We start from the raw sequence: 56,726 nt of genomic DNA, 5'->3' as shown, positions 1-56,726 counted from the left end.
TTGCTTACTACTAAAAGAAGAGCGTTTTTTCCATTAACTCGGGTATCCGCTTCATAATACTGTTCAATCTTAACATTAGCGATATCTTTAAGTTTAACCCCAGGCACAATAATAGCATTCTTTACCTGCTCTATATTCTTGACTTGACCAAGTACCCGGACAGCATTAGTTTTTCCGTCAACTGAAACCTGTCCTGAAGGTATAGAAGCATTTTGTGCCTGCAGGGCCATCATGATTTGCTGAGGAGCAATCTTCTTTTCTTCTATTTTTTTGCTGTCTACCTTAACTGCGAGTTCAGTAACAGATTTACCATAGTTCAAAACGGTAGAAACTCCGTCAATATCCTGGATGTCTGATATGAGGTTATTATCGATTTTTTCTTCCGTATCCTTAGTAAATCCATTTTTTGACTCGAGTGCAATTTGAACGATTGGAATCATTGAAGTATTCAGCTGTGAAACAACAGGCTTTTGAAACCCTTGAGGCAGGCTCGCCTGGTTCGTAATCTTCTCAATATCCCGGCCCGCTTCCTTCATATCTGTCCCTGAATCAAAAGTCATCGAAATCTGGGAAACACCTTCAGAAGTTGAAGAGGTTATAGTATCAAGATGCTTTACATTTTTTAGTTCTTTTTCAAGGGGGGCTGTGACTTCATCAGCCATTGTTTCAGCGTCCATTCCCTGTCCAAAGCTAGTGACATTAATCATAGGGCTGTCAAGACTTGGAAGAAGCTCCATCGGAAGCTTTGCTCCAGAGTATACCCCAAGGACTCCTACAAGAAATACCATAATGATAATGGCGGCTCTGTTTTTCAATGAAAATTTTGTTAACAAAGACATGGTCATCTTCCTCCATAAAAGAATTAGAAATATCCTCCATTACTATACATCATTATCTGGAAATTATATGTTAATTTTTGGTTAAATTATAGATATTTAGTTTCATATTTTTTATTTTTTAGGCTCAGTTAAAGCATAATGTTGATTTTCACACATTGTTGATAGGAGCGGGTGCTGAGACTCCTGCATAGAATAGCGTGTCAAGGGAGACCCCGGAGGCTCTAAGGTAAGCCCGCTAAAGCTTGAGTGTCTGCTAGCTGCAATCAGCAGCCAAATTTAACAGAGCCATTTTTTAAGACTAATTTGGTTACTAATACAATTGCTAAAATTCCCATTTAAATAGATTTAAAGAACCATTTTTTTCAAAGTAGACTATATTTATTTCATTTCGGTCTGAATTTTAGAGCGATTTTTAGATTCAGGGAGGTACTTAGACCCATTTTATATGAAGAGTGTTTTAGGTACTTCATGAAGAGGTATTGTTCTGTATAAAACATATGGAGGAATAAAAAATGATTAAAATGATAGAGAAAACATTGAATATGCAGCAGGCACTGCATTTATATCAGCTAGCTAATAAATATGAAGGATCAATCTTTCTTCAAACGGAAAATCACAGGAAAGTGAATGCAAAAAAACTGCCTTCCATGGTTTCATTCCTGCTGACGCTTCCGAAACAAAATGACATTTCTGTTGTACTGAATGGTGTAGAAGATGACGCGTTGTTAATGGAAATTGATGCTGTTTTATCTGAGCCAGCTTCTGAAAAATCAGCTTCGCTTAAAATTCAGATTCATTAAGAAGTATAAGCGAAAACTTCATTGCAGAAACTAAGCCAAAAATAAAAGGAGAATGTGAAATGATTCGTACGATACTTATGATTATAGGGGCAATTGTTGTCATTGGATGGATTATCAGCGCACTTTCCTAAAAAGCTGCCTATACTTAGAAAAACCGATTTTATACTTAACGTTCAAGACTAAATGAAGCCTGCGATTTGCAGGCTTTCTTGCTAGAGTTCATTATTGGAATATTTATTTTGTAACGGGAGGATTTCAAATGAAAGCTACTTGTCCTTGCTGCGGTTATAAAACCCTTGTAAAACCCCGCAACTGGGAGATCTGTGACCTCTGTTTTTGGGAAGATGATCCTTTGCAATTCGTCAATCCAGATTATGATGGCGGTATGAATGAAAAGTCACTCCGTGCTTATCAGAAGGAATTCAGGATGAGTGCCTATCCTCACAGGCAGCCTACTTGCTTTGATGAACGGGATCCATACTGGCGTCCAATAGAAGAACGAATGCAAGTATGACAAAAAGCAGCCGGACTCGGCTGCTTTTTGTCAGGTTTAATTGTCCTTTTTCGAATGGCTGCCGCTTCTTTCCTTTTTACCTTTTTTATCCTTCTTATGCCCGTCTTTTTTGTTTTCATGATTGTTATCTTTATGATTGTTGTTGTCTTTTTCAGGTGGAGATTTTTTTTCGTCTGCCGCTTGACTTTTTTCGGTGCTGGCAGCTGGTTTTTTCGGTACCGGCTTGAAATAACTTGGAAGATTAAAGTTTTCAACCGGTTCATTTGCCAGCGCTTTTGTCATGATAGCTTTAAAAATGGGTGCAGCTGTCTCGCTGGCTGAGGTAGTCAGATAATTTTTGGCATTTGTACGATCATAGCCAACCCATACAGCACCTGCGAGATTTGGTGTATATCCTGCAAACCACTGGTCTTTAACTCCATCTGAACCTTTTTGCGGCAACTGGGTCGTTCCTGTTTTCCCTGCCAGCTCTCTCCCCTCTAATCTGGCTTGCTTCCCTGTTCCTTCATTTACAACGCCCTGAAGCATGTAAGTTATTTTATCTGCTGTTTCTTTTGATGCTGCGCGCGTTTCCTGCTTTTTATAGCTGCCTGCCACATTTCCATTCGGATCAACTATTTTTATAATGGTATGAGATGCCTCTCTGACTCCATCATTTGGGAAAGCAGAGAATGCTTCTGCCATATTCAGCGGTGAGACTCCCCGATATAAGCCGCCAAGCGCCAAACCGAATTGGCGGTCTTCTTTTACAACAGGAATGCCGAACTTAGCCGCTGAATCAAGACCAGCCTGAATCCCTACCTGACTCAGTGTATAAACCGCAGGTACATTATAAGAATGAATCAGGGCATCATACATAGTTACCCTGCCTCTGTATTGATGATCATAGTTCTCTGGCTCATACCCTTTAAGATTAAGCGGTTCGTCCTTCAATTCGCTGAATATATCAAACCCTTGTTCCAGAGCAGGAGCATAATCAACGATCGGCTTTAAGGCAGAACCAGGCTGCCGCTTAAGCTGTGTCGCGTGATTAAATTGTCTGAAGGAGTGAACACCCCTTCCCCCGATTAGGGCCCTGATCCCGCCTGTTTTGGGATCAATCAGAACGGAACCGCTTTGTGCAGGCTCTCCTTCCGCACTTTTTGGAAACAACTTATCATTTTTATATACATCCTCAAGACCGGATTGCATGTTCTGATCCATCTCTGTATAGATTTTATATCCGCCTGAGAGAATATCCTTTTGTGATATACCGTATTTTTGGTTTGCTTCAGCGATAATCTGATCCACATAGGATGGATATTTTCCTTTGAATGGATCAATTGATTTCCTCTTCAAAATGATCTTTTCATTTTTAATTTTTTCAGTCTCAGCTTCGGACAAGTAACCTTGTCCTTTCATAAAACCTAAAACCAGATTGCGCCGCTGGATTGCCTTATCCATATGTTCCACTGGCGAATAGGCTGTTGGAGCTTTTATCAAACCTGCAAGAACCGCTGCTTCACCGGGTGTTAAGTCTTTCGCATTTTTGCCGAAATAGATCTGGGATGCACGCTGAAGACCCCATGCCCCCTCTCCAAAGTAAACCTGGTTGGCATAAAGCTCTAAAATCTCTTTTTTTGTATATTCTTTTTCAATTTTCTTCGCATAAAAGTACTCATCGAATTTTCGGGTAAACGTTTTTTGATGGGTTAAAAAAACGTTTTTGGCAAGCTGCTGTGTTAATGTACTTCCGCCTTCTACAACACCGCCAGCTGTAACATTTTTAAATGCTGCGCGAATGATACCAAAATAATCAATTCCCCCATGCTTGAAAAAATCCCGGTCCTCTGTCGACACCAGTGCGTGGATAAATTCAGGAGGAATCTCATTATAATCAATCCAATCAACTTTCGAATTGCTTAGCTTGCTCGCCAGTTTACCGTCTTTTCCGTAAATGACAGTTGGCTGAGCAATGGTTTGTTCAAGTTTTGATACATCCTTTGCATTCACCATTACTGTATTGACTAAAAAGAGAAGAAGAACAAAAAGAGCAAGAAAAATAAACACTCTGGTAAGAATGCCTTTTATCATTTCAATCACCTCGTAGTTGTTTAAAAGCAAACTCGTATGGATTCTTTTTCATTGTGCGCATGGTAACATGATTCGGCTGGAAATGAATTTTCTTTGGGGTCACACAAAAATGATTAGAAACAAGGCAGGCCGGGTATATATGATTAAACAATTTTTCAAATATTCAAAAAGGAAGTGGAAATCATGAAAGAAATCAAGCGATTGCTGGTGGCTTTTGATGGTACGGAAGATAGTGTGAACGCTCTCAATACTGCAGCAAACCTTAGTAAACAGCTGAACGCAGCCATTACAGTGGCTCACGTATTCGATGAGTCGGCCGCAGCAATTACAGCTGATTCATCAAGATATCCTGCTAATACCACATATATGACAGATGGCTTGCAGAATTATCCTGTACCCCCTTCAGCTGTGGATCAAGGGTCTATGGGTGCTGAGGAAAACCAGGATTATATAGGAGGCAGAACGACAGAGGTTTCTGTTCAGGCAAGCAATATCCTGGAAGAAAATAATTGCTCTGGGGAAGTAAAGGTTCTTGATGGTGATCCTGCAGAAGCGATAACAGTCTATGCAGAAGAAATACAGGCAGATATGATAATTATGGGAAGCCGCCATTTAAGCGGACTAAAAAAACTATTTTCAGGAAGCGTGAGTGAAAAGGTTTCAAGCTCGACAAATCTTCCAGTATTGATTGTTTAAAATAAATTTCTATATTCACTGGAAAAAGGCATCCCGCGATGCCTTTTTTATTTTTACCATAGTGCAAAAACGAACAGAATCGCCGATATTACAAGTGAAGAAAGCATAATTAGGGGGAGCCTTGTGAAATTTTTAACGAAAAAGAAAACAGAGAGAGAAAGATTGATTCCAAAATGGGATGAATTTGTCCATTTTCCTGCTATAAACGTTTCATATCCTGAATTGGCAAAACAGATTGAAATGTCAGGATTATCTGGAAAAGATCTATTAATTCTTAAAAGTCTGCAGCCAATTATTGAGGAAAATATTGAAACGATTATGACTTCCTTTTATGCAGCTATTGTCCGCGAAGAAAAGCTTTTGCAGATTATCAATCAGAACAGCTCAGTAGACAAACTAAAAGGTACGCTGCGAACTCATATAACTCAACATGTTTAAAGGCAATTTGGATGATGACGAAATTGGAAGACTCAAACGGATCGCAAGCATCCATGTAAAAATCGGCTTAAAAGAGAAGTGGTATCTGTGCGCTTTTCAACAGCTTCAAACCGAGATCACGAATGTTTTTTATCAAACTGTTCACTATAAGGACGAGCTTTTTGAATCGTATCAGGCAGTCTCCAAAATGATCGGCCTGGAGCAGCAAATCGTTCTGGAAGCGTACGATATGGAAAACAGAAAAAAACGGGAAGCATTGGAAAAGGAAAAAGAAAATCTTCGGCATGAAGTGAATGAGACAGCCATCCGTCTTGCATCAATTACAAGTCAGGCTAATGAATGGGTACAGGACATAAATAAGCAATCTCACCAAATAGCAGAGTCAGCCAACGGAAATGCTGTGCAGGCCGATAAAGCTTCCCGCGAGGCCGATCTTGGGAAAAGTACTCTTGATAAACAATCTGAATTAATGAGTGTTATTGAGAAAAGCACAAAAAACATTTCCAGTGAAATGAATATGCTGGAACAAACCTCTGAAAAAATCAATAACGTCCTATCACTCGTCACTTCCATAGCTGAGCAAACCAATCTTTTAGCCCTGAATGCAGCGATCGAATCAGCCAGAGCCGGAGAATATGGAAAAGGGTTTGCTGTTGTTGCAAACGAAGTGCGAAAGCTTGCAGAGGAAACAAAAAAATCTGTTCAGGGGATTTCCAGCCTAATCACAGATATTCACCAAAAAGTGGATAACATCGGACAATCCATCTCGACAATGTCAAACTTAACAACAGATGGAGCGAAAAACATGACCCAAATGGAAACATTCTATGAAAGCGTGCTTGAGCTCATGACGGCCAATAAGAAACAAAGCAATTTGTCCGACCTGGAACTTGCCAAGTTTGCAAATGTCATTGATGATATTACGGTAACAATGACTGAGCTTTCGGCAACTGCCGACAATTTAAAAGAGCTCTCTGACAATATATGAAGTGAAAAAGCACTGGATAAATACCAGTGCTTTTTAAATAAAGCTGTTTTCGCTTCTTCATTTCCTAGAAACGCATAGAGACTTACTTCGCGGCATCTTTTATGAGAAAGCAACAATGTTTAGAGCCTTAAAAGGAGAGTATGCATGTTTGTTTAATTTTGGTCAATTAATTGATTAAACAGTTTCTGCAGCTTTCTTGTAACAGCACCTGGAACGCCTTCTCCGATGACAGTATCTCCAACTTTGATGACTGGCAACACTTCAGAAGTGGTAGAAGTAATAAAAGCCTCATCCAGCTTTTCCAGATCTTCCATTTTAAGAGCCTTCTCCGTCAATGGTATTCCTTCATTCCTGCACAATTCCACTACCTTTATTCTCGTAATTCCGTTTAGAATCAGATTATTAACCGGGTGGGTAAAAATGTTGCCGTCAAGGACACCATAGAAATTGGTGGAGCTGCCTTCTGATATCCCGCCATCGCGGTGCATGACCGCTTCAAATTTCCCAGCCTCTTTTGCTTCCTGCTTAGCCAGCACATTTCCAAGCAGATTTAAGCTTTTAATATCACAGCGCTTCCATCTGATGTCTTCTGTCAAAGTGACTTCTACCCCTTCCTGCTGAAGTTTTTTCGGGCGATGGCACTCAAATGGATAAGCCGTTAGCATTGGAAGAACAGTTGAGTCAGGGAAATGATGCTGCCTTGGCGAGCCTCCTCGGGTTATTTGAAGATAAACGGCTCCCTCCTCCACATGATTGATCCTGAGCAGTTCTTTTAATTTCCCTTCTATTTCCTCCCGGCTGAAAGGAAGCCTCATTTTCATTTCAAAGACGCTCCGCTCCAGGCGGTCCATATGTTCTTTAAGTGTAAACAGCTTGCCATTATAAACTTTGATGACCTCGTAAACGCCGTCTCCAAACTGATAGCCTCTGTCTTCAATATCTACTTTCGCATTTTCTCTCTTTTCGATTTTATCGTTTATTAGGACAAACATCTTTTCCGCTCCTTTTCACATTCTCATCTAGAAAAATCTGTTTTATTAGTAAAACAGTATCACAGCAGAAACAATGTTTACAGGTTAATTGTCTGGTTATAGAAAAAGAAATTCCGAGAAAAATAGCCCTCTTTCAACAAGGCTCCTTTCTTAAGGCTCTTTTCTTAAACTTTGTTGCTCATGACCCTATATTACGGTTAACAAACCATCGGGAAGGTAATATTCTTTAAGAAAAGATGCCCCGAAGCTTGGCTGAATACGTGATAAGAGCTTGTACGAAAAGCAACAATCTTTGCGAAAAAAAGCCTCTCTTAAACTTTGTTGATTTCCCATCTTTTTTTCTTGAATATACTTGCAATCCAGATAAAAAAATTTTAAGAAATGAAGCCTCTACGAATAACAACACATTTTGCGTAATCAGCCTCTAACAAAGCATCTGATCTATATGAAAACTTTCGGCATTGTAAAAGAAATAGTTGAAATCTTGGAGCATGTCTATTATGATATTAACTATAAAACACAACATATAGAAAATAAAAAACAATTAAAATACTATATATAGATTATTACCAGCAGCATAAGGTGCCGCAAGGATTAAAAGGGAATCCGGTTAAATGCCGGAACTGTCCCCGCAACTGTAAGTGTGACGAACATGGATTGCCACTGTACAATTTGTACGGGAAGGACCATAAGTAGGATGATCACGAGTCAGGAGACCTGCCTGTGCTGATGTTAGTTTCTGTTCTCCGGGGGCCTTGAGAAGATGAAACGATGGTTATATAGGGGTACCCCCTATACTATCGTTTGATCCGCTCATTGCCAAGAGCGGATTTTTTATTTGGCAGAAAAAGAGGCTTTTATACTTCAAATCTCTACGCCTAGTAAAAAAGCACCTTTTATTTTGAGGAGGAATCCTAATGACGACACAAGTGACGACAATGATTATTGATGAAATCGAAAAAAACGAACAGCTGTTTAATCCTGAAGAGCTTGCTGCCTATTTAACAGAAAAAGCGGCTGCCTTCCCTGCTATTTCCATTCAGCCATTTATTGAGCGGCTTATTGAAACAATCTCAGCGAGAGAATTTTATACAAAAGAGGAATTATCCAATTTATTGATTTTAGAAGGCCTTGCTAATATTGATGAAAATGAACCGGAGTGGACTCATTTCTGTGCCCGGCTTTATCTGGATACCCTTTATAAAAAAGCAGCCAAAAAACGAAACTACGCCGCCTCTCAAAAATACGGATCCCTGCTTGAATTAATTAAAACGCTAACGATTTTAGGCATCTACAGCAGCCGTATTTTGTCTTCTTATACCGAAGCTGAAATTGAGGAGCTTTCCTTAGCCATTGATCCGGAAAAAGACTTTTTGTTTACATACATCGGGCTTCGCACGTTAAGTGACCGGTATTTGGCGCGGGATTATAGCAAAAATGTGATGGAGCTTCCGCAGGAGCGCTTTATGATCATTGCCATGACCTTAATGGCCAATGAAAACAAGGAAACGCGCATCGGTTTGGTTAAAGAAGCCTACTGGGCTTTAAGCAATCTTTACATGACAGTGGCAACTCCAACGCTTTCAAATGCCGGAAAATCGATTGGACAACTATCCAGCTGTTTTATCGATACAGTCGATGACAGCCTGCAAGGAATTTTTGACAGCAACACGGACATTGCCAACCTGTCCAAAAGCGGAGGCGGTATTGGTGTTTATTTAGGAAAAATCAGAAGCCGAGGAAGTGACATACGCGGGTTTAAAGGAGTCAGTTCAGGCGTTCTTCCCTGGATGAAGCAGCTGAATAATACGGCTGTCAGTGTTGATCAGCTCGGACAAAGAAAAGGTGCTATTGCCGTTTATCTTGATGTATGGCATAAAGATATCTTCTCCTTTCTGGATTCAAAGCTAAACAACGGGGATGAACGTCTGCGAACCCACGATCTTTTTACAGGTGTCTGCCTTCCGGACTTATTTTTGGAGCAGGTGGAAGCAAGAGGCGACTGGTATTTATTTGATCCTCATGAAGTCCGGAAAACAATGGGCTACAGCTTGGAGGATTTTTACGACGAAGAGTTTGGCAACGGCAATTTCAGGAATCGTTACGCCGAATGTGTCAAGCATCCTGCCCTTTCTAAAGAAAAAGTCCCTGCCATTGATATTATGAAGCGGATCATGATTGGCCAGCTTGAATCAGGAACTCCTTTCATGTTTTACCGCGACCAGGTAAATCGCCTGAATGCTAACCCCCATCAAGGGATGGTCTACTGCAGTAACCTTTGCACCGAAATCACTCAGAATCAAAGTGCGACAACAATGGACGAGCAGTATACAGAAGACGGCAAAATCATCACTGTGAAAACTCCTGGGGATTTTGTTGTCTGCAATCTTTCTTCTATTAATCTAGCGAGGGCAGTAACGGAAGAAGTATTGGAAAGGCTTGTGCCTATTCAAGTTCGGATGCTTGATAATGTGATTGATTTGAACGATATCCCTGTTCATCAGGCAAAAATCACAAACAGCAAATACCGATCTATTGGACTCGGAACGTTCGGCTGGCATCACTTGCTTGCACTGAAAAGCATCAAGTGGGAAAGCGAAGAAGCTGTCCTCTATGCGGACAGCCTATACGAAAAAATCGCTTTTTTAACCCTATCTGCAAGTGCAGATCTCGCAGAAGAGAAGGGAGCTTACCCGCTATTTGAAGGGTCTGATTATCATACAGGCGCTTATTTTCAAAAACGCGGCTACTCGAATGAGACAAGCGCACTTCCGTGGGATGAACTTCGTGAAAAGACAGCCGGAAAGGGAATTCGCAATGCTTACTTGATGGCAGTTGCACCAAATGCCTCCACTTCTATCATTGCAGGCAGCACAGCGAGCATCGATCCAATTTTCCAGAAAGTATACTCAGAAGAAAAAAAAGATTACAAAATTCCGGTTACGGCACCTGATCTCAGCGCCGAAACAACCTGGTTTTACAAATCAGCCTATTTTATTGACCAAAAGTGGAGCATTGAGCAGAATGCAAAAAGACAGAGGCACATCGATCAATCGGTTTCCTTCAATTTTTATGTACTGAATACAATTAAAGCGAAGGAACTGCTGGATTTGCATCTTACGGCATGGAAGGCCGGTTTGAAAACAACCTATTATGTGCGATCCACATCAAGCTTAATTGAGGATTGTGATTCCTGCGCAAGCTAAGGAGAGTGAGAAATTTTGATCAATCAAACCGTTCTTTCAAAAAGATCGATATTAGACAGCGAGGCCCCGAACCGTTCAACTGGCATCGTAAATGGCAAAAGTTCCAATATTCTCAACTGGGACGACGTCGCTTATTCGTGGGCTTTTCCAAAATACAAGCGGATGCTTGCGAACTTTTGGACACCGTTCGAGATCAATATGTCTCAGGATATTAAGCAATTTAAAGACTTAAAAACGGAAGAAAAAGATGCCTTTTTAAAGATCATTGGACTCCTTGCTCTTCTTGACAGCATTCAAACAGACTATGCCGGGAAAGTAGCGGATTACCTGACTGATTCAAGCCTGAACGCCTTGATGATTATGCTTGCCCAGCAGGAAGTCATTCACAATCATTCTTATTCTTATGTGCTCTCAAGCATCGTCTCCAAAAATCAGCAGGAGGAAGTATTTGAATATTGGAGAAGTGAACCGATATTGCGGAAACGAAATGAATTCGTAACAAATGGCTACCGAAATTTCGCTGAAGAAGCAAGCATTGAAAATCTGCTGAAATCCATTGTTTATGACGTTATTTTAGAAGGGCTTTTCTTTTATTCAGGATTTGCCTTTTTCTATAATCTCGCCCGCAATCAAAAAATGGTAGCGACAAGTACCATGATTAATTACATTAACCGCGATGAGCAAATCCATGTGGATCTGTTCGTAAAGATTTTCCAGGAAATATTAGCTGAAAATCCTGAGTACAATACCCCTGAACTTGCTATGTTTGTAAAGGAAACTTTCCTTGAAGCGGCAAGGCTTGAAATTGACTGGGGAAAAGCGATTATTGGAAGCAAGATGGAAGGCTTGAATATGAGTGATATCGAGGCTTACATTAAATTTTATGCGAATGTACGTTGCAATCAGCTTGGATTTGACCGCCCCTTCGAAGGCTTCCGAACGAATCCGCTAAAATGGATTAAAGCCTACGAAGAAGTGGATCTTGGCAAATCTGACTTTTTCGAGCAAAAATCACGTCAGTATACGAAAGTGAATCAGGTGGATAATGGGTTTGATGATTTATGATAGAGATGAGCTGATCTTTAATAGGTCAGCTCTTTACCATTTTCCGCAAAATCCTTATCTGTCCTCTGTGATTAATTTCATCCTCAAAGACATGAAACCAGATAAAGTAATGATTAGATGGATGATGATCCCATTGGCATTCTTCATATAACCAGTCATCATTTCTCTCTTTAAATTCATTCAATGTTCGATTTCGTACACTAGTCAGCTTCTCTATGTAATATTCAAGCGGATGGCCCTTTATCTCTGCTCTTCCTGCATTTCCTAGTGAATAGGCTGCACCCCATTCAGCCATTTCCTTTTGATTTGGCTTTCTCCCATCAAAAAATTCGATTTGGAAACCAAATTCCACAGCAGCTATATGCATTAAAAGCGCCCCGATGGAATTACTGTCTTTATTCGGTAAATAATCGAGTTCTTCTGCTGTTAATCCTCGAACACTATCCAATGTGGTCTTCCTCGCATAGTTCATCATTGAAATTAAATGACCCATTTGAGGGGTATATCCTTTCACTTCTTTTACTTTAAATTCCACAATGCATCCTCCCATTCAAATAAATAACAGCAAAACCTTTTGCATAACTAAACATAGACCCCAGCCCATTAACCCAAGGATGATGGCAAGAAAAAAAGGAGCAGAATACTTTAAAGCCAACGCAACAGTAAAAATGAGAATGATTGTACTCGGCAGACCATAAAGGACTCCAAATAGAAACTTGCTAAGCTGCTGATCAGGCTCTCCTTGAGCGTAAAGCCAGAAAAGACTTAACAAACTAACAAGAGGAAGAGCTGCAGCGATTCCCCCGTACCTTGGGGAATGTTTGGCAAAACCAGTGATAAGAGCAATAATAACTGCAGACACAGCGGTTTTAACGAGAAAAGACATGCTTTGCCTCCCTTGCTAAAAGAGCAAATGCTGTACTAATTTGCTTCTGTTCTTCATCGGTGAACCGCTTCAAAACAGCTTGCACCTTTTCTTCATCGAGCTCTGTATTCTTTTTGAGAACCTCTTCCCCGAGCTCTGTAAGTTTTACATACACGACTCGCTTGTCTGCATTTGACCTTTCTTTTTTCACATACCCTTTTTGTATCAGCCTTTTCATATGTTCAGACGCTGTATGATGGGTCACATCCAGTATTTTAGAAATAAATTGGATGGTTGCCTGCTCATTTTTTTTAACAGCCTGCATGCATCGGATGTTTTGATGGGTCAGTGATTCTTCATGTTTATAATGCAAATGATAATATAGATCTGTCCAAGCCTTGTTCAGTAATTCAGCATTCAATTTATCTCACCTCACTATATATCGTATTATACGATATAATTCTTAAAAACAAAAGCCAGCTATCCGGCTTTCGCATGGTGAATTTCCAATGAATTCTTGCACCCAATAGTTTAAACACATAAATATTTACATTTTCCGCTATTTTGTTTAATTCCTTTGATCCTTAAACTTCATCTGTATTCAATTAAAGGGCCATTTAATTGAATAAGACTTTCAAAAAAACAGGATATTTTTGTTATGTATTTAGATTGTGAAGAAATGTACTTAAACTAAATGGCACGTTAGATGAAGAAGGATTTTTAAACTAATAAGCACAGATAAGGGGCATAAAATACATTAATTATTCACTTATTGTATAATGTTCTTAGTTACTTATAGCTTTTGGTAAGGAGTGGAGGATTTTCATGGGAAATAATACGGATGAAAAATTGTATCGTCAAATCGTTGAATCGTCCACGGAGGCAATTATTATTCAACAAGATGGGAAATTTAAGTATATAAACCCTGCAGGAGTAGACTTTTTACGGGCCACTTCCAGTGAGGAAGTTATAGGTAAATCTGTATTCGATATCGTACCCGAGGAGTATAGAGAGCTGACAGTAAGGCACGCAAAATCGATCCTTGATGAAAATAAACCAACTGGAATTATCGAAAAACAATTAAGACGGTTTGATGGTTCACTAGTTGATGTAGAAACAAATTGTACTCCTGTTTTGTATAATGATAAAAAAGCGATTCAATCTGTCGCCAGAGATATAACAAAGCATAAAGAAATCGAAAGAACACTCGAAAAAGTGTCCAAAGAAATTAACACACTATCAGCTCCAGTCGTCCCTATATTGGAAGGGGTCGCTGTGTTGCCCCTAGTAGGTTCCATCAATTCTGAAAGAGCGAATTATATTTTAGAACATGTGCCTTTAAAGGTACAGGAACAGAATGCCCATACTTTGATTAGCGATTTTTCAGGCATCTCTGAACTTGATGCAATGGTAATCCAATGTCTGTTTGAAACTAGTGCCGTACTTGGCTTGCTTGGTGTTCGTTCTATTGTAACGGGAGTAAGACCCGAAATTGCCCAAAGTGTTGTTCAGCTCGGAGCCGATTTATCCCTAATACAGATATTTGGAACTTTACAGCAGGCAGTACGTGATTTGATGTTAAAGGATAGCATCGTAAGTGTTTGAATAGGATATCAACTATATTCCGTGTTATATTGTTATCCTTCTTCACTACAGGTTTGTTCTCTGAAGTAAGAGCCGTCATGAGACGGCTTTTTCTTATTGTGCTAGAGAAATAAAGGTAAAATCACATCGCGATTGGCCATAAGTACCCGTAGCTTTTCAAAGATTTCAGAAGTGGGCTGAATGAAGGCATAATACCCATTCATGTAGCGATCACTAAAGCGTCCTTCATATCGCTTTTGGATTGAGTGTTATCACGATTTTCTTTGTTCCGTTTCACGTGATATGGGTTGACTGTCACAACATCGAATCCCTTCTCAAATAGCCAAGTCGACACGTTGATCCAATAGTGGCCAGTGGGTTCCATACCGATGGTTACATCTGACAAGTGGTACTCTTTTTGAAGTGTTTTCATCCAGTGATGCAAATTGGAGAAACCAGTCTCGTTGTTTTCAAAGGTTAGTGGATTGCCAAGAATCTTTCCCCGAAAGTTTACGGCTCGAGCGACATGAGTCTGCTGGGCAATATCCACTCCTACAATAAGATGTTGGGGAGAAATTCGTTCAATGAGTTGATTTTGTCTGTCCTGCATTTTAAACTTCATAGTAGGGCTTCCTCCTAAGATGGTTGTTTGGGATACATTCATCTTACCGAGGAGCTCTTTTTTTATCAAAGCTTATAATTAACTCTCTACAGGAATGCTAACGGAGCAGTTTAAATAAAATAAGGACAGTACCACCTACTAGTAAGTCGTTCTCTTTTGGAGTACCCGCAGGTATAAAAACACATATAAAAACATGTATAAAAGCAGTGGATTTCAATTGAAATCACACTGCTTTTAGTAAATTATTTATATACGAAAAATTATAATAAAAATTAAACAAAAAGCAGCAAATCAAGCTGCTTTTTGAATTTCCATAATTTATTATTAGCTTTCTAAACTTTGTTGAGTTTTTCCTGCGTTAAGCTTTAGGGTAGAAGCTAGTATGATTACCATGCTCACTACTCCAATCCATACGAGGGTAGATACAGGTGAACTCCAAGTTAATCCTTTTCCGAAGAAGAACAATTCACGCAAACCTTGTATCATAAATCGCATTGGCAACCATGAGTAAATCCAATCTCGATAAAATGGAGACATCATTTCTGGAGCCATTGCAAGCAACGGTGCCCCAAAGAATAACAATAAGGCAAAAAGAGCGATACTTCTGATTCCCAACCACGAAAGTACAGCTAAAATCATTAGGAAAAAGCTAAAGGAAGCAATCGATAGAAATAAAGCTGTATCCGTAAACTGTGGAATATGAAGTCCTACCATATCACTTGCCAACCAAGTTAAACCAAAACCAACAACAAGGGAAATAATCGCACCTATTAAAATTTGTCCTATCTTTGCGATAAGGTACTCTTTCCGATTTGTAAGTGATAATTTACTAACCACGATAAAGATAATAGCAGCACTTGCCAAGCTTCCTATCCATAAAGGCTGAAATAAGGAAACAGGAGAATTTCCGCTTGCACTATTCGTACCAATTTCATTCACATTAGTAACTGTTTTTGTAATAGGAGTTGCTAAGCTTGCAGCTTGTTTTGCCGTTAAAGTTGCTCCTTGTTTTTCAAAACCATCAAGGAGTTGTTTACGAACATTGTTGTTCATATTGTCAACTATCCCATTCAATACCTGTCCTGCCATTGTTGAAGCTGCTGTATTCATTCCCTGATTGATATATATTTGAACTTCAGGCGAAGAAGGTGCTGGTGTCCTTAATGATGCCTGTTTAGCACTGAAATCTTTCGGAATGACCAATGTTGCATAATATTTTTGGTTATCCATTCCTTTTTGTGCATCTTCTGCTGTTTTTACTTTAACCCATTTCACAGCAGGGTCTTCATTTTTCGTCTTTGAATTTTTTTGCATCATTTCAACAATTGTTTGACCCATATTCATTTTTGGTTGATTAGGAATTTGCACGCCTTGGTCCTCGTTAACAATCGCTATTGGCAAATTTTTCGGTTGGGGTTGGACCGATGGGAAAAGTGTTAGTGAAAAAATAAATATCACTACCAAAGCAATAATCGGGGATAATAACACCAGTTTATTTTTGAAAATGTTCATGTGTTTAAAACCTCCTTTTAATAAATTTTAAAACGAATATTTTTTTATACAGGCTTTCTTAAGCCACCCATTATAAAACGTACAACTTCATCTACTTCTTCTTCTTCGTTCTTTACAAAGTTGTCAGTAATTAACACATACCGTGAAGTAAAATAGCCATACAGGAAAGTTAATAACATTCTAATAAGAATGGGAGTTGGTTTATCAATCAAATCCTCACGTTCTTTAAATGTTTCAATTACTTTATTGAAATGATGAATGATTATCTCAGAAACTAAAGGTGCGAGTTCTTGTTTAAACTCTTCGCGATACATTACTTCTTTTACAAGGATTTGAAATAGTTTTCTATTATCACTTATAAAATCAATTCGGTTTTTAATAAGTGCTCTAAGGAACTGTTCAAACGTCGCTGGATTTTGTGACAATAATCCATTAAAGATTTCATCAGCCATACGAGGGATAAAGTCCTTTATGAAAGGTAATATAACAGAAAGCAGTAAGTTTTCCTTCGTTCCATAATGACGAAAAATAGTTGCTTCAGCTACCCCAGCTTGTTCTGCTATTTCGCTAGTTGAGGTGTTGGCAAATCCTTTTTCTGCAAAGATTTTAATGGCTGCATCCACTACCTTTTGTTGTTTGGCTGTATGTTTCTTCGATAATTTAGCTTGAGATATCATTTCATCAATCAGATTGCTTGTGGACATAAAAAATCACTCCTAAAACAGATGGATTAAAAAGTGAGTAATTACTTACAATTTTAATAATACCCACTTTTTCCTGAAAGTCAATAAAAAGTGAATGATTACTTTTTTATTTCTTCTGACATACCCTTTTTCCTTTATTTATTTACTATAAGCATAATAAAACAACGACAATACAAATGCCGTTGTTTTATTGCATGTAAATAATATCGCTTAAGTCAAAGACTTTCTCAGTTAAACCTAACCTTTGAGCAGGTGTTAGCTTGGCACCATCTCGATTTGTATATGATAAACAAAAATTGAAGTATACCCTTAAAATAGTGAGAGCATATTGAGCGTACTCTGGGATAAAATTGGCGTAAATATAACTTTTACCGTCGCCTAAGCCGTTACGAGTGGTCTTTCCAATATCGATAGCCTTCTTCTAATCATCAGTATAAAGGCATCGGTTGAATTATGATTAACATCTAAAAGTATTCTAATCATTACCCCCAAAACGAAAAAAAAACGCTATTCTTTCTTTAAATAAATAGGAATAATAGCGTTTTCTAATGTTGAAAAGGGATTTTATACCATGGTAAGGCTACCTCTTTATTTGGAGGAACCCTTCGACAAATCTTCGTATGCGCTCTTAAATTTTTCTATCCGCTCTTGAATCTTCATATGAGCTTTTAAATCCCCATATCCGCCTTTAAACCAGTCTTTCCAATCGCTTTTCATGCTGCTTAAGGTCCAGATTTTTCAAAAAGCAGCCTTTTCAATCAAAAATGGTACCATACCGTAAAAAAAAAGGCAGAAAGCGCCTTGCTTTCTGCCTTTTAAGTTGGAGCAACTTTTCTGCCTTTTGATTTATTACGGAAGTATCCTGTTGAAATGATAATCACAACAATGGCCAGTTCGAAGGCAGTTTCATTGAAGGTTTTTTGCTGCCCTGTAAGAAGTCTAATTCCTGTTGAACCGGACTTCTTATTTTCCATTTATTTATACAGCAGATATTTCTCCCGTACTTGTTTAAACTTGTTTGTTTCGCTCTCATACTTCTTCTCAATTTCTTTTACAGATGCTCCCTGCAAAATCATCGTTTTTACCCAGCTGTTTCCGATCAATAAGCCGAAGTTATCCTGCTTCAAAAATTCAAATTTGTCAGGATAAAGTTCGTGGATCGACTGGATGATTTGGAGCCCCGTTTCTACTGAGTTGTATTTGTTTTTGTCTGTCACATAGATTTGAATACCGTGGCAGAGCTCGCCTGTATATTTCGATGTTGTTGGAATAAAGGAGGCTGCTCGAAAGGATAATCCTTTTAATCCTTTATTATTCAGTTTTTCTGCAAGTTCCGTGCTATTTATATAGGGTGCTCCGAGCAGTTCAAACGGCCTTGTAGTGCCTCTTCCTTCTGAGACATTTGTTCCTTCAATTAATCCTGTGCCTGGATAAACGAGGGCTGTATCTGCGGTCGGCATATTTGGCGAAGGCATTACAAAAGACAGGGACGTTTTTTCAAAATAATCGCTTCTCTTCCAGCCTTTCATTTTAACGACTTTCAGATCAGCATGAATGTTAAATTCTTCGTTAAATAATAAAGCAAGCTCTCCCATTGTCATGCCGTGGCGAAGCGGAATCGGGAACCTTCCAACAAAGGAAGAGTAAGCAGGATCGAGGACTGGCCCTTCCACTTTCATGCCGCCGATCGGATTCGGCCTGTCGAGTACAATGATTGGAATATGGTTTTCTGCTGCCGCTTCCATCGCGTAAGACAAAGTTGAGATATAAGTGTAAAACCTTGTCCCAGCATCCTGAATATCAAACACAAGGACATCCACATTTTTCAGCATTTCAGGGGTTGGCTTTTTCGTTTTTCCGTACAAGCTGTAGACTGGAAGACCGGTAACTTCATCTATATACGAATCGACTTGTTCCCCTGCCTGTGCATCTCCTCTGACTCCATGCTCCGGTCCGTAAAGAGCTGTAAGCTTTACATCCGGGTCATTGTTCAGAAGATCAACAGAGCTTTGCAGCTTAGAGTCTACACCAGTCGGATTTGTAATCAGGCCGACTCTCTTCCCTTTAATCAGGTTCTTCTGGTTTTTTAAAAGAACTTCAATTCCTGGTATGGTCTTGGATCCCTTGTCACGCTTTTCTTTGGAAGCTGATGCAGTCGATGTGCCCATGACTAGCAGTACCGCAATCAAGAAATACAATCCTTTTTTCATTGAAGCTCCTCCCCATTTGATCTTATTTTAATAACTTTGCCATTTTTAAGATTCAGCCCATAACCATAGGAGTAGAGGATTTTACCAGGATGTGTGACAGAAGGAACATCAACCGGCAGCCTGCCATCCGGATTTATCTGTCCAAAGATTGCTTTAATTCCAGCTGGAATATTGGGCTGGCGGTAGCGTCCGTTTGTGTAGCCTTTAAAACCATAAACGGCAAGCATCGCTTTCGCTTCTTCAAAGTTCGCTGCATCGTAAGGATTTCTTAGGCTGACAAGAACAAACTTTTTCTTTTCTTTAAGCGCATAATTCATGGCTGCTCTTGGGAATATCGTTGCCCATTTGGAAGAGTCTGTACTCGTATCATCAATTTTTCCGTCATTTACTGCCGGATCATTTTTTACAACATAAGAGCCTGTGATAATGTATTTGGCGCTATCTATTTGTTTTTTCACTTCATCGTTCATCACTTTTCCAGAAAAACTGAATCCTTCTATTTGCAGGTGCTTAATTTTTCCGTGTTCTTCTAATGCTTCAATACTTCTTTTCATAGCTTCGATTTGGTCATCAAATGGTGCAAGCAGCAGCACTTTTTCTCCTTTTTTCGGTTTAAAAGGAAGCGTTTTATCTTCGTTTTTTAAAACCGTTACGGCTTTTTCCGCCATTTTTGCTTCTTGTTTTAAATGCTTTTTGTTTCCTACAACACGGTTAGCCTGTTTGATTTTCTGGTCAAGTGAAAGAGTGGTCTGAGTTTGATCTGGCACATAGACCCCTTTTTTGATTTTAAGCTTAAGAATTCTTTTTACAGAGCTGTCTACTTGAGAGAGTGGAATTTCTCCTTTATGAATGGCTGTCAGAACAGCATTAAACACACTTTGAAGGTTTTTCTCCGTTTCAAGTGATGTAACTGGTGCTGGCATAAGAGCGATATCCGCACCCGCTTTAATCGCCATTACTGCTGCTTCCTCCTGGCCGAAATTATCCGCGATTGCTTTCATGTTTAATGCATCTGTTACGACAACACCTTTAAAGCCCATATCTTCTCTCAAGAGACCTGTGAGGATCTTTTTAGAAAGGGAGGCCGGCACCATAATTTGCTGGCCGTCCTTCTTGCTTTTATATGTCGTATCATCAATAGCCGGGAACTGAATATGAGCGGTCATGATCATGTCCATACCGGCATCAATAGCCTTTTGGAAAGGATACAGCTCCACTTTTTTTAAGTCTTCCAAACTCTTCGGTACGACTGGAAGACCGTAGTGGCTGTCCACATCTGTATCGCCATGACCTGGGAAATGCTTTGCTGTTGCGATCATATTCTGATTTTGAAGACCCTTCATTGTCTGAATGCCAAGCCTTGCGACGAGATCCGGGTGGGAGCCGAAGGAGCGGACTCCAATGACCGGATTGCCTGGACTGACGTTTACATCCATATCAGGGCCGAAATTAACATTGATTCCAAGTGCTTTTAGTTCACTTCCGACAATGTCTCCAGTCTGATAAGCATATTTGTCACTTCTTGCTGCACCAAGCGCCATATTTCCGGGAAGGTTGGTCCCAGACTCAAGTCTTGTGACAATCCCGCCCTCCTGGTCAATTGTAATGAACAGCGGAATTTTTTGGCTAGCCTTTTGCATGCCGTCTGTCAGCCGAACCGTTTGTTCTGTACCTGTTACATTTTCAGCAAACAGAATAACACCGCCCAGATGATATTTGCGGATAATGCTCCCTACTTCATCGTTCATCTGGGTAAGGCCTGCTGCCTTTGTTTCCCCTTTTTTCTGCCAGTTCCTGAAATCAGGCATCAGCATCTGTCCTACTTTTTCCTCCAGTGTCATACTCTTGACAATCTTGTTCACTTTTTGATCTGCTGTATCAGCTTCTGCTTTTTTAAACCCAAATCCCGCTATGACCGATACCCCTAGGACAACCGCCAGCAAGCCTGAAAAAAATCGTTTCATCTTCTTTGCTCCTCCCCTGGATCCCCTGTTATTTTTTGTCTAGCATCGCTTCATAAACAGCTGTAACAACATTTCCATACTTTCCGGTATTAAAGGTGTCTCCTAAAAAAGTATTTGGATCTTTTTTAGGATCAATCACAGGAGAATGCTTCTTATTTGTCAAAAGGACAATTCCAAGATTGTACTTAGGATCAATGATTGTGACAGTGCCGGTCCATCCTGTATGTCCGTATGCACTTGAGCTTGCATAAGGTCCAAACATCCATTGCATGTCGGCACTTCCGTTTCTTCTCCAGCCGAGTCCATAAGTGGGGTTGAGCTCCGATGGTTTAATAAACTCGCTGATTGTATCTTCACTAAATAATTTTTGCCCGCCGTATCCTCCTCCATTCAGCATGACCTGAAGCAGTACAGCAAGATCATTGGTCGAAGAGAATAATCCGGCATGCCCTGAAACGCCATCCATGGAATAATAGGCTTTTTCGTCATGTACCTCTCCCTGAAGTGTATAATGGCGAACATTTGGAAAGTCAATCACACCGTCCCTCGTATTCCCCATTAATTCCGTAGCAGCAAATTCAGAGGCCTCCTTTCCTTTTCTAAGCGGATTGAACAGCGTATCCTTCAGTCCAAGCGGTTTATAAAACATGTTTTCCACATACGTATCCAGTCTTTCACCCGTGATTTTTTCAACGATATAGCCAAGCAGCATATAATCGACATCACTGTAAATATTTTTTGTGCCTGGTGTGTACGTTAACGGTGTTTTTGAAATCATCTGAAGGGTTTTATTTCTGTCCTGCGAGAATAGATCTTTCGATACTGCTGGATTATGGTACTGCGGGTCCGCAGGAAAGCCTGCTGTGTGATGTAAAATATCTGTAATTCTAAGGGTATTCTTTCCCTTAATCGTATCATTTGGCTGGTCTTTAAATTCTAGAATGTACTCTTGCACCCTCGTTTCTAAATTCAGTTTTCCTATACTGACAAGATGCTGAATCGCATAATTCGCCGCATACATTTTCGTATTGGAAGCCAGGTCAAACATTGTGTCAGTTGTCATTTTTTGCGGATGTTTTAAAGGCGTTAGTCCATCATATTTCTTTTTATATCCGTAAGCGGAATTCTTAACAATCTTACCATCCTTGATGACAATTAAAGCTGCACCTGGAAAGCCATCCTGCACCTCTTTTTCAATCATCCTGTCTATTTCTTTTAATTTTTCTGAAGAAAAACCGGCTTCTTCAGGACTATGTGCTTTTTGCAAAGAAGGATAAGGAATGGATATTTCCAGTCTTCCCGGATCATTACTTTTTGAAAAACGGATCGTGTTCAAACCATTTGTTGTATAACGGGAAATGCTGATTTTTTCCCAGCCTGCTTTTTTACTGTGAAACGAAATTTTACTTTCATTAATTGTCACTTCGCCTTTCATTCCTTTTTGGGTCTTTACATAAAGCACGCCTTGATTTTTAAAAGCATGAAAATTCATAGACTGGTCCTTTGACAGCACAGCATAGAGCTGATCCTTTCCGTTCATTGAAATCCCAGAATGAATAGAAGAACGAGAGCCTGATTCAGCAAGCACAGGAACTGAGCTTGAAAAGATCCCCAATGACAGCAAGGTACCTGCAGCACAATAAACAGCACGTTTCATACGCCATCTCCTCCGAATTCTTTGCTTTGAAATTATATTGTTTCTTTATTCTCTTAATCTCTTAAAACATTTCAAATAAACAGCTTGTCCAGGCTCTACGGTATGTAAGAGCGGCAAATCTTCTTCAAAAACACTTCCAACAGCATTAACCCTTCCATCAGCCGGAAGATCAGTTAACGAAATTTGCAGTTCTCCTCTGTATCTTCCGTATAAATCATTATCCACTGTAACTGTACCAATTGGGCTTTCCTTTGTATTTTCTGGAGGAATAGCCTGAGTGCTTCGTGTATCAACGAATCTGAGTACATCTTTCGAAAAGTCAGGACGCAGCTTCATTGCTCCGCTTTTTATTGAATCTGAATAAATCCGCAGTATGATCATGCGTTTTTGATCAAGAGATACCAATGAATCAAGCAATTTATCGGAAGCTCCTGGGTCACCAATGCAGATGTGATCCATTCCGTCCATAAGAAGCTCAGCCGCTGCCTGATAAGGTGAAACATATCGGTGATCCTCTAATGTAGGAAGCCCGTCAAAAAGCGGTCCTCTCTTCTCTTCGTTTCCAGGAATAAAGGCTGCACGCTCAATGCCATATTTTTCAAACATCCTATTTTGCTTTTTGAAAAATTCCCTTGATAGCCCAGTTTCCTTTCTAGGATAATAATTGTGCCAGCCGATCAGCCTTTCCGGTTTTATGTCCATGGCCAATAGTTTCTGAAGCTCTGTTTCTGTAAGTGTGCTTGCGTTAACGGACAGAAAAAAGGTATTGGCTAATCCTCTGACATCATGGCCCTCTAAATCATCATCCAGTCTTATTCCATAGACGCCAATTGCCGTAAGCTCCTGTAAATGGCCGATCCCTAAATGCTTCAGTGTATGGAGAGAAACATCGGCAAATACCTTTATACCTAAATTTTTCGAAATATTCAGTAATTTTCAGCCTTTTTAGCCATATCAACTGATTCTTCAGGAATATGCAGGGAGGTGAAGGCTTGCTTCACCCCTTTATTCCCCGCATCCTTTATCCTTTTTTCCGCATTCTGATCAGACAGATAAAATGAAAAACCAATCATGAAAATTCACTCGCCATTTCATCTTTAAAGCCAAACCAGTAAGTAAAGGCAAAACCAGCTGCATAGGAGATGATTAGCCCAACTAGATATAAAAGAATCTGCTGCAGCGGAACAAGAAACAAGAGAGGCAGACCTGAGACACCGATCGCGCTTGTGCCGACATGAAAGGCAGCCTGAAATGCTCCTCCCACTCCCGCTCCAAGACACGCTGTCAAGAATGGACGGCCAAGCGGAAGGGTTACCCCATAAATTAATGGCTCTCCAATTCCGAGAAGTCCAGAAGGAAGAGCACCGCCAATCGCTCTTTTTAAGCGCTTTCTTTTTGTTTTAGCAAAAATGGCAAAAGCCGCACCGACTTGCCCTGCACCTCCCATTGCGAGAATCGGTAAAAGCGGATCATTTCCAAGAGTTTTTAAGAGTTCAAGATGAATAGGAGTCAATCCTTGGTGAAGTCCTGTTACAACAAGCGGCAGGAACGTAGCACCAAGAACAAATCCTGCAAAGACTCCGCCAACATTTAATACAGCAAGCAAGCCTTGTGTAATGCCGTCCGAAATCAGGCCGCCAACCGGCATGAAAACAAAATAAGTCAGAATACCAGTAACTAAGAGTGCTAATGTAGGTGTAATAATAATATCAAGCGAAGCCGGTACAGCTTTTCGAATTCGCTTTTCGGCAAATGCGATGAAAATAGCTGCCAGAAGAACACCAATGAGTCCTCCCCTTCCCGGCAGCAGCTTTTCGCCAAACAGCGAAATGTCCGCAATGGCCGGATTGATAAACAATATGGCAGCAACGCCTCCGAGAGCAGGTGAACCGCCAAATTCCTTGGCTGCATTCATACCGACCAGAATTCCTAGAAACGTAAAGAGTCCTGATCCGATCGCTGTAAGAATAAGGGCTGTTTGCGACGCTGCAGGAAGGGCTCCACCCTGGACAAGCGCTTTTGTAATCCCTGTAATAAGCCCTGAAGCAACCAATGCAGGAATAAGCGGGATAAAGATACTCGCTATTTTCCTTAAAAGAAGCTTAAAGGGTGTTGCATTTTTTTGAGATATTTCTGCTTTTTTAGCTGAAGCAGCCCCCTTTAAATCAAGCTCTTCCACATCGACCAGTTTTCCAAATTCCTCTGTTACTTTATTAACAACGCCTGGTCCCAGGATAACTTGAAGTGTTCCTTCTTCTACTACTCCCAAAACGCCTTCTAATTTTTTAATAGAATCCTTGTTTACCAATGATGCATCATTTAAAGAAACACGAAGACGTGTCATACAGTTTGTATAGGACGACACGTTTCCTGCTCCCCCAAGGCCTTCTAATATCTGTGCTGCAAGCAATTGGTGCTTATTCCCCTCACCCATGTCCCAAGCCTCCCCTTTTATGCTGTTATTTCTTTTTCGTCATTTTTCGAATCGCTTCTCTTGTGCTGTCAATGTACTGAACCGTTTCTTCATAATTTCCTGCTGACATTCCAAGAAAAAGAATATCAATCATATGAAGCTGAGCGAGCCGCGAGGATGTTGCCGCACTTCGAAAGGGCGCTTCATTTGAGTAGGAGGTATAAAGACAGACATCGCACAGCGCTGACAAGGCAGATTGCCCGAAATGTGTCAGGCCGATTGTTTTCACTCCGCGCTCCTTTGCAAGTGTAACGACATTCAGAATTTCTTTTGTTTCACCGGAAAATGAAACTCCGAATACGACATCATTTCGATCCGCATTCGCGATCAGCGTTGCGATCATATGCATATCCGTAAAAGCTGTCGCTGTCTTATTGACCCTTAAAAATTTCTGCTGAGCGTCAGCAGCGACTATTCCTGAGGCTCCAACCCCGCAAAAATGAATGGATTTCGCCTTATTCAAAAGACTGATGGCTTCACCAAGTGCTTCATAATCAATAATTTCACTCGTATCCCGGATAATCTGAAGGCTGTTGCTCGTTGTTTTTTCAACGATTGAGTAAATGGTTTCATTCGGTTCTATGTCCCGGTAGCCCTGCTGCTCCGTTTTTGCCAAATCACCTGCAACCCTGAGCTTTAAATCCTGATAGCCTTTAAAGCCAAGGGATTTGCACAGCCGGATCACAGCCGCATCACTGGTTTCGGCCAATGTACTGAGCTGCTTAACAGTACTGTTTACAAACTCCTGAGGATGGCTCAAAATGAATGAGGCAATTTTCCGCTCGGATTGCGGCAGTTTCTCTATTGAGTTTTCCAAAATTTTTATTCCGCCTGCTGCCATTTAGATTGCTCCTTACTTCTTGCCAAACTCAATTGCCTGCCTGACAAAACCATTTGCCTGCTCCAATAAACTGAGTGCTTCTTTATAAGAGGTTCCTGTATTAAGCATAACGATTGCAGGCTTTACTTGATGGTTTGCTTCTTCTAACGCTTCTTTCGCTTTCTCGCGTGTGTTTCCTGTAACTGTCTGGATAATGCTGATCGCCCGCTCTTTTAATTTAAAATTGCTTACATTTACATCAACCATCAGGTTTTCGTAAACCTTCCCGAGTTTAATCATGGAAGCGGTTGAGATCATGTTAAGGATCATTTTGTGAGCGGTTGCAGCCTTCATTCTAGTTGAGCCCGTTAAGCTTTCAGGACCCGTGATGACTTCGATAGCAAGATCCGCTGCTTTACTGATTTCAGCACCTTCATTGCAAGAAAGGGCAACTGTTTTGGCACCAGCTGAACGGGCAAAGTTAAGTGCTCCGATGACATAAGGAGTACGACCGCTTGCTGCGATGCCAATGACTGTGTCATCTGCTGTCAGCTGAATTCTTTTTAGATCCTCTTCTCCTAGCTCCATTTTGTCTTCAGCACCTTCAACAGCTTTAATGAATGCATTCTCTCCGCCAGCCATTAAAGCAAGAACACTTTCGGGTGATGAACCAAAAGTCGGCGGACATTCAACTGCATCCAGAACTCCAAGTCTGCCGCTCGTTCCAGCGCCAAGGTATATTAGTCTTCCGCCCTTTTTCAGAGAATTCACCGTGAATTCAACGGCCAATTCCACTTCAGGCAAAACCTTACGTACCGCTATGGCCACCTTCTGATCCTCTTCATTCATTTTCTCCAGGATATCCTTTGTTGTATCTGTATCAATCTGCATGGTGGTTTCGTTGCGGGATTCTGTAGTCAGGGATCCTAGCTGTTTTTCCATAGATAGCGATCCTCCTATTTTTTTCTCTTCTGCATCTCCATTATATGTTGTTTTGATAAAAAATTTCAAATTATATTAATAATAATTAAAATTTTATTTCACATCAAAATAGAGAGGATTCTATTCTTCATCGTCCCTTCCCATTTCCCAGCCTTCAAAATACTTTGAAAAACCATCTAATAAAAATAGTCCTGCGATCCCGCTTGAGGTCAGCAAAAAAGTCCCTACAATGCCCATTTCTAAAGCCTCCTTCATCTTTTTCGTTGTCTATAGTATAGTCCAATTGGTAAAATTATCATAATGATCTCAGGGGGGAGCTGTTTTTTTGAAATCTTTGCTTGCTGGACTTGGCCTCGCTTTAATTGCCATCTTGGTTTCCTATTTAACAGGACTTGGGAACCTCCAAAGCTATTTAATGACCGCAGCTATCATCCCCATCATACTTGCCATTATTATCTCTGGCGCTGCCGTTAGCGGTGACAGGTTTAGGGCTAACGCCTATTCTGAAACAAAAACAGACAGGGATCAGCGGTACAGATGGTCATCCCCCCTTTTGCTTGCAGGCTTGCCGAGCCTTGCTGCAGCGGTTGTCATGTATCGCATCCATTAATCAAAGCTGTTTTCGCCAAGATTCGATTGCCCGTATGGATTAAAGAACACGCATAGTTCATCATCTTTTACCGGAAATAAGAACAAAAGCCTGTTAACGAAGAAGTCATGAATAAAAATATCCATCCTATAGCAGCGAAGAAAAAAGAGAAACCAAAGACAGTACAGGGTGTAGAAACCTGCACTTCCAAAAAAAGAAACGATCAAACAGGTATCTGCCGGAGACAGCCGTCAAATTTATTTAACATTTGATGATGGCCCAAGTCCGACGACAGGAAAATTGCTGGATATTTTAAAAAAACACCGGACAAAAGCAACTTTCTTTATGCTTGAGCCGAATAGGAAGAAACATAAAGACATGGTTAAACGGCTGTATGCAGAGGGAAACGGGATGGGCCTTCACGGAGTCACCCATAATCCGAAAGCCTTTTATCGCTCACCATCGTCTGTTGTTGGAGAAATGAAAACAGGCCAAAGCACCTAAAGAGCCTGACCGGATATTCAACAAACCTTGTGCGTACCCATATGGGTGCGCGCCTTATCTTACCCTTTCCGAGAAAAATTCCCTTGCGGCTTCGGCAAACTTTCTCCTTGTTAGGAATTAAACTCGGTATGTAAATCTACCTCGGATGGATTACCTGAATGGACTTTATTGAGGTTAGAATACTAACGATCATCCCTGCAATCCCTATTGTTATAAGTGAATAGAGCAGTCTCGGATCCTTAAGGAGCAAAAGTCCTGCACAAATAATCATACCGTCCATGGCAGCCATCAGAATACCGGTATTCATAGCTGTCCATTTCGATATCATTAATGCAAGCAGATCAATTCCGCCCGGACTAGTATGCTGGCGCAGCATCATTCCTGCACCGGCTCCAATAAAAATGCCTCCTGAGATGGTGCTTATCATATAAGGGAGATGCAGCATGCCATTTAACGGAAAGCACAATTCAATAAAAAGAGAAGATATAGCCATCCCAATCATGCCATTTACAAAGTAGGTGCGATGGTATTTTAATGCTATTAAGTAGATTGGCGTGTTGATGCAGACGATTGTGAGCCCCAGTTTAAAACCAAAAAGGTATTTTAAGAGAAGGCTTATCCCGAAAACGCCGCCATTCATTAAATGCAGGGGAAGAATAAAGGCATTAATGCCGATACCTATGAAACTGCCTCCTGCAATCACATATCCTATTTTTTTCTTCATGATCTTCTCCTTGTCCGCCTTTATCTTTATAAACCTTATGTGGCACCCTGAGGTTTGATACATGAAAAAAGAAAAGACTCCTGGAGGAGGAGTCTCATGAATTTCTTAGAGCTTCAGCAGCTTCCCCCGCTTTGATGGGAAGAACTAAATCAAAAAATGGATCCATTATAGTCGGATCTTTATTAATTAAAACCTTCGTCAGCCCCGGTTTCCTGCTGAAATCTCTTGGCACCTGGCTGACAGGAAATACCTCAAGAGAAGTCCCGATCACAAGAAGCAAATCGGATTCATTTACGCTATTATACAATTCATTAATATGCTTAACCATGTCTCCAAACAGGACAACATCCGGCTTTAAGATGGTCTGGCATGAGATGCATTGAGGCAGTTCATTCACATTTATATAATCAAGCCCATGCCGTCTGCTGCATTCTGGGCATGTCGCATATCGAATCGTCCCATGAAGCTCATAAACCTTTGAGCTTCCAGCCTTATCATGCAGGCCGTCCACATTCTGGGTAAATACCCGCACATCCTTCTTTTCATCTTCTAGCTCTTTCAGGAAATAGTGGCCGCTATTCGGTTCATATTGGTCACTGAGCTTTGTCTGGAAAATATCCTTAAAATACTTCCAAAACTGTTCAGGCTCTGCTTCAAAATAAGATTTAGAGATAACATCCATTCGCGATACGTCCTCTGTCCATAATCCCCTCGTAGAACGAAAGTCCGGAATTCCAGATTCCGTACTGATCCCAGCACCCGTTAAAACCGATATAACCTTTGCTTCGCCGATGAGCTTTTTCAGCATTGCGATTTCCTTTTCCATCGACAGACCATCCCCTTCAATTTTCTGACTGTATATTATTTTTCAGCATACCGTCCATTTTTGAATCTTGCAAACTAGAGAAAAGACGCTGTCTCTTAAACAGCGTCTCTATCCATCTATCATACGTGTTCATGTTCTCTCTTATTCAGAGGATCCAGCACAGTCTCTTCCGCTTTTTCCAAAATGACCGTTTGGGTCGGGTAAGCAAAAGAGATTCCCTCTTCTTCAAAAATTTTCATGATTTTAAAATTGATATCCTGCTTAATTTTCAAATGAGCAGAAAAATCAGTTGTCTTTGTAAAACAATTGATGTGAACATCCAAACCGTGTGCAGCAAACTTTTCAAAAGCAACGGATACGACATCATCGTGAATACCATTATGCTCGCGCAGCATCTTTTCCAGCCTCTTTACGCCAGTATGCAGCTGCTCTTCTGTTGTTTTGAAGGTAACACTCAAGGTAAACGTAATTTGACGCTTCCCCATTTTTGTCCAGTTGGTAATCGGCTCATTGGCAATCGTTGAATTTGGAACGGTTACAAGGGCTTGAGGAAAGGTCCTGATTTTCGTGCTACGGAAAGAAATCTCCTCAACAACCCCTTCTGCATTGGGTGTATTGATCCAATCACCAATCGTGAACGGTTTTTCGGTAATTAAAATGATTCCTCCGAAAAAGTTCCCGATTGTGTCTTTGGCAGCCAGCGCAAAAGCTAATCCACCTAGACCCAATCCTGCAACAAATCCGTTTACATCGTAATGAAACTCTTGAGCTACAATACTGAAAGTCAATGCAAAAATCAAAAACCGCAGGACTTTTGATAAAAAAGGCGCCAGAATATCGTCCATGTCGAGCTCGAAGCGCCGATTGATTTTATCAAAAAACATAGAGGAAACACCAGTCAGATTATATAGTCCCCAAGCGAGCAAAATCACGATAGAGGAACGGTAAAATTGATTCACCAGCTGCATTTCCTGATCAAAAAAGGGGGAATAGTTAATAGCCGTATACAAGCCTATCAGAACAAAAAACCATCTTAGGGGCTTCTCAATAGACAAAAGGATATGGGTAAAAAAGTCAGTAGGTGTACGATGGCTGACTTTTATAATCAGCTGAAACACGTACTTGGTGAAGATTTTTCTCAAAACTAAAAACAGCAGCAGGATTGCAATACTTATTCCCGCTTGTATCATATAAGCTGCAGACATCATAAACAAAAAACACTTCTTTCTATCCTTTTTAAACCAATGTTCAGGCTACTATTATACTAAATCCTTCGTTTCCGTCATGAACTAAATGTCCCTATTTTTTCTGAAGTCTTAAACTTTTGATTTAGGCAGCGCTGATTAACTTTTCACAATCCCTATAACAAATCCATCATACCCCTTGCTGCCTACAGTTTGAATAGCTGTTGCATCAATACGAGGTTCATTTGATAATAAATCAACAAATTGACGTACACCCTGTACACTTTCATCTTCACAAGAAGCATCCGCCACTTTTCCACCCCGCACCACATTGTCCAAAATGATGACTGCACCTGGCTTAGCCAGCTGAAGCGCCCACTTTAAGTAATGGGGATTATTCGGTTTATCTGCATCAATAAGGATAAAATCAAAGTCAGAAAAACCTTTTCCTTTTAGCGTTGGCAATGTTTCAAGTGCAGGTCCTGTGATGACGGACATTTTGTCAGCCAATCCGGCCCTTTTAATGTTTTCTCTTGCTACTTCGGCGTGCTTTTCCTCATATTCTAATGTAACGATAGCCTTCCATCAGCTGGTAAAGCCCGCCCAAGCCAGATCGTACTGTAACCGCCAAGGGTTCCAATCTCCAAAATATTTTTTGCACCCTTCATCTTAGCAAGCAAATGAAGCAGCTTACCTTGATTCGGAGAAACATCAATGGCTGGCAGCGAAGCCTCGGCATTTGCACTCATGACTGCATCCAATACTGAATCTTCTGCATGCAGGTTCGAAGTAAAATACAGATCAACATCATTCCAAATTTTTGATATGGTCATCGTCCTATCCCCTTGCTTGTTTTTTTATCACGAAAATATCGTATCATTTTTTACATAATATTCCTTTAAATTTTTTCGTGATGACAACCTAAAAAAGCTGCCGGTATGGATTCGGCAGCTTACCAATAAGTATTCTTCATTTCTTCTAAAGCTTAAGTATCGGGATTCAATGGGGGAACATTATTGGTCCTTTTTCGTGTTTGACTCAATAAGGGTGGCTTTGTACATTTCCTGATCCGTTTCAGTTTTTATACGCTCTTCCACTCGAATTCTTCCTTTTCCCATTTCTCTCCCCTCCTTTTGGATATCATAAAGTTTTCTGAAAATTAAGTAAATAAAACCTAAGACCTAATTTTTTGACGAAAGTTGTGGACAAGCTGGCTATCAACCATAAGTCATACTGTCGAAACCGCTAGAAATAAGGTTTTTTAACAAGAAAAATAAAAGGGAGCAACCATCGTCCGGATAAAATGGAGCAAAATAGTCGAAAAAAATTTTTAAATGGTAACAGCCCATAATATAACTATAAAGCAGTAAAAACCGCGAATTAGACAATGGATCACTTTTAATTGATTGTTTGATCAAGCTGATTATCGATTTGACGTCACTGGTTCAGTCTCGATCTGAATTAAAGATTTTCGAATCTTTTAATTCCTTCCTTACAATTTCTAAAAAATGAAAAACCTCAAATCTAAAAGGATAAATTTCTTCTTATAGGCAGCCAAAAATAGCCGATTATTCAGTTCCAGAATATTCAGTAATATTATATTTGTAAAAAGCTGTTTTATTTTTTTAGGGTTCGGGAATACTTATACATCGGTATTTGCACATGTATTACAAAAAGTTTATACTCATATATAAATATTTCAGTACAATGTAAACGCTTGTAATCCATGGTCAACTATATTACGGTTTTATTATTCTTAATTTTTTGTCTAAGGGGAGTGCACGAATTGGAAAAAATGCATCGAAATATGGGATACATCGCCCTGACAATGACAGGACTGGGTTCTATTATTGGTTCAGGGTGGCTTTTTGGTGCTTGGAAAGCAGCAAAGATTGCGGGACCGGCAGCCATTTTTGCCTGGCTTATCGGGATGGTTGTCATTTTAACGATCGCTTTAACGTATACAGAGCTTGGCTCAATGTTCCCTGAGGCAGGGGGAATGGTAAAATACACACAATATTCCCATGGCTCTTTTGTCGGTTTCCTTGCTGCATGGGCAAACTGGATTGCCATCGTTTCGGTTATTCCTGTTGAAGCGATTGCATCGATTCAGTATATGAGTTCATGGCCTTGGGAATGGGCCAAATGGACACATACACTTGTAAAGGGAGAGTCTTTGACACTGCCTGGTTTACTATCAGCAGCAGTGCTCGTCATTATTTATTTTCTGCTTAATTTCTGGGCGGTAAGCATTTTTTCAAAGGCCAACACGCTGATCACTATTTTCAAAGTCATCATTCCAGGGTCAACGATTATCGCACTTATTGTCGTTGGATGGCATGGAGATAATTTCACTGGAGGCCACGGAGGGTTTGCTCCTTATGGCTGGTCAGGGGTATTGACGGCAGTTGCTACGTCCGGAATTATATTTGCCTTCAACGGGTTCCAAAGCCCGATTAATATGGCCGGGGAGGCCAAAAATCCATCGAAAGCCATACCGATCGCTGTTATTGGATCTGTACTGGTGGCGACTGTCATTTACGTCTTCCTTCAAATTGCTTTTATCGGAGCAGTTGATCCAAAAGATGTAGAAAAAGGTTGGGAATCTTTAAGCTTCAGCTCCCCATTTGCTGATCTTGCTCTTGCACTCAATATTAACTGGCTGATGATTCTTTTGTATTTGGACGCATTTGTATCGCCGTCTGGAACTGGTACAACGTATACAGCAACGACAGCCCGCATGATTTACGGAATGGAAAATAACGGCTATATGCCAAAAGCATTCGGAAAGCTGCACCCTATTTTTAAAGTGCCTCGCGGGGCGATGTTTTTCAACCTGATTATCTGCTTTATTTTCCTATTTGTCTTTAGAGGCTGGGGCTCTCTTGCTGAAATTATCTCTGTTGCAACCTTAATTTCCTATATTACTGGTCCTGTTACAGTTATGACATTGAGAAAAACCGCCAGCCACTTGTACAGGCCTGCTAAGATTAAAGGGATGCATATTATAGCGCCGCTTGGCTTTATCTTCGCTTCGCTAACGCTGTACTGGGCACGCTGGCCGCTGACAGGACAAGTTCTGCTCATTATTTTGATTGGTCTTCCTGTTTACTTTTATTATCAGGCAAGAGATAAATTTGCTGGCTTTAAGCGGAATTTCAAAGCAGGTATCTGGATGGTTTGCTATCTTCTCGTCATGATGATGATCTCATGGATGGGCAGTGAACAATTCGGCGGACTTAACTTCATTCATTATGGATGGGATATGATCCTTATCACACTTGTGGCCATTGCCTTTTATGCCTGGGCATTACAAGCGGGGCACAGCACCTCTTATTTAAAAGATGCTGAGGAAATCAATCATAAGCTTCGCGAACATGAAGAGGACTAAAGAAAAACAGCTGAAAAGACTTTTTGACTAAGGCTCTTTTATTAAAGCTCTTTTCTTAAACTTTGTTGCTAATGAACCTAAATTTAATCCAACAAACCATCTATAGGCTAGAACTTTAAAAAAGATTCCCCGTAGCTAGAATATATGCGTGATAACAGCTTGTACGAAAAGGAACAATCTCTGCGAAAATATCGTTGATTAAAAAAAGGGTGGTCCATTAAATAATCTGTACCCTTTGTCATGGACACGAATAAAAAAGGTTAAGCAGCCTTAAGAAGACGATCTCTGTATTGAACGAGGCCACTGAAAAAGTCTTTAAAGGATGCCTTTGTTAAATTGACCGGGTTAATTTCCACTCCAGGATTCTTCGCTTTCCGCGGGGCGTGCGGTGAGCCTCCTGTCTTTCCTATAGGGTAAAGATTATAAACGGATCATCCTTTTTACTTATCATATTCTTCTTTAATGATCGTTTAAGTATCCTTCAATCTTAAAAGGCGATTCCATGAATGCCTATGGCTGACCGGATTTTGTATGGTTTGGATTAATCCTTCTGCAAAAAGCAAAACCCTTCAGGATACAGTTTCCTGAAGGGTTTTATTTAGGTTACTTTCCTGCAGCTAAATCCGTAATTCTTCCTTCAACAACAGGTTTCACGTTTGGATTCGCCTGAAGGTAATCTTTAAACATTTCCCAATCAACAAAGCCTGGCTCACTCACTCTTCCTTCATCATAAGCTTTTTTGAACATGGTGTAATTGTCTCCGCCTGCTGCTGTAAACGTATTAGTCGCAACGAAATATTCCTTTTTCGGGTCAAGTGCTGTAAACGTTTTTCCGTCTTCCTTCACTTCTATCTTTTGTACTCTTTGTCCAGCTGGCTTTGAGCTATCATATGAAAATTTCATTCCGGACACCTGAAGAAAGCCCCCTGCAAGCTCCGGAGCCGCTTCTGCACTATGCTCCAATGCTGCTTTGATTTCATCCCCAGTCAGTTTCATGATGGCTAAGGAGTTGCCAAATGGCATAACAGTCAGGATCTCACCCATAGTAATATCCCCGCTGTCAATGGATGCACGGATCCCCCCGCCATTTTGAAGGGCAATAACCGTATTGGGGTTGATTGTTTTTGCTTTCGCAAGCATGCCATCCGAGATAAGGTTGCCAAGATTTGTTTCTTTCACACGCACGTTTGCTCTTTCACCATCAAGAGGTGCCCCAGCCTGTCCTACTACCTGCTTTTGTTTCGCATCAATAGCTGGTTTGTATTTTGAGGCAAGCAAATCAGCAGCCTGCTCATCATCTTTATACACATACTCATTATTCACTTTTTGATCTAAATCCAATAGCTTGCCATCCTGTTTAATCACTTTACCGTTTGGATCAAATTCTACATTTAGGACGCCAAGGTATTTGCTGTATTCGTTCGCCTGCACAATGACCGTCGGCTCATCTCCTGTTTGGTCAATGACTGGCGCACTTAAAAGTGTATGAGAATGTCCGCCTACAATGACATCAATTCCCTCTACCTCTTTCGCAAGCGTAACGTCATTGTCACCGCCGCCGTCCTGGAAGCCGATATGAGTCAGGGCAACGATCTTATTCACTCCTTGTTCCTTTAGCTGCTGGACTGCTTTTTTCGCTTCTGCAATGTAATTTTCAAAGCTGATATCTTTTCCGGGGCTCGAGATCGTTTCCGTTTCAGCTGTTGTTAAACCAAAGATCCCCACTTTTTCACCATTGATTTCCTTTACGACTGCACTGTAAATATTGCCATCCTTCGGAGCGGAAGATACGCTGTCTGTGAAGCGATCCTTCATATTAGCATCCTTTGAGAAATTAACGTTGGCACTGACGAACGGGAACTTTGCATTTCTTACAAAGCTTGAAAGAGGCTGGGTGCCCAGGTCAAATTCATGATTCCCAAATGTCATCGCATCATATCCAGCCAGATTCATAAAGTCGAGGTCTGCTTGACCTTTAAATTCATTAAAGTAAAGCGTTCCTGAGAACACATCCCCCGCGTCAAGAAGCAGTGAATTTTCCACCTTTGTTCTCATTTCTTTAATCGCTGTCATTCGTCTTGCGATATTGTCCAGATGGGCATGTGTATCATTTGTATGAAGGACTTCAAGGTCAAAATTCTGCTTTGGTTTGAGGCTTTCCTCAATGGCTGCCTGTTCTTTCATAAGCTGTGTTTCTATATTTGCTGAAATTCGTGCCAGATCTTTTTTTAAGTCCGTGTTTTCAGGATACATTTTCAGAAGGGTTTCTTTTACCCCCATACCTTCCGCTTTAAGACGGACGATTTTTTTCACCAGCTTTTTCGCTTCCTCCGGCTTTTGAGCGGTGATTTCCTGCAGTGCTTTTTTATGTATATCATAGCGGGTTAATTCATAAGCGGTGATTTCTTCAGCTAGCTTAGCTGGCACAGTGTACTTTTTTCCGAACGCTTTGCGGATGGATGAACCGGCTACTTTGCTTGCAATCTTCTCAAACGTTCTTCTTTCTTGGCGAAGTGTATCATACATTTTTCTCATCTTGTCATCTGCACGGCTATCAAAAAGACCTCGATACGTGCTAGTTGTTGTGTGAAGGCGCTCTCCATAATGAACCGCATCAATAAACCGGGCTGCACGAAGCTGCATCATATCTGTTCGATGGAGACGGTCAGTGAGCTGGCGTTTCAGCGTTGCATTGAATACTTTAGAAACCGCCTTTTTGGCTGCAGCAATCTTTTCCTTTGTCTCATTGTATTTATTTAGAAAAGCAGAGGAAACCGATAGATTTGTATTGATGTAATAAGAACTGAGCAACTCTGAAGACAGTTCTGCTTCTGCTGTGAGCTGATCTGCACTGTTTTTCTGAGCTGCCTGAGCAGGATTAGCGGACACAAATGCTGCTGAAGCGAGGGTAAGAGCGAAACCAGTTTTTATCATTTTCCTTTTGGTCATTCGTATTTTTCTCCTCCTAAAAAAATAAATTTCTATCAAGCTAGTAACATATCTACCAAAAGTCTATCTGAAACTTCCAGTCAGAACTACAAAAAATATGTAAATTTTTTTACCTTTTTGTAAATAAGCGAGACATTATGTATTTTCTAAGAAAAATTATTACATTGGAAAAACGCTTGGTCTTATCGTGACCAAGCGTTTTTTTTCAGCCTCATTAATTTACTCCCGTTTACTTCATCAGTAAAACCAAGCTTTTCATAATAAGAGACATTGTTTTCCTTGCAATAGAGTTCAACTCTTTCAGCATTTTTTATATTCGGATGCTGCATGACTGTGGCCATTAGCTGCTGTCCTACCCTTTTTTCCTGCAGGTTTCTTTAATGATTACATTATAGATAAATGCACGGAATACATTGTCTGTCAGAGCCCTTGCAAAACCAGCAAGCTCACCTGTTTCTTCATGAATCAATGCAACAATCAGGCTATTTTTAACCTTGGTTTCTATTTCATCTAGAGTTCGATCCTTAGTCCACCACTCCAATTGGAAAAGCGAAAGCAATTCCTCTAAATGCTGCTCATTTAATTCATAAATCGGCTTAAATTTATCCTTCAATTCTTTCAAAATCCTTTCTTAAAAGAATAACTCACTTTATCAAAGCCCATTTTTTCTTCATAAAACCGGTGAGCTTCAATCCGCTGAAATGCTGAACTTAAGGCTATGCCATCAAAACCCTTTTTCCTCGCTCTTTCTTCGATACAATTCAACAGTTTTTCCCCATAGCCTTTTGAACGATGCTTGGAATCTGTGACCAAATCACAAACCCAAAGATACCTGCCGTAATAGAGAGTAATCATCGGCATATAGCCAATCACACAGACGATTTCGTGATCAGCTTCGAGTACCGAAATTTGATACTCTTCTTTTTCCTCTGCCAATTTTACTAATGCTAAAAATTCCTCTTCATCCAAATGCAGTCTGAGCTGCTTCATTACTTGGAACGCTTCAAGCCATTCTCTTTCCCCTTTTAAATCCCTTATCTTCTCCATAAATCCATTCCCCTTTAGAAAACTTTTTTTCTAGAATAAGGGAAATTTGGCACCGTTAAAAGTGCCAGTTTTGTTAAAATAATAGGTATCAGATTAGAAAAGCACAAGCGCTATAAAAGGAGATAAGGAATGCTTGAACTCACTATTCATTTTGATAATAAAAGTCCGCTGTATTTTCAGCTGTATAAAAAAATAAAACGCGATATACTATCTGGAAATATTCCTGCAGGGGTAAAGCTGCCTTCGAAGCGAAAAATGGCTTCCGCTCTGTCTGTCAGCATGAATACAATTGAAGCTGGCTATCAGCAGCTCGAAGCTGAGGGCTATATTCAATCTGTTCCAAGAAAAGGCTGGTTTGCGCTTCAGGCTGAAAACGATTTGGCTGTTCAGGGCGCACCTCTGTCAGAACAGCAATCTCCAGTCACTTTTAAGAAAAGTTCTTTAATTTTTGATCAAACGATCGATGCAGCACACTTTCCTCTTCAGGAATGGAAGAAAAACTATTGGCAGGCCTTAAATAGGCAGGAGCTATTCCATATTGGACCACCGAAAGGCGAGCCTGAATTAACCCGTGAAATTGCGAACCATCTTTATCATTCACGAGGAGTCCGCTGTAAGCCAGAACAGATTATCATCAGCTCTGGTACCCAAGTTTTAATAGAGCGGCTAATAGAGCTATTCGGGGAAAGAACCTATGCAATCGAAGACCCTGGCTATTATCGGGTTCGGCAGATTTTTAGCAAAAAAAAGGTATCATTTGTTTCCGTCGATGAATCAGGCCTGAAAGTGAATGATCTCGAAAAAACAGAGGCTTCTGCTGTTTATATTACCCCCTCCCACCAATTCCCAATGGGAATGATTATGCCTGTTTCAAGACGGATGGAATTGCTCCGTTGGGCGAATGAAAGGGAAAGCCGTTATATCATTGAAGATGACTATGACGGGGAATACCGTTATATGGGAAGACCTATTCCATCACTTCAAGGAATGGATCAGAATGGAAAGGTAATCTATTTGGGAACCTTTTCAAAATCCTTGCTACCTTCTATGAGAATCAGTTATCTGATCCTTCCAGAAAAGCTTGTTCATAGATTTGAAGAACAATTGCTTTCCTTCAAACAAACAGTTTCACGAATTGACCAGGCAGCACTTGCAAGCTTTATCAAAAGTGGTGCATGGGAGAGACACCTAAACAGAATGAGAACGGTTTACAGAAAAAAACGTACTGTTTTGCTTTCAGCACTTGAAAAATATATGCCTGATGCAAGAGTAATTGGTGAGAAATCTGGCTTGCATATTTTAATTGAAATCAGTAATGGATTGACAGAGGAAGAATTAATCAATCGGGCTGAAAAAAAAGGTGTGAAGGTGTTTCCTGTTTCGATTTATTATGAGTCAAAGAAGGCAGCTGCTCCGATGGTGCTGCTTGGGTTTGGAAGGCTGACTGAAGAAGAAATTCGTATGGGTATCAGCCTCTTGTCTAAGGCTTGGTTTGCAAATAAGTAAAAGGTATCATTCCATCAAGGATGATACCTTTTTCCAACGATCATTTACTTGTTCCACTACAGACACCTTCAAAAGAAAGCCATTTATAAAGAATACATCGTCCATCTGCCTATGTTTTCAAATCCAAGCCTTTTGTAAATACTTTCTGCTTTAGGATTATCGTAAAATAGACAAAGTTCTTTTCCTTCTGAGAGGACATCTGTACAAAGCTTTTGCATGCATTTAGTAGCATAGCCTTTTTGTTTGTAGTCTTCAAGCGTGCATACACCGACAACCATAGCAGAAAGCGTATTTTCAGCAGCTGTTGAAGCTGAAGAGACAAGTCTTCTATCTTCTTCTATGAAATAGGTTCTTGCTGTCCCTTTTTCCATATTCCTTCTTTTGCTTTCAGGAGATTCATTGGAGCTAAATTCAGGAATGGCTCCAGTCAGCTCCAGAATCCGTTCCACATCATCAAGCTTTGCAGCCGCTACACCTCCCTTAAGGAAAGTTCCGGATCAGCAATTAAACTGCTGCACTTTGCATAATAAAGTTTCTTCTTCTTTTCTTCATTAAAAACAAGATGCGGCTCAAGCTGTGCGGTTACCTCTTCAAGGCCAGAAAGCATCTTCCAGTCAGGATCATTCTTCATAATTTCAGAGAATGCTTCCGCATTAAATCTCCCTGAAGCAAACGGAAGATAGTTTGCTTCATATTTGAGCAGAACGGCTTTAAGCTCCCCATTGCTATCAAACTCTCCCCAGATTTTTTGAAAAGGCTGCTCATAGCCATAAGCTTCAATATCCCCAATAATAAACAAGTTCTCCGCTGCCTTTTGGCTGACAAAATTCATACACTGCTCGTGGTCTTTTTCTGTTAACTGCCTTATCACTGAAAATCCCCCCAGCTATCAGTTCCTTTTCCAATTTTATCTATTTTACCATTTTGGAAAAAGTCTGCAAGGAAAATTTTCAGTGTGAGGAAGTTACTTTCAAGCCAATGATTCCGATGATCACAAGTAACAGGAAGGAAAGCCTTAGCAGCGTTCTCGGCTCATTAAATAAAAGTATCCCCATAATCACTGCGCCTGCAGCGCCGATTCCCGTCCAGATTGTATATGCTGTGCCAATCGGCAATGTTTTGGCTGCCAAAGATAGCAGGTACACGCTGATCACCATTCCAACGATTGTAATGATGGAGGGTATAAGCTTTGTGAAACCATTGGTATATTTCAGCCCGATCGCCCATACCACCTCAAATATTCCTGCGATCACAAGAAGTATCCATGCCATATTTTTCTCCTTCTTTTCCTTTTTTAGCTTAAGAAAAATAAAAAAGCCTCAGAAAGATATCTTATTTTCGACATCCTCCCAGGCTTTTATCCTTCCGTGAACGCAGTAAACTGCGCGTTTTCTCTCGGTCACAGACCAGCTAAAGCTGCGGAACCCTAGAATACTTTAATGACTATTCAATTCACTTATCATTCTACTGATTTGCCAGGAGCAGTCAAACGATAGGCATTTTTGAAATGGTTCTATTCGTATCGGATATATTTATTAAACATCTCGCCATCTGATCATTGCAATTGTTTACTTAACAGGCTTTTAACCGGCTTTCAAATTCAGCTCTGAAATACCCCCCTTACAGCAGACAGCATTCATGTCGAAAGTGTATTTAAGAGATCCAAAAACTAATTATCCTCACCAGGTTTATAGGAATAGGGATCCTTGCCCCCGTTGTGTACATTGTTGTTATCAACGCTAACATCGCCTGCTTCTGTAATCGTGGCGAGGATAATTTTATCCAGCTCTTCTCCTTTTCGCTTCAGCTTCTTCATCAGCCACTGGCGGTCAAGTTTAAGATACTTTAAGTTGTGATCGAGAATTTGTCCGTCCATAACGACCGGGATCGGAATGTATTCTCTTTTTATTTTCAGCTTAAGATCCTTTGGCTGTACAGGGCGATAATCGGATTTCGGGATAACGCTGATTTGTCCTGAATCCTCCAAACAAGCAATCGCTATATTTTTCGTATCTGTATACCCTTTTACCCTGAGCTGTGCAAGCAATTCATCAACGGGGATTCTCACTTTTCTCAGTCCTTTCCGGTCGATATCCCCGTTTCTGATTAAAACAGTCGGGCTTTCATAAAGGACCCATCTTAATTTGTTATTCAGGGAGATGTACATGAACAACTTGTACAGTACGACAAAAATAAGAGTTGCAAATAATGCCAGCCAAACATTTTTTAATTGGACAGGCTGACTGATCACGTTACTAACGACAATAATGAACAAAAGGTCGAAGCTGTGCATTTGGGAAACGGCCTTTTTGCCGGTTAAGCGTAAAAAGGTATAGCCAAAAACAAAGATTAATAACGAATTCCACAATATTTCCACTTTATTATCTCCCATTCACGTATGTTACAGATAGTATTGCCTGAAAGAGAATTCATTATGAAAGCATTAATCAAACGTATCGCATGTTCTCCCGTATTTTAAAACATCGTATATCGCTCTTCCATCGCTGGAATGATTTTTGGCATATTTGACAGGCAGAAGAGCAAAAAAAACGAAGTATACCGAAAAATAGGAAAATTGATAGAAAAACGCGTTCGGCTCCCAAATATGATCACTGATCATTGAGTTTATCAGCAGCACAGAAAGCAAATTAAATAAGGGGCCGCCTAAATAAACCAGCGCATGAGTAAATTTATTAATAAATTTCAGCCCTTCGTACTCACAAAAAGAATCTAAAAAATAGAGATGCTTTATTTTTACAACTCCCACCTTCAGCAAGGTTCTCCCTCTTCCAACCGTAAAACTTCCTTTCCCTCCAAACAATAAGGCAAATAGCGTATGCCCCATTTGATGAACAATCGCGACAAGCGGCAGCACAAGAAAAAATGCCCAAAAGAACGTTGGGATATCCTTCCATCCAAACATGTATAGCCCTCCCTAACAAGCATTATATGTGCCTTATTTCCTGTGTGGCGAAAGTTAAAACCAAATGAATGATTTTCATAAAAGTTCAGACAATATACTCACGTTTAAGGTGGAATTTTAACCACTTGTTTTGGTTGTACTGTTACTCCTTTTTCCTGCATATAAATGAATTGATATTATAAAGAGGAGGCACCATTCTATGTACTATACTTACTATCGTGTTGCTCCATCCGAGCAGATTTTGAAGGATTTGGAAAAAGCTTTAAACGGACAATATTCGGCCATCACCTGCTATGAAAAACTGGCTGAAATGGCAAAGGATGAATACGAGAAAAAGACGATTTTAGAAATAAGGGAAGATGAAAAAAACCATTATGCAGGAATCTCCCAAATCTATACAAACCTGACCGGCAAGCAGCCTAATCCCCAACTGACCGAAGAATGCGCAACTGATTATGTTGCAGGGCTGAATGCAGCAATTAAGGATGAGCAGGAAACCGTTGATTTCTATAACAGAATCGCTGATACTGCCCAGGATCCTTATATCCGGAGGCAATTCAGAAGATTTGCTGCGGATGAACAGAACCATGCAGTGTGGTTCCTATATTTCTTAACAAAAAATAAATAACTCCCCCTATTAGGACCATCTTGCTGGATGGTCTTTTTTATGAGAAAAAAAGCTGAGCTATTCTCTCATTCCTGTCTAATTCTCCAAATATGTGCTTTTTCTTTATTTCTCCTAAATCTTTTCTGCATATTAATAGAGTAGCTTAACTTGAGTAACCTCTTCAGAGAATAAAAATAATTATTGACAGTGAGAATAATTATCAATATCATTGTATTGAGAATGGATTTCATTTAAATAAATTAAGGGGCGGTCAAATTATGTGGTCAAGTTTAATCCTTTCTCTTCGTGAAGGACTCGAAGCAGCGTTAATTATCGGTATCATTTTAATACATACAACAAAAATCAACCGGAATGACCTGAAATCTTCGGTTTATTTAGGAGCACTCATAGGTCTAATCGTTAGTGTTGTCGGTGGATTTATCGGATTTTCCGGCGCTAAAGAAATGGAAAGCGGCTCAAAGGAACTGTTTGAAGGCATTATGATGCTGCTAGCGTCCGGATTAATTGCCTACTTTATTCTTTGGCTGCACAGAAATGGCGATGTTTCAGCATCTGTTACTACTAAAGTATCTTCTAATTCTTCAAGAATTGGACTCTTCGTCCTTGCCTTCCTCTCTGTATTCCGTGAAGGACTTGAACTGATGATCTTTAACCTGACTCAAATTTCACATAATGCAGGAAGCTTAGTGTTAGGAAACCTGCTTGGCATTCTTATTGCGGTACTTGTGGCTGTTGCGATCTTCAAAACAGCAGTAAAACTAAATTTATCGATATTGTTTAAAGTTCTAGGTGTCGTTCTGATTTTCCTTGGAGCAGAAATGTTCGGTGAGAGCCTTGTAAAACTATATGAGGACGGCGGCGAAGTACTGGAGAAAATCGGTTTTGTCCTATTTATCCTCCCTGCTCTTTACATCTTTTTGAAGGATGATGTTAAGAGATTAAGAGCTGGAAAGAAAACAGAAGAAACCATGTAAAAGGTACAGGGGAGACCCTGTACCTTTGTTTTTTGGATTCTATAAAAATTTCCATCTCACAGTTTGCGTTCAAAATCATTTGTGTCAGAAGATGGGATTTGTGTGGAAGGAAGGTGAAATGATTAATATAAAAAAACACCCTTTGGATAAAGGGCGTTCGCTTATCATTCATAATAAGGATTCAAATGAATCAGTACTTCTTCAATATTGTCATGTTCTTCCATGAGTTTTACTTTAATTTCCCTTGATAAATCGTGTCCTTCTTTTATGGTTTTTTCATGGTCAATCGATATTCTAATATCCACTAGAACATAGTGGCCATGTTCTCTTGCACGGAGCTGGTCAATTCGTTTAACCTCTGTGAATCCAGATATGATTCTTTTATAGTCACCAAGGGTTTCGACATCAATGTTCCGTTCAAGCAGAATATCAAATGCTTCAGATAGCATTTCCTTCGAAATTTTAAAAATTAAGTAAGCGACAAAAATACTGGCTGCCTTATCACCGTAAAGAAGAAGATGAATATGAAGTTTATCACCCAGAACAGATAATAAAACCCCAATGGCTGCTGCAATTGATGCAACAATATCGGCTTTATGGTCTAAAGCGACAGCTTCAATGGCTTTGCTGTTATGCTGTTTGGCTACCTTTATAGAGGATCTATACAAATACTCTTTAGCAGCATAGGAGATGATCGCAACCCCCATAGCAATCAGGCTTGGCGATTCAATTGGATGGAAAAGTCCAGAGATGCCTTCATAAACGATATAGATTGAAATGATAAATAATAAAAGGCCAATAACACCTGAAACCACAACTTCAGCTTTTCCATGACCGTATGGGTGTTCCGCATCAGCAGGTTTATTCGCAAGTTTAATGACTAAAAGAACAATAACAGAAGCGACGACATCTGCCGAACTATGTATACCATCAGCAAAGACTGCATCCGAATGTCCAATCCAGCCGGCAAATAATTTTCCAAGCGTTAAAATAACATTGCTCCAGACGCTAATCCAGGCAATTTTTTTCGCAATGGTTTCCCTCATTTTTATCCTACTCCATCTCACTATAAAATACTTTGTCATCTTACCAAACGGTATCCGGGTGGGTCTAGAGCAAGATTGTTGCGCCTGCCAATGGTTTTAACGACTAACAAACACTTTTAAATGCTTCAAAATTTATTGGTTATGGCAAACTTTAACGAGGTTTTCTACATATTGTATGATTTCAGATTGAAGAGGTTTTTATACAAGACAGTGTAAGCAGGTTATCCGTGATTTTTGAGGATAATCCGATATAATAAATAAAGGAAAGATCGAAAGGAGCATTTAAAATAATGGAAGAAGAGAAAGATTTGATGAACAACAGTGAAATGGATGAAGAAACGCTCTTTATCGTTTCGCAAACCTTTAAAGCGTTGTCCGAACCAACACGCCTCCGTATCCTGCATTTGTTATTTGACGGAGAACATTCTGTTAATGATATTGCAGAAAGTCTGTCCCTATTGCAGACAACCGTTTCCCACCAGCTGCGGTTTTTAAAAAACCTAAGACTCGTTAAATCACGCAGAGAAGGAACAACCATCTACTATTCACATGACGATGAGCATGTTATAGACCTGCTTAAGATGTCAATTGATCATGCTCGCCATACTTGAAGGGTTTTTTATGAGCTGCAGCATTTGATTGTCATAGAGCTGTAAATTGGAGCTGTGCTTGTAAGAGGGATTGTACGAAATAGCTGTGCACATCGGGGAAAAGCAGTGCATAAAAGGAAATAGCTGTTCACATCCAAGAAATCCTGTGCATAAGCTCTTAGAACGTGTGCATAAACTATGGAATCCCGTGCATAAACTCTCGAATCCCGTGCATAACATGGTAATTCGCGTTAATTATTCGTTAAACAACCACTCATATATCAAAATTTCCGCTCTTCAGTAGTTCCAATGCGTTTATAAAGTCTCCTATTCCGCTCTTAACCTAAAGAACCCCATTCATCATCTCCATTGAAAACCTAATATTCTTTCAATAACTCATTTATAGCCTCTATTTTGATGCCAAAATGTATAAAATACAAAAAGGACCCTATTCAGGTCCTTCCCATCAGTTACAGTGTTCATCTTTACAGCACTGCTCTCCGTCCACGTCAATTTGAATGGTTGTATGCTCCAGATGAAATTCGTCGTGAAGCACTTTTTTCATTTTCTTTTGCAGAAGCTGATTGTCTAGTTCGGATTCAACGACAATATGGCAGCTTAATGCTGGAAAATCCGATGTTACCGACCACACATGAAGATCATGAACTTTCAAAACTTCCGGCAGCTTCAAGAGTGTTTCTTTCACCTTTTCAATATCGATATTCGGCGGTACGCCTTCCATTAAAATGTGAATGGAGTCCATTGTAACCCTATATCCGCTTACTAAAACAAGTAAGGCAACGATGATGCTTGCGAGCGGGTCAGCCAATGACCAGCCGAAAAACATGATTAGCAATGCAGCGATAATGGCTCCGACAGATCCGAGCATATCGCCAATGACATGAAGAAAAGCACTTCTGACATTCAAGTTCTCATCTTTGTCACCTTTCATTAAAATATACGCCGCTGCAATATTAATAACCAGACCGATAATCGAAATCATCAGCATACCTGAACTGATTACCTGAGGTGGTGCAAGCAGCCTGTGAAAAGCTTCCCAGAAAATGATAAGAGAAATCACGATGAGTGCTAGCCCATTAAGAAAAGCGGCTAATATTTCAAACCTTTTATATCCAAACGTTTTGCTTGAAGAGGTTCCTTTTTGTCCGAAAATCATAGCGAGCACACTTAATCCAAGAGCTGCTGCATCACTTAGCATGTGACCAGCATCGGATAAAAGCGCAAGGCTGTTCGTCACAAAGCCTCCAACTACTTCTACAATCATAAATAAGAAAATGATTATAAATGAACTGAACAAGGCCTTCTTATTGGCATTATGACCATGGTTATGGCTGTGCCCATGATGGTGATGATCATGTGAATGTCCCATGGTTTCATCTCCTTATATGAATATATGTTCATATATATAGTATTGCAGGAATCCATCAAAAGTGCAACAACTTTCGGTTCTTATTGGTGCCCTTTTTTGAGTTGTTTTAAACGAAGAAACGCTTAGGCCAAGGCCTAAGCGCTGGTATTAAATCGATCCTCAAATCAGCTGCAATTCCTTCAACCTTTCCATATTTGGATAAATCCTCGACTATTTGTCCAACTCTCTCCTCTGAACGGCCATTAACAAGGACTTCAGCTCCTTCTTTCAAGAACTGCTCGGCTGTTCCTTTTCCAATTCCTGCAGTTGAACCCGTAATCAGCACTCTTTTTCCTGTAAGCTGTAAATCCATTTCAGCCACTTCCTTTCCTATATGGAGAACTTGTTTCTGTATACAAAAAAAAGACACTCTAAAAAAGAGTGCCTTCCACTACAGTCAAGCTTAATGGATATCCTTCTTTTTAAATCGTCCCCCGCGCACTTCATTGATCCCCGCAACTGCCAGGAAGGCAGATGGATCATGGTCTTCAATAATCGATTTCAGTTTTGCTTCTTCAAGACGGGTGATGACACAAAAGATGACCCTTTTATCATCTCCTGTATAGGCTCCTTCACCGTTCAAATAAGTTACACCCCTGCCGAGCCTTGCAAGGATCGCATCACCTATTTCCTGATAATTTTCGCTGATAATCCATACGGATTTTGATTCATCAAGCCCTTGAATAACCACATCAATGGTTTTATAGGCAATGAAATAGGCGATCAGGGAATACATGGCGCGATCCCATCCAAATACAAATCCTGCTGCTCCTAAGATAAAAAGGTTCAGGAACATAATCGTTTCCCCTACAGAAAACGGAATTTTCTGATTCACCAATATGGCCAAAATCTCGGTTCCATCAAGGGAACCGCCTGTACGTATCACAATGCCGACACCGACACCGATCGTAATTCCACCAAAAACCGTTGCTAACAGAACATCATTCGTTAAGCTTGGTACGGGATGCAAAAATACTGTAGCGACAGATAAAACGACAATTCCATATAGGGTGGAAAATGCAAAAGTTTTTCCAATCTGCTTATAGCCCATAAAGAAAAAAGGCAAATTTAAGATGAACAGAAATACACCAAGTGACCATCCAGTTATATGAGAGAGCATGATGGATATACCGGTAATTCCCCCATCAATAACTTTGTTTGGTATTAAGAAGATCTCAAGCCCGACAGCCATTAAAATAGCTCCAAATGTCAGGAAAAATAACCTTCTTAATAACTTCAGCTTTGATTCTGATCGATGCTGGACTTTACGCCCCATAATTTCTGTCATTTCTTCCAAACTCATTCTCCTCTCTGTTTTTTATCATGTGAAGGTGAACGTTTTTTACTCATAGGATTTGAAATAATGGCATCCTAAAAAATAAGGGGATTTTTGGTTTGCTAAAAAAAAGGCTTCGCGGTCTTTGTCATCTGGAGTTAAGATAAAAGAATTGCTTGCGGCTTAAAAAAAGGGGGAGTAAGCCTAATCAATAATAATTATACATGAAAATAAGTCATTATGCCCGAATCATGCTTTTATGCACTGTTCAAAGTAAAGCATTTACAGCTAAAAGCAAGCTTGAAGAAAAAAAGAACCGCCCTTTCTGGACAGCTCCCCCTTCTCCTTATGCAGCCATATCATAACAAGCCTCGGCACAATGCTTGCATGCCTCCGCACACCTTCTGCAATGATCGTGATCATGCTTCTCACATTCATCCTGACACGCTCTGCAAATCTCAGCGCAAAGCTTTAAGATCTCACGGGCAAATGGACTTTCTGTCTGCATCGCTTTCACAGCCATCATACAGAAATCAGCACATTCCCTGTTTAATCGGATGCATTCTTTCATAGAAGATCCCTCTTCCACACATTGAACGTAGCACTGGTTGCATGCTTCAGCACACTGCAGGCTTGCTTCAATACCCCTTCTGTAGCTCATCAATTTATCTCCCTCCCACAAGGTTTCTATAGGATAGCTTCCCTAGTCATTTTCCATTCAAACTTTAACTATTCGAAATAAAACTGGTAAAGTAAAAGATAGGCATAATGCTCTGGAAAGGAGAAAAGGGATGAAGGAATATCTATATCTTGCGGTAGCTATTGCTTCTGAGTTATTTGGCACATCCATGCTGAAAGCTTCTGACGGTTTTACAAAACTGCTGCCAAGTCTTGGTGTCCTCATCGGATTTGGCGTTTCTTTTACAGCTTAATCATTATCTTTAAAAGGACTGCCCTTAAGTATTGCCTACGCCATTTGGTCAGGAGTCGGGACGGCTGTCACAGCTGTTATTGGTGTTTTAATTTGGAAGGAAAAATTGAATGTATACAACGTTGCTGGTGTCACGCTGATTATAATTGGTGTGGTTCTCTTAAACTTAAAATCAGCTTCTCATTAAGTTAGGCGCTGGAGCTGGACAGCTTTCGTTAGGAATATATGCATCTTTTTTTCATTTCTCCGGTGCATTAACCTTTTCTTTCCTTAAATGAATGGTAAAAAGCAGTGCCCCATCTCATCTGATGAGGCACTGCTTTTTTAACTGTTTGTCTGTTAACCCCGGTCTTATCCATCAGACATTCTTCTCTGATTTTTCTTAAACTTGTGTCTGAACAATTATTTTAAATAGCTGATTTTTGTTTGAATGTCAGCCCGCTCTTTCGCTGCAGGAATTTCTTCAGGATAGCCTATAGCTAAAATTCCTGTAATATCAGCATCTGCAGGCACTTGCAGCTTCTCTTTTACAGCTTGAGAGGCTCCCATTGAAGACCAAAAGGCGCCTATTCCTTCAGCCCACGCTAAGAGCAGAAAATTCTGGATAAAACACGCTGTTGCCGCAAGGTTCTCAGAGTGTTCCACTTCTGTTTTTCCATGGCTCGAAGTAATAGCAAACACAATAGGGGCTCCGCCAAAATCTGTTTTATGTTTTAATTCAACTCTTGTTTCCTTTCCTATAAAAAGGATGTTCCAAGGCTCAGTCATTCTATGATTTGGAGCCATTTTTGCTTTTTCAAGCAAGCTTACAACTAAACTCTCGTCTATGGAATCCTGCTTAAATTTTTTAATTGTTCGTCTATCAGCGATTGCTTTTTGAATATCCATTTATTTGCTCCTTTTGAAGGATAATTGTGGTACCTTAATGATAATATCTAAGAAGGCAGGGGAAAACATGTCTTTTGCAGCCAAACTGAACCTTATGTTTTCCAGAAAAATTGCTGCCGCTGCCATTTCAGTAAGTTTATTTTCTATACTGCTCGCTATAGTTTGGCCCAATCCTTTTGGTGAAAATATCGATTTGTCCAGCAGAATCGTACAAAATTTTTCTGCCCTAACAGTTGGCTATTTGATATATAGTTTCCCGGTTATCATTATTTACGGTACGATAACTTCTCTCATTAGCGATTTGATTTCTCACATTTTTCAAAAACATATTGGAAAAAATGGAGAAGTGATCGTATCATTGGTACTCCATCTATTTTTCGGCCTTATTTTATGGTGGTTAAGCCTTTTTGCGGCCTTTTTGTTCTTTCTTACAGATCGTTTCCTCTTAGTAAAGGATAAACGGGGATGGGGTTTTGCACTACAATGCCTCTGCCTCCCTATTCTCTTGTGGATTATCCTTAATCTCCTTCTTCAAATGATTTCGTAATCCTTATGGGATCTTCTTTTCTATCGATCCCTCACCCTCAATAAACGGAGACTGTTTAATGTTACGATTAATGTAGCTCCCATATCCGCAAAAATAGCGATCCATAGTGTCAGCCATCCTGGAATGACAAGCAGCAAGGCCGCCAATTTGATTCCAATCGAAAACGTAATGTTTTGCTTAATAATCGCCAGTGCTTTTTTGCTGAGCTTGATTGTAAACGGCAGCTTGCTTAGGTTGTCGCCCATTAATGCGACATCGGCTGTTTCAAGTGCTGTATCTGTCCCTGCACCGCCCATAGCAATGCCTACTGAAGATGCAGCGAGTGCAGGAGCATCATTTACTCCATCCCCTACCATTGCCACCTTTTTGTATTCTGCCTTCAAAGCTTTCACTAACTTGAGTTTTTCCTCAGGCAGCAATTGAGAGCGCACTTCTGTCACACCAGTTTCTTTCCCGATCGCCCTTGCAGTTGCTTCATTATCTCCTGTCAGCATAATTGTCTTTCCAATACCCAATCCTTGCAGCTTCTCTAAAACGATTTTACTGTTTTCCCTCACTTCATCTGCTACTGCAAAAAGAGCAAACAGCTTCTCAGCCGTTCCTGCAGCCATAACGGTTTTCCCCTCTGACTGAAGCTCACTGATCTGAAGCTGTAAAACAGAAGGGAGTTTCATAGAAAGGTTTTCCGTAAATAAAGCAGGACTACCTATATAAAGAGTTTCGCCATTTGTCGTCCCTTGAATGCCTCTCCCGGTAATGGAAGTGAAATTCTCTACTATGACATCCTTATAGGAAATTTGCTCAAGCTCTGCTTTTTTCAAAATGGCAGAAGCTAGCGGATGCTGGGAACGGTACTCCAAAGCAGCAAGCCAAGAAAATAATTCTGTATCAGTTAGGGATTCTTCAAGATTAATGAAATCAGTTACAACAGGTGTCCCTTTCGTTAAGGTTCCTGTTTTATCAAAGGCAATCGCCCTTAACGCTCCCATTTCCTCTAAATAGATGCCCCCCTTAATAAGAACCCCGTTTCTCGCAGCATTCCCGATTGCCGTCACAATCGAAATTGGCGTAGAAATGACGAGAGCACACGGGCACCCTACAACAAGAACAGAGAGCCCCTGATATAACCAGGTGTGAAAGGATCCCGTTCCGAATAATGGTGGAAGAATGGCCACAAGAAATGCAATGACCATGATAATTGGTGTGTAGTATTTCGCAAACTTTTCAATAAAGGCTTGAGAAGGCGCGCGTTCGGCCTGTGCTTCCTCAACTAAATGAATAATTTTCGCAATCGTTGTGTCCTCTGCCCGTTTCGTTACATTTACTTCTAATAATCCTTCTGCATTGAGGGTGCCGGCAAATACTGCGTCATTTACCTTTTTTTCCACAGGTACGGATTCACCCGTAATAGCAGCCTGATTAACAGCCGAAATGCCTTTTATTACGATCCCATCCATAGCGATTTTTTGCCCGGGCTTCACAATCAAGACGTCATTTATTTCAATATCGTCTGCTTCAGCCGTAAACTCTTTGCCATTTCTTCGGATCAGCGCTTCTTTTGGTGCAATATCCATCAGTGAGCGAATAGACTGCCTTGCTTTCTTCATTGAAAAAGATTCAAGAGCTTCACTAATCGCAAATAAAATGACAACGACGGCTCCTTCACTCCACTGACCTATAAAGACAGCTCCTATAATGGCAATCGTCATCAATGTCTTCATATCAAAATCCAGCTTGATCAGGTTTTTCAGTCCAGCTTTAAAAAGAGAATATCCCCCAATCAGAATGGATGCTGCAAAAGCGATAATGGTCTGAGGGCTGTTTTCTTCATAAAGATAGTAAAATAAAAACCCTGTCACTAGGAAAAAAGCCGAAATCAGCAGGCTGCCATACCATTTTAAAAAGGGGTCTTTTTCATAAAGCACCGCCTGTTTTTCAGGGAAAATTTTAATATTTTCAAAGGACCCTGCCTGTTCAATTTCCTGAACTGAGGCTTCACCATAGACAGTTATTTTCAAGGCGCCAAAATTCACTTTCGCATCTATCACATGCTCCAATTTTTCCACATTTTTTTCGAATTTATTCGCACATCCTGCACAGGTAAAACCTGAAACCCGATAAACGTGTTTTTCTCCTAATTCTTCTCTAACGGCTTCAGACACGTTCATTCACCTCACTATTCTGTTGAAAAGCAAGCAAAATCAAGTGCTTGACGTTCTCATCAGCAAGTGAGTAATAAACCATTTTTCCTTCTTTCCGAAAATTGGCTAACCCAAGCTGGCGAAGCAATCTTAAATGATGGGAAGCTGTGGCAGTCGATGAATCCGCAATACTTGCCGCATCACAAACACATAGTTCCTTCTCAACAGAAAGAGCATAAGCTATTTTCATCCGGGTCGGATCAGATAGAGCTTTAAAGATTGAAGTCATTTGATCTATTTGCTGAAAAGGAAGGTTTTCTTTCACCCTGCTGACTTTATCTTCATGAACACAGGAAATTTCACACATATCATGGCTCACTTATAAATCCTCCACTCATTCAAACGTATATTTGACTATTATATGCAAATGCGTTAGAAACGGTCAAACGGTTGTTTGAATAATAAAATGATCCATTTATAGAAAAACAATCCAATTTTCACATTGTTCATTATAACTAATAAAGATACAATCATACTAATCATACATAAGGAGAACAATAGATTGAAAAAATTTTATTGGCAGCTGATGTTAACGGGATTTGGATTTTCCGTGTTAGGCTATTTTTTATTATTGGCAGGGATTGAGAGTACGTTTCCTGCTTTTCTTATTGCTTTGATTGCAGGCGGTCTTCTTTTCGGAATACTGAAAGCAAGGAGCTTAAGGGCCAGTGATTTTCCTCTGTTCACCCTTCCACTCGCCTATACCGCTTTATTATGGGCAGTATGCATGATGGTTTCATTCGGATATGTTGGTCATATGAGCTGGGTCGTTTACTCCTTTCTTCATTTTCCGTTTATACCAGCCTTTTTTATTTCTAATATTGAAGGGGAAAGCCGTATTTTTTTATGGGCTCCTTTGTCGTTTGAACTGGCTTTTTTTGTGCCGGTGATGGTCAAAATCCTTTTTCAAAAAAAGGGGTTTTTAATCCCGCGCAAAAATTCAATTATTGTCCTCTCAATCATTCTGTTAGCTTTTGCCTCAGGAGGGGCAGTCCAGTGGCAGCGCAGCAAAAGTGTTCTGCCGTCTTATGGGTTCGCCTACGGGGGAGGCTATTCGAGCACTGATTTGAGGCTATATGAAGTCTCCAATCCTGATAACAAGCTCCCAAAACTAAAAAATCGTTCTGATTTTACAATTAATAATCCTAAACAGATGCCTGTTCTAGACGGAGCCGAAGCCGCTTTCCCGGTGTATTCCGCTTTTGCCAATGCAGTCTATGAAAATATTAAAGACGTTTCTAAACAAAAGGACATTGTTTCCTTTTCGAATACCATTTATGCTTATGAACGCTTGCTTTCTGAGGATGTGGATATTTATTTCGGTGCAGAGCCTTCCGTGAAACAAAGGGAAATGGCAAAAAAAGCAGGCAAGGAGCTTGTCATGACTCCAATTGGCAAAGAAGCGTTTGTCTTTTTTGTTAATCAGCATAATCCAATTGACAGTCTAAGCGTCTCTGATATAAAAGGGATTTATTCTGGAGGGATTAAAAACTGGGCACAGCTTGGCGGCAAGTCTGATCGCATCGTCGCCTTTCAGCGTCCTGAAGATTCCGGAAGCCAAACTCTTCTTGAAAAAATAATGGCGGATCAGCCGATTATCAAGCCAATGAAAGAAGAAGTTCCTGCCGGAATGGGAGGCATTATTGAACAGGTTGCCGACTACCGGAACTTTGAAAATGCCATCGGCTTCTCGTTCCGCTTTTTTGCAACAGGAATGCGAGATAGTTCCAACATCAAACTGCTTGCGATCAATGGGGTTAAACCGGATCCTGAGAATATTTCAAGTCGCAGCTACCCGTTCACCGCTTCACTATATGCCATTACATTGAAGTCCAACAAAAACAAAACCATTACTCCTTTCCTTAACTGGATGAAAGGGCCTCAAGGTCAGAAGCTTGTTGAGGATGTGGGGTATATAAAAAAAGGTTAGACTAAGTATGATAATTACATAGATTCTCCGCATTCTGAACAGAATTTTGCCGTTTTCTCCGTTTGGTGCCCGCAGCTGGAACAAAATTGAGTGGAATCAGATAATTCTTCTCTTAGGCCTTCACCCATTAGTCTATCTGTTCCCTTATAATATCCCCGTTTTGTTTCAGCATACTGCGCTGAATGGCTGGCATTGAAAGAATACTTCCAGCAAAAATGATCGGAATGGAAACGAATCCTGCCCAGAAATACTTTGGTGCAAATTCAGCAGTGAAAAAATCATAAACCCAAAATCCAAAACCGGCCACACCAATAAAAATGAGAAAAGGACCTAAATATTTCATTTCATCGCCTCCATTGAATGATCTACATTTAATTTGAAAGCTTCATATCAAACGTTTCTTTTTGGGCGTCCCATTCAATGATGACATGAAAGGGTTCATCCTTTTGATGCTTTGCTCCATTACTGCTTTCATTTATTGATATAGCTCCGGTAAAGGTTCCATCTCCGCTTTGTTCACTTGTGTTATCTGTTACCGACCATTTCACTTTTTTAATATTTTCAGGTTTTTCCCCTTTATAAATAAGAGTTCCCCTTCCGTTCTCAACATCATCATTGGAATTGACAGTATAGTATCCTTTCCAATGAGCACTGCTGCCGCTATATTGAGGTGTTCCTTCACATCCTGCCATACATAGTAAGGAAACCAGCATAACAATTATTATGAAATGAGTTTTCATACACAGCCTCCTTTTTACTAATTTTACCATCAAGACAGATCCTGCTGATTATTTTTCGAACGAATAAAAAGAGCATTGGAATGCTTTATTCCAATGCTCTTCATTATATGCTCCTTACAGACAGCGTAAGATAGTACTTTATTGAACTTTATTCCCCTGTTTCTTCAAAACGCCTGATGCGTTTTTCAATCTCATCTCTCACATGCTCGAAAGCAGCCCTTTTTTCTTCATCTGTTCCCGTTGCTTTAGCAGGATCATCAAATCCCCAGTGATCGCGCTTCACTCGCGGAGGTGTCACTGGGCATTTGTCAGCTGCATCACCGCAAAGCGTCACAACAAAATCAGCTTTATTCAAAATTTCCGGATCAATGATGTCAGAGGTCTGATTTGAAATATCTACTCCTGCTTCCTTCATAACCTCAACTGCATTCGGATTTAAACCGTGTGCTTCAATCCCTGCACTGCGGACTTCCCATTCATCGCTTAAATATTTCTTTCCAAATCCTTCTGCCATCTGGCTGCGGCATGAATTTCCTGTACAAAGAAAGTATAGTGATTTTTTAGACATATTGATAACTCCTTTTTTCTAAAATAAGATTTTTTCTTTTAAAAATTTCGAAAATAATAGAATGGCCTTCTTGATTCAATTAAAATATCTTTAGCCATAAATAAAGTCCCACAAGTGTAATAAACAGCGTCGGGATCGTCAAAATGATTCCTGTTTTAAAATAAGTTCCCCAGGAAATTTTCACACCTTTTGCTGCTAACACATGCAGCCATAGCAATGTGGCCAGTGAACCAATTGGGGTAATTTTAGGACCAAGATCAGAGCCGATGACATTCGAATAGATTAAAGCATTTTTTACTGCACCTGTGGTTTCTGTATCAGCGATGGCTAACGCATCAATCATGACAGTTGGCAGGTTATTCATGATGGAC

60 protein-coding genes, 4 pseudogenes and 2 riboswitches (2 of these 66 running past the window's edge) are annotated in these 56,726 nt (G+C 40.2%); of the genes and pseudogenes, 18 read left to right on the top strand and 46 right to left on the bottom strand.

Translation table 11 applies throughout. The annotated features are described in order from the left end of the window. Positions 1–839 carry the 5' end (the start) of an efflux RND transporter permease subunit gene (locus tag ACOT8F_RS03670; RefSeq protein WP_421650190.1) on the bottom strand. 2,188 nt of this gene lie to the left of the window's left edge, so the window shows 839 of its 3,027 coding nt (coding positions 1–839); its start codon is at positions 837–839; its stop codon lies beyond the left edge, outside the window. A 512-nt stretch (positions 840–1,351) separates the two neighbouring features. On the opposite strand from ACOT8F_RS03670, the gene ACOT8F_RS03665 reads away from it, so the two are divergent. Together ACOT8F_RS03665 and ACOT8F_RS03660 are read left to right on the top strand one after the other, a co-directional pair. Further along, complete coding sequence (locus tag ACOT8F_RS03665; protein WP_421650189.1) at positions 1,352–1,639, top strand: HPr family phosphocarrier protein; 288 nt, start codon at positions 1,352–1,354, stop codon at positions 1,637–1,639. 259 nt (positions 1,640–1,898) lie between these two features. Then, positions 1,899–2,153: a CPCC family cysteine-rich protein gene (locus tag ACOT8F_RS03660; RefSeq protein WP_421650188.1), complete on the top strand. Its 255-nt coding sequence runs from the start codon at positions 1,899–1,901 to the stop codon at positions 2,151–2,153. A 36-nt stretch (positions 2,154–2,189) separates the two neighbouring features. Here the strand turns inward: ACOT8F_RS03660 and ACOT8F_RS03655 are convergent, their stop codons facing one another. Further along, positions 2,190–4,226: a transglycosylase domain-containing protein gene (locus tag ACOT8F_RS03655; protein ID WP_421650187.1), complete on the bottom strand. Its 2,037-nt coding sequence runs from the start codon at positions 4,224–4,226 to the stop codon at positions 2,190–2,192. A gap of 183 nt (positions 4,227–4,409) precedes the next feature. On the opposite strand from ACOT8F_RS03655, the gene ACOT8F_RS03650 reads away from it, so the two are divergent. From ACOT8F_RS03650 to ACOT8F_RS03640, 3 genes are all read left to right on the top strand, one after another. Further along, the gene (locus ACOT8F_RS03650; RefSeq protein ID WP_421650186.1) at positions 4,410–4,922 is read left to right on the top strand and encodes a universal stress protein; all 513 of its coding nucleotides are present in this window, start codon (positions 4,410–4,412) and stop codon (positions 4,920–4,922) included. 123 nt (positions 4,923–5,045) lie between these two features. Next, positions 5,046–5,360 (top strand): protoglobin domain-containing protein, encoded by a 315-nt coding sequence (locus tag ACOT8F_RS03645; RefSeq protein ID WP_421650185.1) that lies wholly within the window; start codon positions 5,046–5,048, stop codon positions 5,358–5,360. 7 nt (positions 5,361–5,367) lie between these two features. Next, positions 5,368–6,348 carry a methyl-accepting chemotaxis protein gene (locus tag ACOT8F_RS03640; protein WP_421650184.1) on the top strand — a complete coding sequence of 327 codons (981 nt, stop codon included), beginning with the start codon at positions 5,368–5,370 and terminating at the stop codon, positions 6,346–6,348. Positions 6,349–6,500: 152 nt separating this feature from the next. On the opposite strand, the gene dat is transcribed toward ACOT8F_RS03640, so the two are convergent. Beyond that, entirely contained in the window at positions 6,501–7,340 is an 840-nt protein-coding gene (gene dat, locus ACOT8F_RS03635; RefSeq protein ID WP_421650183.1) for a D-amino-acid transaminase, read from the bottom strand. Positions 7,341–7,902: 562 nt separating this feature from the next. Next, positions 7,903–8,079: riboswitch (cobalamin riboswitch) on the top strand. A 178-nt stretch (positions 8,080–8,257) separates the two neighbouring features. On the opposite strand from dat, the gene ACOT8F_RS03630 reads away from it, so the two are divergent. Next, a complete protein-coding gene (locus ACOT8F_RS03630) occupies positions 8,258–10,546 on the top strand; it encodes a ribonucleoside-diphosphate reductase subunit alpha (RefSeq protein ID WP_421650182.1) in 2,289 nt (762 codons plus the stop codon). Positions 10,547–10,564: 18 nt separating this feature from the next. Then, on the top strand, positions 10,565–11,611 hold the full coding sequence (locus ACOT8F_RS03625; RefSeq protein WP_421650480.1) for a ribonucleotide-diphosphate reductase subunit beta: 1,047 nt from the start codon (positions 10,565–10,567) through the stop codon (positions 11,609–11,611). 25 nt (positions 11,612–11,636) lie between these two features. Here ACOT8F_RS03625 and ACOT8F_RS03620 read toward each other — a convergent pair whose 3' ends face one another. Genes ACOT8F_RS03620 through ACOT8F_RS03610 form a run of 3 tightly spaced genes read right to left on the bottom strand, consistent with a single transcriptional unit; the run spans position 11,637 to position 12,897 of the window. Further along, positions 11,637–12,146, bottom strand: coding sequence for a DinB family protein (locus ACOT8F_RS03620; RefSeq protein WP_421650181.1), 510 nt, complete (start codon positions 12,144–12,146; stop codon positions 11,637–11,639). A gap of 15 nt (positions 12,147–12,161) precedes the next feature. Beyond that, positions 12,162–12,497, bottom strand: coding sequence for a DUF3147 family protein (locus ACOT8F_RS03615; protein WP_421650180.1), 336 nt, complete (start codon positions 12,495–12,497; stop codon positions 12,162–12,164). After that, the gene (locus ACOT8F_RS03610) at positions 12,481–12,897 is read right to left on the bottom strand and encodes a MarR family winged helix-turn-helix transcriptional regulator (RefSeq protein ID WP_421650179.1); all 417 of its coding nucleotides are present in this window, start codon (positions 12,895–12,897) and stop codon (positions 12,481–12,483) included. Before ACOT8F_RS03610 ends, ACOT8F_RS03615 begins: the two co-directional genes overlap by 17 nt. 404 nt (positions 12,898–13,301) lie before the next feature. Between ACOT8F_RS03610 and ACOT8F_RS03605 the strand changes: the two genes are divergently transcribed. Further along, entirely contained in the window at positions 13,302–14,081 is a 780-nt protein-coding gene (locus ACOT8F_RS03605; RefSeq protein WP_421650178.1) for a PAS domain S-box protein, read from the top strand. A gap of 116 nt (positions 14,082–14,197) precedes the next feature. Here the strand turns inward: ACOT8F_RS03605 and ACOT8F_RS03600 are convergent. The 13 genes and pseudogenes from ACOT8F_RS03600 to murQ all read right to left on the bottom strand — a co-directional run. Beyond that, positions 14,198–14,682, bottom strand: a pseudogene (locus ACOT8F_RS03600) (IS110 family transposase); the annotation flags it as partial. 324 nt (positions 14,683–15,006) lie between these two features. Next, positions 15,007–16,188 carry a YhgE/Pip domain-containing protein gene (locus tag ACOT8F_RS03595; protein WP_421650479.1) on the bottom strand — a complete coding sequence of 394 codons (1,182 nt, stop codon included), beginning with the start codon at positions 16,186–16,188 and terminating at the stop codon, positions 15,007–15,009. Between the two features lie 50 nt (positions 16,189–16,238). Beyond that, positions 16,239–16,898 (bottom strand): TetR/AcrR family transcriptional regulator, encoded by a 660-nt coding sequence (locus ACOT8F_RS03590; protein ID WP_421650177.1) that lies wholly within the window; start codon positions 16,896–16,898, stop codon positions 16,239–16,241. Positions 16,899–17,085: 187 nt separating this feature from the next. Next, positions 17,086–17,375, bottom strand: a pseudogene (locus ACOT8F_RS03585) (insertion element protein); the annotation flags it as partial. Between the two features lie 338 nt (positions 17,376–17,713). Beyond that, positions 17,714–17,872, bottom strand: a complete 159-nt coding sequence (locus ACOT8F_RS03580; protein WP_421650176.1) for a hypothetical protein — start codon at positions 17,870–17,872, stop codon at positions 17,714–17,716. Continuing rightward, positions 17,873–19,108: an exo-beta-N-acetylmuramidase NamZ family protein gene (locus tag ACOT8F_RS03575; protein ID WP_421650175.1), complete on the bottom strand. Its 1,236-nt coding sequence runs from the start codon at positions 19,106–19,108 to the stop codon at positions 17,873–17,875. Then, positions 19,105–21,072, bottom strand: coding sequence for a glycoside hydrolase family 3 protein (locus ACOT8F_RS03570; RefSeq protein ID WP_421650174.1), 1,968 nt, complete (start codon positions 21,070–21,072; stop codon positions 19,105–19,107). The genes ACOT8F_RS03575 and ACOT8F_RS03570 overlap by 4 nt, the downstream gene beginning before the upstream one ends. Before the next feature lie 28 nt (positions 21,073–21,100). After that, complete coding sequence (gene pbp4b / locus ACOT8F_RS03565) at positions 21,101–22,729, bottom strand: penicillin binding protein PBP4B (protein ID WP_421650173.1); 1,629 nt, start codon at positions 22,727–22,729, stop codon at positions 21,101–21,103. A 45-nt stretch (positions 22,730–22,774) separates the two neighbouring features. Further along, positions 22,775–23,635: a MupG family TIM beta-alpha barrel fold protein gene (locus ACOT8F_RS03560; protein ID WP_421650478.1), complete on the bottom strand. Its 861-nt coding sequence runs from the start codon at positions 23,633–23,635 to the stop codon at positions 22,775–22,777. Positions 23,636–23,655: 20 nt separating this feature from the next. Then, complete coding sequence (locus tag ACOT8F_RS03555; RefSeq protein WP_421650172.1) at positions 23,656–23,802, bottom strand: MupG family TIM beta-alpha barrel fold protein; 147 nt, start codon at positions 23,800–23,802, stop codon at positions 23,656–23,658. Beyond that, complete coding sequence (locus ACOT8F_RS03550; protein WP_421650171.1) at positions 23,799–25,163, bottom strand: PTS transporter subunit EIIC; 1,365 nt, start codon at positions 25,161–25,163, stop codon at positions 23,799–23,801. The genes ACOT8F_RS03555 and ACOT8F_RS03550 overlap by 4 nt, the downstream gene beginning before the upstream one ends. 25 nt (positions 25,164–25,188) lie before the next feature. Beyond that, positions 25,189–26,043 carry a MurR/RpiR family transcriptional regulator gene (locus tag ACOT8F_RS03545; RefSeq protein WP_421650170.1) on the bottom strand — a complete coding sequence of 285 codons (855 nt, stop codon included), beginning with the start codon at positions 26,041–26,043 and terminating at the stop codon, positions 25,189–25,191. Positions 26,044–26,055: 12 nt separating this feature from the next. After that, positions 26,056–26,964 (bottom strand): N-acetylmuramic acid 6-phosphate etherase, encoded by a 909-nt coding sequence (gene murQ, locus ACOT8F_RS03540; RefSeq protein WP_421650169.1) that lies wholly within the window; start codon positions 26,962–26,964, stop codon positions 26,056–26,058. Positions 26,965–27,289: 325 nt separating this feature from the next. Here murQ and ACOT8F_RS03535 point away from each other — a divergent pair, with 325 nt between their 5' ends. Further along, the gene (locus ACOT8F_RS03535) at positions 27,290–27,574 is read left to right on the top strand and encodes a DUF5316 family protein (RefSeq protein ID WP_421650168.1); all 285 of its coding nucleotides are present in this window, start codon (positions 27,290–27,292) and stop codon (positions 27,572–27,574) included. A 201-nt stretch (positions 27,575–27,775) separates the two neighbouring features. After that, positions 27,776–28,057 carry a polysaccharide deacetylase family protein gene (locus ACOT8F_RS03530; protein ID WP_421650477.1) on the top strand — a complete coding sequence of 94 codons (282 nt, stop codon included), beginning with the start codon at positions 27,776–27,778 and terminating at the stop codon, positions 28,055–28,057. A gap of 136 nt (positions 28,058–28,193) precedes the next feature. Here ACOT8F_RS03530 and ACOT8F_RS03525 read toward each other — a convergent pair whose 3' ends face one another. From ACOT8F_RS03525 to ACOT8F_RS03505, 5 genes and pseudogenes are all read right to left on the bottom strand, one after another. Beyond that, entirely contained in the window at positions 28,194–28,781 is a 588-nt protein-coding gene (locus tag ACOT8F_RS03525; RefSeq protein WP_421650167.1) for a YitT family protein, read from the bottom strand. Between the two features lie 94 nt (positions 28,782–28,875). Next, on the bottom strand, positions 28,876–29,595 hold the full coding sequence (locus tag ACOT8F_RS03520; RefSeq protein WP_421650476.1) for an NAD-dependent protein deacylase: 720 nt from the start codon (positions 29,593–29,595) through the stop codon (positions 28,876–28,878). Between the two features lie 131 nt (positions 29,596–29,726). After that, positions 29,727–30,815 carry a mechanosensitive ion channel family protein gene (locus tag ACOT8F_RS03515; RefSeq protein ID WP_421650166.1) on the bottom strand — a complete coding sequence of 363 codons (1,089 nt, stop codon included), beginning with the start codon at positions 30,813–30,815 and terminating at the stop codon, positions 29,727–29,729. 135 nt (positions 30,816–30,950) lie between these two features. After that, positions 30,951–31,624: pseudogene (locus ACOT8F_RS03510) on the bottom strand (O-methyltransferase). Between the two features lie 180 nt (positions 31,625–31,804). Further along, the gene (locus ACOT8F_RS03505; protein ID WP_421650165.1) at positions 31,805–31,909 is read right to left on the bottom strand and encodes a YhdX family protein; all 105 of its coding nucleotides are present in this window, start codon (positions 31,907–31,909) and stop codon (positions 31,805–31,807) included. A gap of 677 nt (positions 31,910–32,586) precedes the next feature. Between ACOT8F_RS03505 and aimA the strand changes: the two genes are divergently transcribed. Further along, positions 32,587–34,182 (top strand): glutamate/serine transporter AimA, encoded by a 1,596-nt coding sequence (gene aimA, locus ACOT8F_RS03500; protein WP_421650475.1) that lies wholly within the window; start codon positions 32,587–32,589, stop codon positions 34,180–34,182. Between the two features lie 603 nt (positions 34,183–34,785). Here the strand turns inward: aimA and ACOT8F_RS03495 are convergent. The 4 genes from ACOT8F_RS03495 to ACOT8F_RS03480 form a co-directional block, all read right to left on the bottom strand. Continuing rightward, the gene (locus ACOT8F_RS03495) at positions 34,786–37,131 is read right to left on the bottom strand and encodes a 5'-nucleotidase C-terminal domain-containing protein (RefSeq protein WP_421650164.1); all 2,346 of its coding nucleotides are present in this window, start codon (positions 37,129–37,131) and stop codon (positions 34,786–34,788) included. 182 nt (positions 37,132–37,313) lie between these two features. Continuing rightward, positions 37,314–37,472 (bottom strand): hypothetical protein, encoded by a 159-nt coding sequence (locus tag ACOT8F_RS03490; protein ID WP_421650163.1) that lies wholly within the window; start codon positions 37,470–37,472, stop codon positions 37,314–37,316. Positions 37,473–37,483: 11 nt separating this feature from the next. Then, complete coding sequence (locus tag ACOT8F_RS03485; protein WP_421650162.1) at positions 37,484–37,744, bottom strand: GNAT family N-acetyltransferase; 261 nt, start codon at positions 37,742–37,744, stop codon at positions 37,484–37,486. A 5-nt stretch (positions 37,745–37,749) separates the two neighbouring features. Then, positions 37,750–38,178, bottom strand: coding sequence for a GNAT family N-acetyltransferase (locus ACOT8F_RS03480; protein ID WP_421650161.1), 429 nt, complete (start codon positions 38,176–38,178; stop codon positions 37,750–37,752). Positions 38,179–38,307: 129 nt separating this feature from the next. Between ACOT8F_RS03480 and pdxR the strand changes: the two genes are divergently transcribed. Next, positions 38,308–39,684 carry a MocR-like pyridoxine biosynthesis transcription factor PdxR gene (gene pdxR, locus ACOT8F_RS03475; RefSeq protein WP_421650160.1) on the top strand — a complete coding sequence of 459 codons (1,377 nt, stop codon included), beginning with the start codon at positions 38,308–38,310 and terminating at the stop codon, positions 39,682–39,684. Positions 39,685–39,767: 83 nt separating this feature from the next. Here pdxR and ACOT8F_RS03470 read toward each other — a convergent pair whose 3' ends face one another. The 5 genes from ACOT8F_RS03470 to ACOT8F_RS03450 form a co-directional block, all read right to left on the bottom strand. After that, positions 39,768–40,133, bottom strand: coding sequence for a GNAT family N-acetyltransferase (locus ACOT8F_RS03470; RefSeq protein ID WP_421650159.1), 366 nt, complete (start codon positions 40,131–40,133; stop codon positions 39,768–39,770). Between the two features lie 20 nt (positions 40,134–40,153). Next, entirely contained in the window at positions 40,154–40,555 is a 402-nt protein-coding gene (locus ACOT8F_RS03465; RefSeq protein ID WP_421650157.1) for a hypothetical protein, read from the bottom strand. 79 nt (positions 40,556–40,634) lie between these two features. Beyond that, positions 40,635–40,955, bottom strand: a complete 321-nt coding sequence (sugE, locus tag ACOT8F_RS03460) for a quaternary ammonium compound efflux SMR transporter SugE (RefSeq protein ID WP_421650156.1) — start codon at positions 40,953–40,955, stop codon at positions 40,635–40,637. A 73-nt stretch (positions 40,956–41,028) separates the two neighbouring features. Next, positions 41,029–41,125: riboswitch (guanidine-I (ykkC/yxkD leader) on the bottom strand. Between the two features lie 228 nt (positions 41,126–41,353). Next, the gene (locus ACOT8F_RS03455) at positions 41,354–42,061 is read right to left on the bottom strand and encodes a DUF421 domain-containing protein (protein ID WP_421650155.1); all 708 of its coding nucleotides are present in this window, start codon (positions 42,059–42,061) and stop codon (positions 41,354–41,356) included. A 66-nt stretch (positions 42,062–42,127) separates the two neighbouring features. Further along, on the bottom strand, positions 42,128–42,607 hold the full coding sequence (locus ACOT8F_RS03450; RefSeq protein WP_421650154.1) for an RIP metalloprotease: 480 nt from the start codon (positions 42,605–42,607) through the stop codon (positions 42,128–42,130). A gap of 199 nt (positions 42,608–42,806) precedes the next feature. Between ACOT8F_RS03450 and ACOT8F_RS03445 the strand changes: the two genes are divergently transcribed. Next, complete coding sequence (locus tag ACOT8F_RS03445; RefSeq protein WP_421650153.1) at positions 42,807–43,235, top strand: ferritin-like domain-containing protein; 429 nt, start codon at positions 42,807–42,809, stop codon at positions 43,233–43,235. A gap of 257 nt (positions 43,236–43,492) precedes the next feature. Then, the gene (locus ACOT8F_RS03440) at positions 43,493–44,209 is read left to right on the top strand and encodes an FTR1 family iron permease (RefSeq protein WP_421650152.1); all 717 of its coding nucleotides are present in this window, start codon (positions 43,493–43,495) and stop codon (positions 44,207–44,209) included. Positions 44,210–44,373: 164 nt separating this feature from the next. On the opposite strand, the gene ACOT8F_RS03435 is transcribed toward ACOT8F_RS03440, so the two are convergent. Then, positions 44,374–45,255, bottom strand: a complete 882-nt coding sequence (locus ACOT8F_RS03435; protein WP_421650151.1) for a cation diffusion facilitator family transporter — start codon at positions 45,253–45,255, stop codon at positions 44,374–44,376. Positions 45,256–45,545: 290 nt separating this feature from the next. Here ACOT8F_RS03435 and ACOT8F_RS03430 point away from each other — a divergent pair, with 290 nt between their 5' ends. Beyond that, positions 45,546–45,866 carry an ArsR/SmtB family transcription factor gene (locus ACOT8F_RS03430; protein ID WP_421650150.1) on the top strand — a complete coding sequence of 107 codons (321 nt, stop codon included), beginning with the start codon at positions 45,546–45,548 and terminating at the stop codon, positions 45,864–45,866. Between the two features lie 445 nt (positions 45,867–46,311). On the opposite strand, the gene ACOT8F_RS03425 is transcribed toward ACOT8F_RS03430, so the two are convergent. The 4 genes from ACOT8F_RS03425 to ACOT8F_RS03410 form a co-directional block, all read right to left on the bottom strand. Beyond that, positions 46,312–47,235: a cation diffusion facilitator family transporter gene (locus ACOT8F_RS03425; protein ID WP_421650149.1), complete on the bottom strand. Its 924-nt coding sequence runs from the start codon at positions 47,233–47,235 to the stop codon at positions 46,312–46,314. Between the two features lie 106 nt (positions 47,236–47,341). After that, the gene (locus tag ACOT8F_RS03420) at positions 47,342–47,587 is read right to left on the bottom strand and encodes an SDR family NAD(P)-dependent oxidoreductase (RefSeq protein ID WP_421650148.1); all 246 of its coding nucleotides are present in this window, start codon (positions 47,585–47,587) and stop codon (positions 47,342–47,344) included. A 90-nt stretch (positions 47,588–47,677) separates the two neighbouring features. Further along, on the bottom strand, positions 47,678–48,562 hold the full coding sequence (locus ACOT8F_RS03415; RefSeq protein WP_421650474.1) for a YitT family protein: 885 nt from the start codon (positions 48,560–48,562) through the stop codon (positions 47,678–47,680). Positions 48,563–48,896: 334 nt separating this feature from the next. After that, the gene (locus ACOT8F_RS03410) at positions 48,897–49,211 is read right to left on the bottom strand and encodes a four-helix bundle copper-binding protein (protein ID WP_421650147.1); all 315 of its coding nucleotides are present in this window, start codon (positions 49,209–49,211) and stop codon (positions 48,897–48,899) included. Positions 49,212–49,341: 130 nt separating this feature from the next. Here ACOT8F_RS03410 and ACOT8F_RS03405 point away from each other — a divergent pair. Then, positions 49,342–49,668: pseudogene (locus ACOT8F_RS03405) on the top strand (DMT family transporter). A 215-nt stretch (positions 49,669–49,883) separates the two neighbouring features. Here the strand turns inward: ACOT8F_RS03405 and ACOT8F_RS03400 are convergent. Continuing rightward, complete coding sequence (locus ACOT8F_RS03400) at positions 49,884–50,369, bottom strand: nitroreductase family protein (RefSeq protein ID WP_421650146.1); 486 nt, start codon at positions 50,367–50,369, stop codon at positions 49,884–49,886. A gap of 67 nt (positions 50,370–50,436) precedes the next feature. Between ACOT8F_RS03400 and ACOT8F_RS03395 the strand changes: the two genes are divergently transcribed. Then, on the top strand, positions 50,437–50,916 hold the full coding sequence (locus ACOT8F_RS03395) for a hypothetical protein (RefSeq protein WP_421650145.1): 480 nt from the start codon (positions 50,437–50,439) through the stop codon (positions 50,914–50,916). Between the two features lie 20 nt (positions 50,917–50,936). Here the strand turns inward: ACOT8F_RS03395 and ACOT8F_RS03390 are convergent, their stop codons facing one another. Together ACOT8F_RS03390 and ACOT8F_RS03385 are read right to left on the bottom strand one after the other, a co-directional pair. Beyond that, entirely contained in the window at positions 50,937–53,084 is a 2,148-nt protein-coding gene (locus tag ACOT8F_RS03390) for a heavy metal translocating P-type ATPase (RefSeq protein ID WP_421650144.1), read from the bottom strand. Next, positions 53,071–53,436 carry an ArsR/SmtB family transcription factor gene (locus ACOT8F_RS03385; protein ID WP_421650143.1) on the bottom strand — a complete coding sequence of 122 codons (366 nt, stop codon included), beginning with the start codon at positions 53,434–53,436 and terminating at the stop codon, positions 53,071–53,073. The genes ACOT8F_RS03390 and ACOT8F_RS03385 overlap by 14 nt, the downstream gene beginning before the upstream one ends. 183 nt (positions 53,437–53,619) lie before the next feature. Here ACOT8F_RS03385 and ACOT8F_RS03380 point away from each other — a divergent pair, with 183 nt between their 5' ends. Continuing rightward, entirely contained in the window at positions 53,620–55,047 is a 1,428-nt protein-coding gene (locus ACOT8F_RS03380) for a PstS family phosphate ABC transporter substrate-binding protein (RefSeq protein WP_421650142.1), read from the top strand. Positions 55,048–55,061: 14 nt separating this feature from the next. Here the strand turns inward: ACOT8F_RS03380 and ACOT8F_RS03375 are convergent, their stop codons facing one another. The 5 genes from ACOT8F_RS03375 to ACOT8F_RS03355 all read right to left on the bottom strand — a co-directional run. Next, complete coding sequence (locus ACOT8F_RS03375) at positions 55,062–55,175, bottom strand: zinc-ribbon domain-containing protein (RefSeq protein ID WP_421650141.1); 114 nt, start codon at positions 55,173–55,175, stop codon at positions 55,062–55,064. Next, positions 55,175–55,390 (bottom strand): hypothetical protein, encoded by a 216-nt coding sequence (locus tag ACOT8F_RS03370; RefSeq protein ID WP_421650140.1) that lies wholly within the window; start codon positions 55,388–55,390, stop codon positions 55,175–55,177. The genes ACOT8F_RS03375 and ACOT8F_RS03370 overlap by 1 nt, the downstream gene beginning before the upstream one ends. A gap of 28 nt (positions 55,391–55,418) precedes the next feature. Then, the gene (locus ACOT8F_RS03365; RefSeq protein ID WP_421650139.1) at positions 55,419–55,787 is read right to left on the bottom strand and encodes a hypothetical protein; all 369 of its coding nucleotides are present in this window, start codon (positions 55,785–55,787) and stop codon (positions 55,419–55,421) included. Positions 55,788–55,935: 148 nt separating this feature from the next. Beyond that, positions 55,936–56,355 carry an arsenate reductase (thioredoxin) gene (gene arsC, locus ACOT8F_RS03360; RefSeq protein ID WP_421650138.1) on the bottom strand — a complete coding sequence of 140 codons (420 nt, stop codon included), beginning with the start codon at positions 56,353–56,355 and terminating at the stop codon, positions 55,936–55,938. 79 nt (positions 56,356–56,434) lie between these two features. Then, positions 56,435–56,726, bottom strand: the 3' end of a protein-coding gene (locus ACOT8F_RS03355) for an arsenic transporter (protein WP_421650137.1). 1,004 nt of this gene lie beyond the right edge of the window; 292 of the gene's 1,296 nt are visible here — the last part of the coding sequence; its start codon lies off the right edge, out of view — the gene reads right to left on this strand; its stop codon occupies positions 56,435–56,437.

Source organism: Chryseobacillus diguaensis, from assembly GCF_049220665.1.
GTDB lineage: Bacteria > Bacillota > Bacilli > Bacillales > Bacillaceae > Metabacillus_B.
This window is presented reverse-complemented; position numbering and strand designations above follow the sequence as displayed.

Bases quoted from the DNA above. Each gene is read 5' to 3' on its own strand.
- ACOT8F_RS03665 (WP_421650189.1), top strand. From the start codon at position 1,352: ATGATTAAAATGATAGAGAAAACATTGAATATGCAGCAGGCACTGCAT.
- ACOT8F_RS03660 (WP_421650188.1), top strand. From the start codon at position 1,899: ATGAAAGCTACTTGTCCTTGCTGCGGTTATAAAACCCTTGTAAAACCC.
- ACOT8F_RS03655 (WP_421650187.1), bottom strand. From the start codon at position 4,226: ATGATAAAAGGCATTCTTACCAGAGTGTTTATTTTTCTTGCTCTTTTT.
- ACOT8F_RS03650 (WP_421650186.1), top strand. From the start codon at position 4,410: ATGAAAGAAATCAAGCGATTGCTGGTGGCTTTTGATGGTACGGAAGAT.
- dat (WP_421650183.1), bottom strand. From the start codon at position 7,340: ATGTTTGTCCTAATAAACGATAAAATCGAAAAGAGAGAAAATGCGAAA.
- ACOT8F_RS03630 (WP_421650182.1), top strand. From the start codon at position 8,258: ATGACGACACAAGTGACGACAATGATTATTGATGAAATCGAAAAAAAC.
- ACOT8F_RS03615 (WP_421650180.1), bottom strand. From the start codon at position 12,497: ATGTCTTTTCTCGTTAAAACCGCTGTGTCTGCAGTTATTATTGCTCTT.
- ACOT8F_RS03605 (WP_421650178.1), top strand. From the start codon at position 13,302: ATGGGAAATAATACGGATGAAAAATTGTATCGTCAAATCGTTGAATCG.
- ACOT8F_RS03590 (WP_421650177.1), bottom strand. From the start codon at position 16,898: ATGTCCACAAGCAATCTGATTGATGAAATGATATCTCAAGCTAAATTA.
- ACOT8F_RS03580 (WP_421650176.1), bottom strand. From the start codon at position 17,872: ATGGAAAATAAGAAGTCCGGTTCAACAGGAATTAGACTTCTTACAGGG.
- ACOT8F_RS03575 (WP_421650175.1), bottom strand. From the start codon at position 19,108: ATGAAAAAAGGATTGTATTTCTTGATTGCGGTACTGCTAGTCATGGGC.
- ACOT8F_RS03570 (WP_421650174.1), bottom strand. From the start codon at position 21,072: ATGAAACGATTTTTTTCAGGCTTGCTGGCGGTTGTCCTAGGGGTATCG.
- pbp4b (WP_421650173.1), bottom strand. From the start codon at position 22,729: ATGAAACGTGCTGTTTATTGTGCTGCAGGTACCTTGCTGTCATTGGGG.
- ACOT8F_RS03555 (WP_421650172.1), bottom strand. From the start codon at position 23,802: ATGATTGGTTTTTCATTTTATCTGTCTGATCAGAATGCGGAAAAAAGG.
- ACOT8F_RS03550 (WP_421650171.1), bottom strand. From the start codon at position 25,163: ATGGGTGAGGGGAATAAGCACCAATTGCTTGCAGCACAGATATTAGAA.
- ACOT8F_RS03545 (WP_421650170.1), bottom strand. From the start codon at position 26,043: ATGGCAGCAGGCGGAATAAAAATTTTGGAAAACTCAATAGAGAAACTG.
- murQ (WP_421650169.1), bottom strand. From the start codon at position 26,964: ATGGAAAAACAGCTAGGATCCCTGACTACAGAATCCCGCAACGAAACC.
- ACOT8F_RS03525 (WP_421650167.1), bottom strand. From the start codon at position 28,781: ATGAAGAAAAAAATAGGATATGTGATTGCAGGAGGCAGTTTCATAGGT.
- ACOT8F_RS03515 (WP_421650166.1), bottom strand. From the start codon at position 30,815: ATGATGTCTGCAGCTTATATGATACAAGCGGGAATAAGTATTGCAATC.
- ACOT8F_RS03505 (WP_421650165.1), bottom strand. From the start codon at position 31,909: ATGGGAAAAGGAAGAATTCGAGTGGAAGAGCGTATAAAAACTGAAACG.
- aimA (WP_421650475.1), top strand. From the start codon at position 32,587: ATGCATCGAAATATGGGATACATCGCCCTGACAATGACAGGACTGGGT.
- ACOT8F_RS03495 (WP_421650164.1), bottom strand. From the start codon at position 37,131: ATGACCAAAAGGAAAATGATAAAAACTGGTTTCGCTCTTACCCTCGCT.
- ACOT8F_RS03490 (WP_421650163.1), bottom strand. From the start codon at position 37,472: ATGGCCACAGTCATGCAGCATCCGAATATAAAAAATGCTGAAAGAGTT.
- ACOT8F_RS03480 (WP_421650161.1), bottom strand. From the start codon at position 38,178: ATGGAGAAGATAAGGGATTTAAAAGGGGAAAGAGAATGGCTTGAAGCG.
- pdxR (WP_421650160.1), top strand. From the start codon at position 38,308: ATGCTTGAACTCACTATTCATTTTGATAATAAAAGTCCGCTGTATTTT.
- sugE (WP_421650156.1), bottom strand. From the start codon at position 40,955: ATGGCATGGATACTTCTTGTGATCGCAGGAATATTTGAGGTGGTATGG.
- ACOT8F_RS03450 (WP_421650154.1), bottom strand. From the start codon at position 42,607: ATGTTTGGATGGAAGGATATCCCAACGTTCTTTTGGGCATTTTTTCTT.
- ACOT8F_RS03445 (WP_421650153.1), top strand. From the start codon at position 42,807: ATGTACTATACTTACTATCGTGTTGCTCCATCCGAGCAGATTTTGAAG.
- ACOT8F_RS03440 (WP_421650152.1), top strand. From the start codon at position 43,493: ATGTGGTCAAGTTTAATCCTTTCTCTTCGTGAAGGACTCGAAGCAGCG.
- ACOT8F_RS03435 (WP_421650151.1), bottom strand. From the start codon at position 45,255: ATGAGGGAAACCATTGCGAAAAAAATTGCCTGGATTAGCGTCTGGAGC.
- ACOT8F_RS03430 (WP_421650150.1), top strand. From the start codon at position 45,546: ATGGAAGAAGAGAAAGATTTGATGAACAACAGTGAAATGGATGAAGAA.
- ACOT8F_RS03425 (WP_421650149.1), bottom strand. From the start codon at position 47,235: ATGGGACATTCACATGATCATCACCATCATGGGCACAGCCATAACCAT.
- ACOT8F_RS03420 (WP_421650148.1), bottom strand. From the start codon at position 47,587: ATGGATTTACAGCTTACAGGAAAAAGAGTGCTGATTACGGGTTCAACT.
- ACOT8F_RS03415 (WP_421650474.1), bottom strand. From the start codon at position 48,562: ATGACAGAAATTATGGGGCGTAAAGTCCAGCATCGATCAGAATCAAAG.
- ACOT8F_RS03410 (WP_421650147.1), bottom strand. From the start codon at position 49,211: ATGAGCTACAGAAGGGGTATTGAAGCAAGCCTGCAGTGTGCTGAAGCA.
- ACOT8F_RS03400 (WP_421650146.1), bottom strand. From the start codon at position 50,369: ATGGATATTCAAAAAGCAATCGCTGATAGACGAACAATTAAAAAATTT.
- ACOT8F_RS03395 (WP_421650145.1), top strand. From the start codon at position 50,437: ATGTCTTTTGCAGCCAAACTGAACCTTATGTTTTCCAGAAAAATTGCT.
- ACOT8F_RS03390 (WP_421650144.1), bottom strand. From the start codon at position 53,084: ATGAACGTGTCTGAAGCCGTTAGAGAAGAATTAGGAGAAAAACACGTT.
- ACOT8F_RS03375 (WP_421650141.1), bottom strand. From the start codon at position 55,175: ATGGGTGAAGGCCTAAGAGAAGAATTATCTGATTCCACTCAATTTTGT.
- ACOT8F_RS03370 (WP_421650140.1), bottom strand. From the start codon at position 55,390: ATGAAATATTTAGGTCCTTTTCTCATTTTTATTGGTGTGGCCGGTTTT.
- ACOT8F_RS03365 (WP_421650139.1), bottom strand. From the start codon at position 55,787: ATGAAAACTCATTTCATAATAATTGTTATGCTGGTTTCCTTACTATGT.
- arsC (WP_421650138.1), bottom strand. From the start codon at position 56,355: ATGTCTAAAAAATCACTATACTTTCTTTGTACAGGAAATTCATGCCGC.